The organism is Mixta mediterraneensis (genome assembly GCF_030283135.1).
Lineage (GTDB): Bacteria > Pseudomonadota > Gammaproteobacteria > Enterobacterales > Enterobacteriaceae > Pantoea > Pantoea mediterraneensis.
In genome coordinates this window covers 1-57,671 of record NZ_JASUAZ010000016.1, presented here as the reverse complement: position 1 = coordinate 57,671, position 57,671 = coordinate 1, and the positions used below count along the sequence as shown (strand labels likewise).

Sequence of the window (57,671 nt, the reverse complement as noted above, 5' to 3'; positions counted from 1 at the left end):
GTTAAGCGCTCTTTCGCATCATCACGGTTCATCAGTGACAGCGAACCGGTTAATACAACCGTTTTTCCGGCAAACGGACTGTCGATTTCTTCAGCTTTTACCACGGCTACCTGCGGCCAGTGAATACCGATGTCATCGGTTAACTGACGAATGACTTCGCGGTTACTTTCCTCTTCCATAAAATTACGCACATGTGCAGCAACCACTTTGCCAACGTCTTGTACGGCAATCAGCGCATCCAGATCGGCATCCATCACTTTTTGCAGCTCACCGAAGTGATTTGCCAGGTTAGCGGCGGTTGCCTCCCCCACTTCACGGATCCCAAGTGCATACAGGAAGCGCGCCAGCGTAGTCGATTTAGCTTTTTCCAGCGCATCCACTATATTTTGTGCCGATTTCGGCCCCATGCGATCAAGGCCGGTTAGTTTGCCCGCAGTAAGACGAAACAGGTCAGCCGGGGTGTTAACGTATTCTTTTTCAACCAGCTGATCGATGATTTTGTCGCCCATTCCATCCACATCCATGGCGCGGCGGGAAACGAAATGTTTGAGCGCTTCTTTGCGCTGCGCGCCACAAATCAGGCCGCCCGTACAGCGCGCAACGGCTTCACCTTCTACACGTTCAACGTCTGAACCACATACCGGACAATGAGTTGGAAACACCACTTCACTTGCGTTATCAGGGCGCTCGGAAGTGACGACATTGACCACCTGGGGAATGACATCGCCCGCGCGACGAATTACCACTTTGTCGCCAATCCGCAGGCCAAGGCGTTCGATCTCATCGGCATTATGCAGCGTGGCGTTGCTGACGGTGACTCCCGCCACCTGAACCGGTTCAAGGCGCGCAACCGGCGTGATGGCGCCAGTACGTCCTACCTGAAACTCTACATCGCGCACTAGTGTCATTTGTTCCTGTGCCGGGAACTTAAATGCGATTGCCCAGCGCGGCGCACGCGCGACAAAGCCCAGCCGTTCCTGCAACTCCTGTGAATCGACTTTTATCACTACGCCATCAATATCGAAGCCCAGCGACGGGCGCTGCTGTTCAATATCGCGATAAAATGCCAGGGCTTCTTCGGCATTATGCGCAATACGAATCCGATCACTGACCGGCAATCCCCACGCTTTAAACTGCTGCAGGCGCTGCATGTGACTGTGCGGCATCTCGCCGCCTTCCAGCAAGCCAAAACCGTAGCAAAAAAAAGTGAGCGGACGTTTCGCGGTAATGCGTGGATCAAGCTGACGCAATGAACCAGCCGCAGCGTTTCGTGGGTTAGCAAAAACCTTTCCATCGGTGCGGCGGGCTTCATCATTTAACTTTTCAAAGCCGCGTTGAGTCATAAACACTTCACCACGCACTTCGACACGAGCAGGAAGGTTATTGCCTTTAAGGCGCAAAGGAATAGCGCGAATAGTACGCACGTTGGTCGTAATATTTTCACCGGTTGTACCATCGCCACGCGTGGCGGCACGCGTTAACAAACCATTCTCATACAACAGGCTGACCGCCAACCCATCCAGCTTCAGTTCGCAGCAATAGGCGATGTCATCGGTATCTTTTAAACGATCCTGCACACGTTTGTTGAACGCGAGAAAAGTTGCTTCATCAAATGCATTATCCAGAGACAGCATTGGCACTTCGTGGCGCACCTGCTCAAACATAGTCAGTGGCGCTGCGCCGACGCGTTGTGTTGGCGAGTCGGGGGTAATCAGATCGGGATGTTTTTCTTCTAACGCACGCAGTTCACGCATCAGACGATCATATTCAGCGTCCGGCACTTCCGGGGCATCCATAACGTGATAAAGATATTCATGGTGACGCAGCGTGGTGCGCAGCTCGGTGATGTGATCCTGGACAGATTTCATAAAGCCCCATCAGATAAAAAACCCCCGACAGGCGGGGGTTTGCTTAAGACACAGGTTAATTTTTTTGCGTCGGTCAGACGTCTACCACTTCGCGAATGCGAGCTTTGTAGGTTTCCAGTTTTTGCGGCGTCATCATGCGGCGTTCATCGTCTAACACAACGCCACCAACATCATCCGCAATGCGCTGTGCTGATTGCAGCATTAACTTAAAGTTCTGATTCGCGTCGCCGTAAGAGGGCACCATCATAAAGATGGAGATCCCTGGCGTGGAGAAATCCGTCATGGTTTCTGGATTAAACGAGCCCGGTTTCACCATGTTTGCCAGACTAAACAGCACAGGACCGCTGCCGGCAGGACTTAAATGGCGATGGAAAATATTCATTTCACCAAACTGGAAGCCAGCCTGCAGAATACCTTGCAACAGAGCTTCGCCATTCAGTTCGCCACCAGAGTGTGCCGCAACATGTAACACCAGCACGGCTTCTTTCGGTTTAGCGGGCGTCACTTTCGGTTCAGGCGATGCCGTTGCTTCTGGTTCTGGCTCAGCCTGATACTCAGGTTCTGGCTGGACAGATTCTAACGGATCTAAATCCAGCAGCGGATCGGCCTGAACCGGTTGTGGAACAAAGGGGGGTTCCGATGGCTGTTGACGCACGGGTTCAGGATGCGGCTGCGGTTGTGGCTGCGGGGCAACCTCTAAAAGCGGATCGCTTTCCGGCTGCGGCGCGACAGGACGCGGAGCCGGTTGACGCGCAGGCTGAACTGGCGCGGGCTTTTGCGGCGCTTCAGGCTGAGCATCATGAGGGACGTCGAAACGCGGCTCCTGTTGGCCTGGGCGTTCATTACGTACACGCACTTTGCCGACGCCTTCTTCCTCGTCGTCGCTCAGGTCCTCATCATCATGTTCGTCACGTTGTTTAAGACGTTTGTGCGGGCGATCGCGGAATACCGAAGAGCGCTCTTTACGGCTGGTCCACAGCCCGTGAAGAAGAAGCGCTATAATGGCGATCGCGCCAACAACGATTAATATCAGACGCAAATCCTGCATCATTGTATTCTCTGTTGTTCCAATACCTTGCCACCGCGGCAAACTTTATCCTCTAACTGTATTTGCCCTGCTACACAAGTGCAAGTCTGTGCAGTATTTTCTGACAAATAAGATAGGCCAGCCACGCTTTTTCGCTGTTTTTTTACCCAAATGGCATCTGATCAGGTGTAAAAGACAGGTTATGATGGTCGCGCCACAACATCTTCAGGAGAATTGCCTTTATGGATCGTGCGAAGTCTGTTTCATCGTTTAACGGCGTGCACTATTTTAGCCAGGGCTGGAAACTGGTTCGTATGCCAGGGATCCGCCGTTTTGTCGTTATCCCGCTATTGGTTAATATCGTGATGTTGGGCGGTGCGTTTATCTGGTTGTTTTATCGCCTTGGCAACTGGATCCCACAGCTGATGGCACAAATCCCTGACTGGCTGCAATGGCTGAGTTATTTACTGTGGCCGCTGTCGGTCATTTCTATCGTGCTGGTGTTTAGCTACTTTTTCTCAACCATTGCAAACTGGATTGCTGCCCCGTTTTGCGGCTTGCTGGCGGAGCAACTGGAAGGCCGTTTGACCGGCGCGCCCTTACCGGACGGCGGCTGGCTGGGCATGATAAAGGATATTCCCCGTATCATGAAACGCGAGCTGCAAAAGTTAGGCTATTACCTGCCACGCGCGTTTGGTTTATTGCTGCTTTATTTCATTCCCGGCTTTGGTCAAACCGTTGCGCCACTACTATGGTTTTTGTTCAGTGCGTGGATGCTGTCGGTACAATATTGCGATTATCCGTTTGATAATCATAAAGTCAGCTTTCCGCAAATGCGTAATGCGTTGCGCCAGCATAAAACGGCCAACATGCAGTTTGGTGCGCTGGTAAGCCTGTTCACAATGATCCCGGTTCTCAACCTGGTCATTATGCCGGTTGCGGTCTGTGGCGCTACGGCGATGTGGGTGGATCGCTACCGCACTCAGCTGGCTCAGGTCAACCTGCGTTAGACTTATCAGCAGGCCTTATGCATTTTTCATCAGGGCTTATTGCCACCTGACATATAGATATGCCATTTCTTTCCTTCCGCACGTAGACAGAAAAGGTATGCTCTGAGGGTTCCCAATAATTCATACAGTTAAGGACAGGCTATGAGTAAGATCTATGAAGACAACTCTTTGACAATTGGTCATACGCCCCTGGTTCGACTGAACCGCATCGGTAACGGCCGCATCCTGGCGAAGGTAGAATCCCGTAACCCGAGCTTCAGCGTTAAATGCCGTATTGGTGCCAATATGATTTGGGACGCAGAGAAACGCGGTATTCTGAAACCAGGCATTGAGCTGGTTGAACCCACCAGCGGTAATACCGGTATCGCGCTGGCTTATGTCGCAGCTGCACGCGGTTACAAACTGACATTGACTATGCCAGAAACTATGTCGGTTGAACGCCGTAAGCTGCTGAAAGCGCTGGGGGCGAAACTTGAGCTGACCGAAGGCGCTAAGGGCATGAAAGGCGCGATTGCCAAAGCCGAAGAGATCGTCGCCAGTAACCCCGATAAGTACGTGCTCCTGCAACAGTTCAGCAACCCTGCCAATCCAGAAATCCATGAAAAAACCACCGGCCCAGAAATCTGGGAAGATACGGATGGGGAAGTCGATGTCTTTATTTCAGGCGTAGGTACGGGTGGGACCTTAACCGGCGTAACCCGCTACATTAAAAACACGAAAGGTAAACAAGATCTCATTGCTGTCGCAGTTGAGCCGACCGATTCTCCCGTCATTGCTCAAGCGTTAGCAGGCGAAGAAATCAAGCCTGGCCCACATAAAATCCAGGGCATTGGTGCAGGTTTTATCCCAGGTAACCTTGATTTAAACTTAATCGATCGCGTGGTGGCTATTTCTAATGACGAAGCGATCAGCACCGCTCGCCAGCTGATGGAAGAAGAAGGCATTCTGGCCGGTATCTCGTCAGGCGCGGCTGTGGCTGCGGCGCTGAAGCTGCAGGAAGAAGAAGCCTTCGCCAATAAGACTATCGTGGTTATCCTTCCCTCTTCCGGTGAACGCTATCTCAGTACCGCGCTATTTGCCGATCTCTTCACCGAGAAAGAGCTTCAGTCGTAAGGCTATTGTCTGAAAATGCCGAAAAAGCACCCATCCGGGTGCTTTTTTGTGGTTCAGATCTCACTTTCATTACCCGATGGATTGATTTCAGTGATACAGCTCTGGTATTTAGACAGCCAATTATTTCGATGCCTGAAATTAATCCACTTTTGAAGTGGATCATGCTGAACCAGTTTATTGATTTGGCGAAACGGCAAATCACGGCATAATTAACACAGAAAGCATTCAGACTTGTTGGATGCTTTAGTGGAATGACCAAACGCATTCAAGCGCATTAATTGGTCAGTATGAGGCTATACCAGCGCGCCGACACAGGCTAAAGTGATGGCTCCAGGCTAGACTTTAGATTCACAATACTAATCACGATAACGTTGGGGAAATAGAATGTTCCAGCAAGAAGTTACCATTACCGCACCAAACGGTCTGCACACTCGCCCAGCTGCGCAATTCGTAAAAGAAGCCAAAGCTTTCCAGTCAGAAATCACCGTGACCTCTAACGGTAAATCAGCAAGCGCAAAAAGCCTGTTCAAACTTCAGACATTAGGTCTGACTCAGGGCACCGTTGTGACACTTTCTGCGGAAGGTGAAGACGAACAGAAAGCCGTTGAACATCTGGTTAAACTGATGGCTGAACTGGAGTAATCTCCACTTCGCTTTCAGACAACTGACTCCTCTGGGCCATTGGGTGCAAGCACCTTGATCGCGGACAATCTGTCCGCGATATTATTTCCGTAGAGTACGTGTCCCGAGACAATGGCATCGCAAAGAGTCAATCAGCCATCGTGATAAAAAGGTAAGGTTATGATTTCAGGCATTTTAGCATCACCAGGTATCGCTTTCGGCAAAGCTCTGCTGCTGAAAGAAGATGAGATCGTCATCAACCGCAAAAAGATTTCTGATGACCAGGTTGAGCAGGAAGTTCAGCGCTTCCTCGATGGCCGCAGTAAAGCGGCCCTTCAACTGGAAGCTATTCGAGTAAAAGCGGGTGAATCCCTCGGTGAAGAGAAAGCTGCCATCTTCGAAGGCCACATCATGTTGCTGGAAGACGAAGAGTTAGAACAGGAAATCATTGACCTGATCAAGAAAGAGCATGCCAGCGCAGATGCTGCCGCGTATTCTGTGATTGATGGCCAGGCGAAAGCGTTAGAAGAGCTGGATGACGAATATCTGAAAGAGCGTGCCGCAGATGTGCGTGACATCGGTAAACGTTTGCTGCAAAACATCTTAGGTTTACATATTGTTGATCTGAGCGCGATTCAGGAAGAATCCATTCTGGTAGCAAAAGATTTAACGCCGTCAGAAACCGCCCAGCTGAATCTGAAAAAGGCGCTGGGTTTTATCACCGATCTGGGTGGACGGACTTCCCATACCTCAATTATGGCGCGTTCACTTGAGATCCCCGCCATTGTCGGTACTGGTAACGTTACTGCTTCTGTTAAAAACGGCGATTTCCTGATTATTGATGGGGTAAATAACACTATCTACGTCAATCCGAGCGAGGAAAAACAGGAAGAACTAAAAGCGGTACAGACGCAATATCTGTCCGAGAAACATGAATTAGCCAAGCTGAAGGATTTACCCGCTATTACGCTGGATGGTCATCAGGTTGAAGTGTGCGCCAATATCGGCACAGTACGCGATATTGCCGGGGCTGAACGTAACGGCGCGGAAGGCGTGGGCTTATACCGTACTGAATTCCTGTTTATGGACCGTGACTCACTACCCACCGAAGAAGAACAGTTCCAGGCTTATAAAGCCGTAGCGGAAGGCATGGGTTCCCAGGCGGTTATCGTACGTACGATGGACATCGGCGGCGATAAAGACCTGCCTTACATGAACCTGCCAAAAGAGGAAAATCCTTTCCTCGGCTGGCGTGCGATTCGTATCGCCATGGATCGTAAAGAAATTCTTCATGCTCAGCTGCGCGCCATCTTACGCGCCTCCTCCTTTGGCAAACTGCGCATCATGTTCCCGATGATCATTTCGGTTGAAGAAGTACGCAGCCTGAAGGCAGAACTGGAGATGCTGAAAGCGCAACTGCGTGAAGAAGGCAAAGCCTTTGATGAGTCAATTGAAGTCGGCATTATGGTAGAAACGCCCGCTTCTGCCGTTATCGCGCGTCATCTGGCGAAAGAAGTTGATTTCTTCAGTATTGGGACAAATGATCTGACGCAGTATACTCTGGCGGTTGATCGTGGTAATGATTTAATTTCGCACCTGTATAACCCAATGACACCGTCGGTGTTGGGTTTGATCAAGCAAGTCATTGATGCTTCTCATGCTGAAGGCAAGTGGACAGGCATGTGTGGTGAGCTGGCGGGTGACGAACGTGCTACACTACTGTTACTGGGAATGGGGCTGGACGAATTCAGCATGAGTGCCATTTCTATCCCAAGCATCAAGAAAATCATTCGCAATACTCGTTTCGAAGATGCGAAGGAGTTGGCAGAGCAGGCTCTGGCCCAACCTACAGCGGAAGATTTAATGAACTTGGTTAACAAGTTCATCAAAGAAAAAACGCTCTGTTGATCCGCGAAATGCTGGCCCCAAATTACTGCTTAGGAGAAGATCATGGGTTTGTTTTCTAAACTTTTTGGCGAAAAAACAGATAGCTCAGGGACAATTGACATCGTCGCGCCTCTGTCAGGCGAAATCGTGAACATTGAAGACGTACCAGATGTGGTGTTTGCAGAAAAAATTGTTGGTGACGGCATCGCTATCAAACCAAACGGCAACAAAATGGTTGCACCGGTAGATGGCACCATCGGCAAAATTTTTGAAACCAACCACGCTTTTTCAATTGAATCTGATAACGGTATTGAGCTGTTTGTTCACTTCGGCATCGACACGGTTGAATTGAAAGGTGAAGGTTTCAAACGTATCGCTGAAGAAGGCCAGAAGGTCAAGAAAGGCGATGTGGTTATCGAGTTCGATTTACCGTTGCTGGAAGAGAAAGCAAAATCAACCCTGACGCCAGTTGTCATCTCCAACATGGATGAGATCAAGGATTTGACCAAGCTGTCTGGCCAGGTCACCGTCGGGGAAACCCCGGTGATTCGCATCAAAAAGTAAATGACATCAGATAAAAAACGGCACCTTCGGGTGCCGTTTTTGTTGCTATCTAAAATCAACCTGTGCCTTATTACGGCTGCCAGCGAGGCAAGCGAATGGTCAGTTCCAGCCCCCCCTCTGGCAGGTTTACAGCTTTAATTTCGCCATGGTGCGCTAATACCACTTTGCGCACAATTGCCAGCCCCAAACCATAACCCTTGCCCAACAGCGGCGATTTCACCCTTACGAAGGGATCAAAAATACTGGAGAGTTTTTCTTCATCAACGCCCGGTCCCTGATCGCGTACGCGGATCGCCAGCCACTGATCTTCTGCCTGCAATCGCACCTGGATGTGTTGCCCTTTCAGTGAAAAACGCAGCGCATTGCGCAGCACATTTTCAACGCCGCGACGAATCAACTCCGCATTGCCGCGCACGGTATAATCCGCACTTTCATCAACATGAAAATCGACTTTCACTCCAGGGATCTGTGCCTCATAACGCACATCGGTAACCACCGCATGCAGCAGGCCCGTCAGATCAAAGTATTGCTCATCTGGCATGCTTTCGTGCTCGGCACGCGACAACGTAAGCAATTCGCCGATCATCTTATCCAGTCGTCGCGCTTCTTCGTCGATGCGGTCCAGCGAAGCATGGACGCTTTCAGGGGTTTGTCGTGCCAGGCCGGTTGCCAGCTGCAAACGCGCCAGCGGCGAGCGCAGCTCATGAGAAATGTCGTGCAACAGTTCTTCGCGGGCGCGTACCAGCGTATCCAGCCGCTCGACCATCGCATCAAACGCTTGCGCCACGGTAGAGAGCTCATCGTGGCGTTTACGCATTACAGGATAAAGCCGAACGCTTAAATCTCCATCAGCAACGCGAGAAAAGCCTTCGCGTAGCTGGCGCATTGGCCGCGTCAGGTTCCACGCCAGCAGAAAACTGAACAGCAGCCCCACCGAACCGGCAAAAATAAACAGGGGCTCTGGGATATTCAGAAAGTCGCGCGGCCCGTCCATTCGGCTGTCCTCGCGCATCCCTTTGACGTCATAGCGCAGCTCGTACTGCTTACCATCCGCCCCTTTTACCCATCGCACAATCACGTCAGGGACATGGCCTTCGAAAGGCGGATTAAATCCTTCCGGCAGCACTTCACCTTTTATCGGCCTGTTATGCTGAATGATTTTGAAAAACTGGCGATCGTTGGGTTCCCAGTCAGCCATCATGTCATCCAGCGAGCCCAGCCCGCCGCGCTCCAGCACTGAAACCGCAGATGCCATTTGTAAATTCACAATACGGCGGATAGCAACAATTTCTGGCGGCTCATGGCGTTTACCAGAGAGGGTAAAACCCAGCCAAATCAACTGACTAATAATAACGAACACGACCAAAAAGCCGATAAGGATCTTCCAGAACATCCGTCCGCGATAGCTATATTTCATCGAATGCGATAGCCGATGCTGCGTACCGTTTCAATATTGACGCTTTCGGCCGTCAACGCGCTTAATTTCTGTCGAATATTACTGATGTGCACATCTACGCTACGATCGTAGGCTTCCCGTGGCCGTCCCAACCCCTTCTCTGACAGCTCATCCTTTGATACCACACGGTCCGGCGCACGCAGCAGCAGATCGAGCAGATTGAATTCTGAAGCGGTAAGATCAAAGACTTTGCCCTGCCATTCGGTGATACGGGTAGCAGGATTTAGCGTCAGTTCGCCCCAGCGTAGCAGCTCTTTCTTATCGGGCAATGGCGCTTGTTCTTCAAAGCGGCGCAGTACCGCACGCAGACGGGCCACCAGTTCACGTGGATAGCACGGTTTCGGCACATAATCGTCAGCGCCCATTTCCAGGCCGATAACACGATCAATATTATCGCCTTTGGCCGTCAGCATGATCACCGGCAAACGGCTGTTCTGGCGAACCTGGCGTAATACATCAATGCCACTCATGTCTGGTAGCATGATGTCGAGAATCATTGCCATATATTGTCCAGAAAGCGCGCCTTCAATGCCCGCGCTCCCGGTTAAAACCAGTTGTGCATCAAAGCCTTCCGCAATCAGGTATTGGCTTAACATCGTACCCAGTTCTAAATCGTCATCAACCAGCAGGATTTTCATGTTTATCTTCTCGTACAAAATTGCGGCTATTCTGTCCTGAGCCAGCCTCGGACGCAGCCGGTTTTACGCGATCCTTACAGAATCGGCGCCAGAAATTTCTCAGGCTGACTATAGACAAAAAAGGCCTGTCAGCACCAGCAGGGTGCGAACAAGCCTTTCAGGACAGGAGAATTATTGATAAATGCCGGTTGAAAGGTAGCGATCGCCGCGATCGCAGATGATAGCGACGACCACGCTACCGGGATGCGCAGCAGCGATGCGTAATGCGCCAGCAACGGCGCCACCCGAACTCACGCCACAGAAAATGCCTTCTTTTTTCGCCAGCTTGCGCATGGTGTCCTCCGCTTCCTGTTGCGACATATCCATCACATCATCGACCAAATCAGGACGATAAATCCCTGGCAGGTACGCCAGCGACCAGCGACGAATGCCAGGGATATTGCTGCCTTCGCTCGGCTGCAAGCCTATGACTTTTACCTCGGTTTTCTGCTCTTTGAGGTAGCGTCCGACGCCAGTGATGGTGCCCGTGGTGCCCATGCTGGAAACAAAATGGGTCATGCGCTGACTGGATTGCTGCCACAATTCCGGCCCGGTGGTTTGATAATGACCTAACGGATTATCGGGATTGTTGAACTGATCAAGCACCAGCCCTTCTCCACGCGCCGCCATCTCCTGTGCCAAATCTCGTGCGCCTTCCATGCCCTGCTCGCGACTCAACAGTACCAGCTCGGCGCCGTAAGCCCGCATTGCATCCTGCCGTTCCTGACTCATGTTTTCGGGCATCAACAAACGCAGACGATAGCCTTTCATCGCAGCGATCATCGCCAGCGCAATGCCCGTATTGCCGCTGGTTGCTTCAATAAGTTGATCGCCAGGTTTGATGTCACCACGCAGCTCGGCCTGATTAATCATCGACCAGGCGGCACGATCCTTAACTGAACCGGCCGGATTATTCCCTTCCAGCTTGAGCAAGACTTCGCTGCCGTTAGCGGGCGTCAGACGCTGTAGTTTAATCAGCGGCGTATTGCCGATGGTGTGTTCGAGAGTCGTCACTTTCATTCCCGGTGCAAATTAAGAAAAGGCGAGGCAAAAAAAGGGCGGGATCTTCTCCCGCCCTGTATTGAAAAAAAATATCAGGCGCTTTCAGCAAAGGCAACAGCGCGTAATGGCTGGGCCCCCTGATAGAGGCGCGCCTGCTGCAAACCGACAAACAGCCGCTCGCCGCGAACCGGTGCAGACTGATCACCTTCAAATACCAGCGAGAATGGCTCGCTCTGCCAGCCACTCGGCTGCACAACCAGTTGCCAGAAGTGACCGCGCGGGCTGACTTCCATAATCTGGACGGGCAGCGGCGTTTCAAGGCTGCTCTGGCGTGATACATCAAGTTCCCAGGGGCGCAGGAACAGATCGACGTTACCCTGAAGTGCTGGCGTATAATTCAGCGGCCAGTGATGGGCACCGACGTAGAATTGTGAACCGCGCACTTCGCCATCGAAACGGTTTACTTCGCCGAGGAACTCCAGTACGAAACGGGTGGCAGGATCGCGCCATACATCGTCTGGTGTGCCAACCTGTTCTATATGGCCCTGGCTCATCACGACCACGCGGTCAGCGACTTCCATCGCCTCTTCCTGATCGTGAGTAACGAATACGCTGGTGAATTTTAACTCTTCATGCAGCTGGCGCAGCCAGCGACGCAGCTCTTTACGCACCTGCGCATCCAGCGCGCCGAACGGTTCATCAAGTAACAGGATTTGTGGCTCAACGGCTAAGGCACGCGCCAGCGCCACGCGCTGTTTTTGTCCGCCTGAAAGCTGAGCCGGAAAACGGTTCGCCAGATGGGACAGTTGCACCATCTCCAGCAAACGCGTCACGCGTTGTTTAATCTCAGCAGACGATGGACGCTCACGGCGTGGCAACACACTCAGGCCAAAAGCGATATTGTCAAACACTGTCATATGCCGGAACAGCGCATAGTGCTGGAACACAAATCCAACCTGACGATCGCGCGCATGCAGGGTGCTGACATCTTTATTGTGAAAACGAATCTGTCCGCTGTTTTGATGTTCCAGCCCGGCAATAATACGCAGCAGCGTGGTTTTACCTGAACCGGACGGCCCCAGCAGCGCCACCATTTGGCCAGAAGGAATATCTAAAGAGATGTTATTCAGTACCGATGTGCGACCAAATGATTTATTGATCTGGTTAATCTCAATGCTCATGATTTTCCTCCTGTTGCAAGCGCTTGTGCTGTTGCTCTAAACGCCATTGCACAATGCTTTTCAGAAACAGTGTCACTATCGCCATCAGGGTCAGCAATGCGGCAGCGGTAAACGCGCCAACGGTGTTGTAGTCCTGATGCAGTAATTCAACCTGAAGTGGCAAGGTGTAGGTTTCGCCACGGATCGATCCCGAAACCACCGAGACCGCACCAAACTCACCAATGGCACGCGCATTAGTGAGTACCACGCCATATAACATGGCCCAGCGAATGTTCGGCAGCGTCACGCGGCGGAACATCTGCCAGCCGGATGCACCCAAAAGCACTGCGGCTTCGTCTTCATGACTGCCCTGGCTCAGCATCACTGGCACCAGCTCACGCACCACAAATGGACACGTCACAAATACCGTCGCCAGCACCATGCCGGGCCAGGAGAACATGATCTGGATGTTATGCGCATCCAGCCAGCCGCCTGCCGGGCCGTTAACGCCCCAGAACAGCAAATACATCAGCCCCGCCACTACCGGCGAAACAGCAAAAGGAATATCAAACATCGTCAACAGCAGTTGACGGCCAGGGAAGGTAAAGCGTGTCACCAGCCAGGCCAGCAGCGTACCGAATACCAGGTTAACCGGCACGGTAATCAGCGCCACCAGAACGGTCAGCCAAATCGCGTGCAGCATATCGCTGTCGGTCAGATTGCTGAAGGTCAGGCCTAATCCCTGATGGAGCGCCTCATAGAAGATGGACGCCATTGGCACCACCAGCAGCAGAATTGAAACCAATGCTCCAATACCAATTAACAGCCATTTACCCCAGTTTACCGGCTGGCGGGCAGCATGATTAAGTTGCGAAATCTCTGCCATTAATGGCCTCCCAGGCGACGACCAAAGCGGCTCTGCAATGTATTGATAGCGAACAGTAACAGCAGCGATGCAGCCAGAATCACCGACGCGATAGCGCTGGCAGCCGGGTAATCAAACTCCTGCAGGCGAACAAAAATCATCAGTGACGTCACTTCGGTTTTCCAGGCGATATTACCGGCGATGAAGATCACCGCGCCAAACTCGCCCAGGCTGCGGGTGAACGACAGTGCCGTTCCGGCCAGTAACGCGGGCGCGACTTCCGGTAGCACCACGCGGCGAAAGCTCTGCCATGGCGTAGCGCCTAACGTCTGTGCGGCTTCTTCATATTCCGGTCCTAACTCTTCCAGCACCGGCTGCACGGTACGCACCACAAACGGGATGCTGGTAAAAGCCATGGCGATGGCGATACCTATCCAGGTGTAGGAGATTTTGATGTCAAAATGGGCAAACCACTGTCCGTACCAGCCGTTGACCGAAAACAGACCGGCCAGGGTTAAGCCCGCGACTGCCGTTGGCAGCGCAAACGGCAAATCCATCAGACCATCCAGAATGGTGCGACCCGGAAAACGGTAGCGCGTCAAAATCCATGCCATCAGCATACCGAACACCGCATTAAACAGTGATGCCACGCCCGCAGATAACAGCGTCACTTCATAGGCAGCAATCAGCTGTGGATTAGTAATCACATCCCAGTATTGCTGCAGCGTCATTTGCGACAACTGCATGATCACCGCGCTGATGGGCAACAGCAGAACCAAACAGGTGAACAGCAGACTGGTGCCAAGGCTGAGACCGAAGCCGGGCAGAACCCGTTTTTGGCTGGCTGCAAACATTATCCGCGCCCCGCCGCTAACAGTTTGTCCAGTTCGCCGCCGCTGGCGAAGTGGGTTTTCATCACGTTATCCCAGCCGCCGAACGTCTCCTCTACGCGAAACAGTTCAGTTTGTGGAAAGCGTTCTTTCTGTTCAGCCATCAGCTGTGGGTTGTTCACGCGATAGTAAAAGTCGGTAATAATTTTTTGTGCTGCTGGCGTATACAGGAAATGAAGATAGGCTTTGGCCGCGTCCGCAGAGTTATTGTGCTCAACATTTTTATCGATCCACGCCACCGGGAACTCCGCCAGAATATCGGTTTTTGGCACGACGACCTGGTAGGCATCTTTGCCGTATTGATTGCGAATGTTATTCACTTCAGATTCAAAACTGATCAGTACATCGCCCAGCCCGCGCTCGGCAAAGGTCGTGGTTGCGCCGCGTCCGCCGGTATCAAATACCTCAACGTTTTTCAGAAACTGCGTCATAAAAGCTTCGGTTTTGGCGTTATCGCCGCCGTTCGCTTTATTCGCTGCGCCCCATGCAGCCAGGTAGGTATAACGTCCATTACCGGAGGTTTTTGGATTGGGGAAAACCAGCTTCACGTCTTTACGCGTTAAGTCGGACCAGTCATGGATTTGCTTTGGATTACCCTTACGTACCAGAAACGCCATGGTGGAATAAAAGGGTGAGCTGTTATTGGGCAGACGATTTTTCCAGTCGGCTGGGATCAGGTTGCCTTTGTCATGCAGCACCTGCACGTCTGTCACCTGGTTATACGTCACGACATCGGCGCGTAGACCTTGCAGAATAGCTAACGCCTGCCGGGATGAACCCCCATGTGACATTTTAATCGTCAGCTTGTCGTTCGGATGGCTGGCATCCCACTGTTTTTCAAAAGGCGCATTCAGGGCAACAAACAGCTCACGCGACACGTCATACGAGCTGTTAAGCAGTTCAGTTGCGTTGGCTGCGCCCATCAGGCTCAGTGACAACGTGATACCGCAAACGATTTTTTTCATCGCTTTACTAGTCATTTGGCACCCTGAAAAAGTTTGATGCGGAACGCCTCCGCTATATGCCCAGTTTATTTATAACTCAGGGAAAACCTGTAACGGTTTTATATATCGTTTGATGATTTCAAAGTCGAAAAAAGCATAAGACAGCGGCAATGTTTATGCGGGAATTGAGAATAGCGAGAAAGGAGCGATGCAGAGGAATTGTTGTGCCTGAGCAGATCAGGCAAAGGCTGGCTTGCCGCCAGCCCAGTGTGCAGTTAACGCTGCCAGATGATTTTGCTTAACGTCCAGCTCTTTAAGGTGTCATCGGATGGCATCAAACCCTCTGGACCATGCCATTCACCGCTGTAGACGTAGCGCAAGTGCTGACTGCCTGGCGCATGGCATTCCACATCCCGGCTATCCAGACCAGAAGCCAGCGTGCAGTTGTTAAAAGCTTTGCTGAATTTGTTGCTGAAGGCGTCACCGATTTTGCTACCGTCGGCGCTGACAATGTCGCTGTCCAGCACGTCAATCCGCTCAACGCGCGTTTGCCCGTAAATCACCAGCTTCACCTTATCGTCATCCAGCGCCTGCCAGAAAGAGATAACCTGACCGTTCTGACCACGCATTCCCTGACGCAAGTCATAATTCCCCTTTAACCCTTCTTTGATGCCGCTTTCACTCATAGGCGTTGACGCGGTAAGCCCCCCGACGCCTTGCCCGGTGACGGTCAGTGAAGAACTAAACCAGTTCCACGGTAATGCCGAAGACCAGTGATAACTCAGCGGATTCCACCAGCTTGCCTGCTGGCTGCTGTTAGCGCCGGAGCCGGAACTGGCGCAGCCGCTCAACATAACGGCGGCAATCAGTAGCGTGGAACGAACAGCTTTCATGAAAACTCCTGTTAACGAAATACATAATGATGGAACTGGTTGGAGTCGCAAAGCGGCAAAAAGTTTATTCGAGCTGATGTTCAGGCAAAAAACAGTCGCGCAAGCGCGTATTAAACTGGAGCCAGAGTAGCGCCAGCAGATCAAAACTCGCCAGCAGCAATGGCAGCGGCGAGCGAAGCAAATCGCTTTGTGCAAACTGGACGCCTTGCCATAGCAGATTGACCAGCAGCGATAGCACCAGCACGCTGTGACCGCATTGCCATATACGTGGCCAACGCGCGCGATAACCGGTCAGCAGCATGCCGAACAAGGCGGGAGCACCTGACGCCAGGCCAATCCAAAATGCCTGTCGATCGGGATAAAACAGCGCCAGCAAATCATTGCCCTGCTGACGCGACGCGCCTGCCATCACCAGCAACAACCACGTTCGCGCCAGTAACAGTAAAATCAGCCAAAAAAGAAAGGGCAGCCGCAGCTGTCCTTTGCCGTCATATTCGTCCGGCAAATATTTCAGTCCATTAATACTCACGATCTTCAATCAACCGTTTGCCAAAAAGCAGCGCATCTACCGGCTCGTAATCCAGTTTTTCATAAAACGCCACGACCTGATCATTCTCTTCCCGCACCATCAAATGAATTTTCGGGCAGCCCCGTGCAATGAGTTTTTTCTCCAGGCGATTCATCAGCGCGTTGGCAAAGCCGCGCCCCTGATAATCAGGATGTACCGCCAGATAATAAGCGGCACCGCGATGACCATCATAGCCTCCCATCAGGGTACCAACCACTTCCCCGCCAACTTCAGCCACAAGGAAAAGTTCGGGATCGTGATTCATCTTACGTTCAATATCCATCTCTGGATCGTTCCACGGCCGTAATAAATCGCAACGTTCCCAGAGCGTAATCACTTCTTCAAAATCTTCCTGGCGGAAGGCGCGAATTTCCATGTTCTTTACCTGCAATTAAGCACAATTTGCTGATTATCACGCATTCTTTGCGTCGTGCAACCCTGTAAAAGCCGGGTCTGGATAAAAAGTACGGTTTTTTCTGTTAGCGAGCTGAAATACAAAGTAAAGCCCTGAAATGACTGGACGCTCGCGAGCGGTAAAACGCTACGATATAACACGTAGCACGTTTCCCTTCACGGACCTGAATATGAAATTGCTTAAACATTTGACCAACCGTCGCCAGCTGCTGCTTTCAGGCATGGCGCTGGCCATTTTGTCACCGCGCGCTGTACTGGCAAAAGAAGATGCCGCCCTGCCTTCATCGCGTCATTCACATCCTGCCCCACCGGCAAAAAACGGCAAGCGCATCGTGATGCTCGATCCCGGCCACGGCGGGATCGACTCCGGCGCGGTGGGTGAACAAGGGTCAGAAGAGAAACATGTGGTACTGGAGATTGCCAATAACGTGCGCCGTCAGTTGCAGGATCATCCGCATATTGAGGCGCGTCTTACGCGCGACAGCGACCATTTTATTCCACTCTATCAGCGGGTAGAAATTGCTCACCAACACGGCGCGAATCTGTTTATGTCCATTCATGCGGATGGCTTTACCAGCCCGGAAGCCAACGGCGCCTCGGTTTTCGCGCTGTCCAATCGCGGCGCCAGCAGCACCATGGCGCGCTATCTGTCAAAGCGCGAGAATGATGCGGATAAAATTGGCGGCGCAAAAGTCGAGCAACAGGAGCACTATTTGCAGCAGATCCTGTTCGATCTGGTGCAAACCGACACCATCAAAAATAGCCTGACGCTGGGTAAACATGTGCTCGACCGCATCCGCCCGGTACATCACCTGCATAGTCAGCACACCGAACAAGCCGCGTTTGCTGTCTTAAAATCCCCTTCGATTCCTTCGGTGCTGGTGGAAACGTCTTTTATTACCAATCCACACGAAGAGCTGCTGCTTGGTACGCATGCGTTTCGCCAGAAAATTGCCAGCGCCATCGCCGATGGCATTGTGAATTATTTTGCTGAGTACGATCGCCACACGGCTTAAATTTACGTCCTGGTTCGCGCGGCGGCGCACTGATTATCGCCATCCGTCCCGACTGCATGGGTGGAAGGCTGCCGTGACTTATGCGCTTGCCAGCTTTCCGCAGCGCGGATTATTTAGGATATAATGCCGGTAAAATTTGCAAACTTAAGCGATAAACATGCCTGATATTTCACGCGTAAAAGCCTTTTTGCTGCAATTGCAGGAAGATATTTGTCACCGTCTCGCCGCCGAAGACGGTGGCGCACAGTTTGCCCAGGACAGCTGGCAGCGGCCGGGGGGCGGGGGCGGACGCAGCCGTGTGCTGCGCGATGGCGCGGTATTTGAACAGGCGGGCGTCAATTTTTCCCACGTGCATGGCGATCAAATGCCCGCGTCGGCAACCGCGCATCGTCCTGAACTGGCGGGCCGCAGCTTCGAAGCGATGGGCGTGTCGCTGGTCATTCATCCCCGTAACCCCTATGTTCCCACCAGTCACGCTAACGTGCGTTTTTTCATTGCCGAAAAACCCGGTGCCGATCCGGTGTGGTGGTTTGGCGGTGGGTTTGATCTGACGCCCTACTACGGTTTTGAAGAAGATGCGCTTCACTGGCATCAAACCGCTTTCGATCTGTGTCAGCCGTTTGGTAACGATGTTTATTCACGCTACAAGAAATGGTGCGATGACTATTTTTACATAAAGCATCGTGACGAGCAGCGCGGCATTGGCGGGCTGTTTTTTGACGATCTCAACACCCTCGATTTCGACCACTGTTTTCGCTTTATGCAGGCAGTTGGCAACGGTTTTATGGCGGCCTATCAGCCGATTGTAGCACGCCGCAAAGCCCTTCCGTGGGGCGAACGTGAGCGCCAGTTCCAGCTTTATCGTCGCGGACGTTATGTGGAATTCAATCTGGTATGGGATCGCGGTACGTTGTTTGGCCTTCAGACCGGCGGGCGCACCGAATCAATTTTGATGTCAATGCCGCCGCTGGTGCGCTGGGAATACGATTACCACCCGGAAGCCGGTTCGGCAGAAGCCGCGTTGTACCGCGACTTCTTGCCTGTCCGCGACTGGATTGTGCCCAAATAGCGACCTTGGTAGCCACGCTGAAGGCGATCATAAAGGCTGGGTTTGGGCTTCAACCACGGCCAGTGCCACCATATTGACGATGCGTCGCACCGAGGCGATGCGGGTCAGTATATGCACTGGTTTGGTAATCCCCATCAATACTGGCCCGACCGTTACCCCTTCTGAACACGATACGCGTAGCAGATTGTAACTAATGCGTGCCGCTTCGACGTTAGGCATGACCAGCACGTTTGCGGTGCCTTTCAGCGGGCTGTCCGGCATGACGTCGCGGCGAATACTTTCGATCAAAGCCGCATCGCCGTGCATTTCACCGTCTATTTCCAGTTCCGGCGCGCGCTGCCTGATCAGTGCCAGCGCATCACGCATTTTGCGTGCGCCTGGCGCATCCGAGGTGCCAAAACTGGAGTGTGACAGCAACGCCACGCGCGGCTCAATGCCGAAGCGCCGCACGGTTTCTGCCGCCATCAAAGTAATATCGGTGAGCTGCTCCGGCGTCGGATCTTCATTCACATAGGTATCCGTAATAAAGGTATTGCCGCTCGGCAGCAATAACGCGTTCATCGCGCCTGCCACTTTCACGTCATCACGAAAACCAAATACCTTTTCGATCACTTCATAATGCTCACGGTATTCGCCAATGGTGCCGCAAATCAGCGCATCAGCTTCGCCACGATGAACCATAATGGCCCCAATTAAGGTCGGATTGCCGATCACGGCACGCTGCGCCTGCTCCGGCGATACGCCGCGCCGCTTCATCATCTGGTAATATTCATTCCAGTACGCTTTAAAGCGTGGATCGGATTCGTTGTTCACTATCTCAAAATCTTTACCTGCCTCAATCTTCAAACCCTGCTTTTGTAAACGCATAGCAATAACATTAGGACGCCCAATCAAAATCGGTTTCGCCAGCCCCAGCGAGACCAGTTCCTGCGTAGCGTGCAGCACACGACCTCTTCGCCTTCCGCCATGACCACGCGCTTCGGCGCCTTGCGTGCCTGAGAAAAAATCGGCTTCATAAAAAGATTGGTTTTATAGACGAATTCCGTGAGGTGCTCGCGATACCCATCGAAGTCTTCAATGGGCCGGGTAGCCACGCCCGAATCCATTGCTGCTTTGGCAACGGCCGGGGCAATTTGCACGATCAAACGCGGATCAAAAGGTTTTGGGATCAGATATTCCGGACCAAAACTAAGGTCCTGATCGTCATAAGCTGATGCTACCACATCGCTCTGTTCGGCCTGCGCCAGCGCCGCAATGGCATGCACCGCCGCCAGCTTCATCTCTTCATTAATGGCTGTCGCGCCCACATCCAGCGCGCCGCGAAAAATAAACGGAAAACACAATACGTTATTGACCTGATTAGGAAAGTCGGAGCGACCAGTACAGATAATCGCGTCGGGACACACGGCTTTCGCCAGCGGCGGCATGATTTCCGGCTCGGGGTTGGCCAGCGCCAGAATCAGCGGGTCTTTCGCCATCTTTTCAACCATGTCTGGCGTCAGTACGCCCGGACCCGAACAGCCAAGGAAAATATCCGCACCCGCAATCACCTCTTCCAGCTTGCGCTTGCCGGTATCTTCTGTCGCGTAATCTGCTTTGGTCGGCACCATATTTTCATCGCGTCCCTGGTAGATAACGCCTTTGGAATCGCAGACCACTATGTTGTGCTTCTCCAGCCCCAGTGCCACCAGCAAATTCATGCAGGCGATAGCGGATGCACCTGCGCCGGACACAACCAGCCGCACGTCAGAAATCGCTTTTTTGACAATGCGTAAGCCGTTTAAAACGGCGGCGGTACAGATGATTGCCGTACCGTGCTGATCGTCGTGAAAAACGGGGATTTTCATCCGTTTGCGCAGCTGCTGCTCAATATAAAAACATTCGGGGGCTTTAATGTCCTCCAGATTGATACCGCCAAATGTCGGTTCCAGAGCAGCAATGATCTCAATCAGCTTGTCAGGTTCCCGCTCATCAATTTCGATGTCAAAGACGTCAATGCCAGCAAATTTCTTAAACAGCACCCCTTTGCCTTCCATCACCGGTTTGCCCGCCAGCGCGCCAATGTTACCCAGCCCCAGCACCGCCGTGCCGTTGGAGATTACCGCCACCAGATTGCTACGCGCGGTATATTTATGCGCAGCCTGCGGATCCTGTGCTATCTCCAGGCATGGGGCTGCAACGCCTGGTGAATAGGCCAGCGCCAGATCGCGCTGCGTCGCTAACGGTTTAGTGGGTGAAACCTGAATCTTGCCGGGCGTGGGATATTGATGAAAATCAAGCGCGCTTTGCTTCAGTTGATCATCCATTTGGCATCCTTAATCGTCAGGAAAAGTTGTTCCAGTATAGGGAGCCATATCTGGCCAGACGGTGAAGGTGCTCAAAGAAGCGCCTTTACAAACGGCACAGATTGCTACAGTGCAGCCAGCGGCATTTGCTTAGGCTGCTATGCTTAAAGATGGAATAAGGCGCACCTGACGGTTTATTAGCAGACGGCAACGCCACACGCTTCCCCAATGGCAACAATCAGAGAAACCGTATTTTCATATGAAAGTGTCTGTTGCAATGTGATAGGTCCGCGTTACCGGAAACAGAACGGCTGCGAAGCCAAAGGTGCCCCCTTTTCGCTTTAATGATTTCTTTTCAAGGAGTTTAGAGATGAACCAGCTAGAAGCCTTAAAACAGTTCACCACCGTGGTGGCGGACAGTGGCGATATTGAATCCATTCGTAATTATCATCCTGAAGACGCCACCACCAACCCTTCCCTCATTCTCAAAGCTTCCGGTCTCGACGCCTACAAACATCTGATTGACGACGCCATTGCCTATGCTAAAAAGCAAGGCGGCAGTAAAGAGACGCAAATCATCAATGCCAGTGACAAAGTGGCGATTAACCTTGGTATGGAAATCCTGAAAAGCGTACCGGGCCGTGTTTCGACCGAAGTGGATGCTCGCCTCTCTTTCGATCGTGGCATGTGTGTCACTAAAGCAGAAAAATTGGTTCGGCTGTACGAAGAAAACGGTATTGACCGCTCGCGTATCCTGATCAAACTGGCGTCCACCTGGGAGGGCATCCGTGCAGCAGAAGAGCTGGAGAAAAACGGCATTAACTGTAACCTGACGCTGCTGTTCTCCTTCGCTCAGGCGCGGGCCTGCGCCGAAGCGGGTGTGTTCCTGGTTTCACCTTTCGTGGGTCGTATTTATGACTGGTATAACACCCGCAAGCCCCTGGACCCCTATGTAGTTGAAGAAGATCCGGGAGTGAAATCCGTACGTCGCATCTACGACTATTACAAAAAGCACCGCTACAGCACCATTATTATGGGAGCCAGCTTCCGTAAGGTAGAGCAAATCGTCGCCCTGGCTGGCTGTGATCGCCTGACCATTTCGCCAAACCTGCTGGAAGAGCTGCAAAACAGCGATGCGCCCGTTGAACGCAAGCTGGAGCCCTCAACCGAAGGCTTCCATCAACCCTCCTCGCTGTCTGAAGCCGAATTCCGTTGGGAACATAACCAGGATCCGATGGCGGTAGAAAAACTGTCTGACGGTATTCGCCAGTTCGCGGTTGATCAGCAGAAACTGGAAGATGTGCTCGCTGCTCGTCTGTAGTTTTCATCACATTCTTCTCGGACGAGAGCTTTCTCGTCCGCAGGCATAACAAGGGAGAACCCTATGTCATCACGCAGAGAGTTGGCAAACGCGATTCGTGCATTAAGTATGGATGCAGTACAGAAAGCAAACTCAGGCCATCCCGGCGCACCAATGGGCATGGCAGACATCGCGGAAGTGTTATGGCGCGATTTTCTGCACCATAATCCAACCAACCCCGCATGGCTTGATCGCGACCGCTTTATTCTTTCTAACGGCCACGGCTCAATGCTGCTGTATAGCCTGTTGCATCTGACCGGCTACGATTTACCTATGGAAGAGTTGAAAAACTTCCGTCAGTTACACTCAAAAACGCCGGGCCACCCGGAAATCGGTTACACGCCCGGCGTCGAAACCACGACGGGGCCGCTGGGCCAGGGTTTAGCCAATGCTGTCGGTTTAGCGATTGCTGAGCGCACGTTAGCCGCGCAGTTTAACCGTCCCGACCACGAAATCATCGACCATTTCACCTATGTCTTTATGGGCGATGGCTGTCTGATGGAAGGCATTTCGCACGAAGTCAGCTCGCTGGCGGGTACGCTGGGCCTTGGCAAACTGATTGGATTTTACGATCACAACGGTATTTCCATTGATGGGGAAACCGAAGGCTGGTTTACCGATGATACCCATAAACGCTTCGAAGCTTACAACTGGCACGTAATTGGCGATATTGACGGGCACGACCCGGAAGCCATCAGCCAGGCGATTAAAGAAGCGCAAAGCGTGACGGATAAGCCGTCGCTGATTATTTGTCGCACCGTTATTGGTTTTGGTTCGCCGAATAAAGCCGGTAAAGAAGAGGCGCACGGCGCAGCGCTGGGCGAAGAAGAGATCGCGCTGACGCGTAAGCAGCTCGGCTGGAATTATCCGCCGTTCGAAATCCCCAAAGAGATTTATCAGCAATGGGATGCTAAAGCCGCAGGTGCCGAGCGTGAAAAAGCCTGGAACGCCAAACTGGAAGCCTATAAGCAGGCACATCCCGAACTGGCACAGGAATATCTGCGTCGCATGAATGGCGAAATGCCATCGGCCTGGAAAGCGGACGCGGCGAAATTTATTGCTGATCTGCAGGCTAATCCACAAAAAATCGCCAGCCGTAAAGCATCGCAAAACTCGCTGGAAGTTTATGGCAAGCTGCTGCCGGAACTCCTCGGCGGTTCCGCTGACCTTGCGCCAAGCAACCTCACCATCTGGTCAGGGTCAAAATCGATTAAAGAAGACTGGGCCGGTAATTACATTCACTACGGCGTACGTGAATTCGGGATGACTGCCATTGCCAACGGCATTGCGCATCACGGCGGCTTTGTCCCTTACACCGCAACCTTCCTGATGTTTGTGGAATACGCACGTAATGCAGCGCGTATGGCGGCGTTGATGAAAGCGCGCCACATTATGGTTTATACCCATGATTCGATCGGTTTGGGCGAAGATGGACCAACGCACCAGCCAGTTGAGCAACTCGCCAGTCTGCGCCTGACGCCCAATATGAGCGTCTGGCGTCCGTGCGATCAGGTGGAAACCGCAGTGGCGTGGAAAGCGGCCGTTGAACGCCATCATGGCCCCACCGCGCTGATCCTGTCACGTCAAAATCTGGCACAACCGGAGCGTACCCAGGCGCAGGTTGAAAACATTGCGCGCGGCGGTTATGTGCTGAAGGATTGTGACGGCACGCCGGAACTGATCCTCATCGCTACCGGTTCAGAGATGGAAATCACGCTGGGTGCAGCCGAAAAACTGACCACCGGCGGCCATAAAGTACGCGTAGTCTCGCTGCCGTCAACCGATCTGTTTGATGCCCAGGATAAGGCCTATCGCGAATCGGTACTGCCATCAACGGTGAAAGCGCGTGTGGCAGTCGAAGCCGGTATTGCAGATTACTGGTTTAAATACGTTGGCCTTGATGGAGCTATCGTTGGTATGACCACCTTTGGTGAGTCTGCACCAGCCAGCAAACTGTTCACCGAGTTTGGCTTCACGATCGAGAATATCGTCAGTCATGCTGAAGCATTACTCAAGCCAGTGTAATGCTTTTGCCCTTCCCGCTCAGTCGGGAAGGGCCATTTCAGTTCATCTTCTGAAACAGAAAAAAATCCGCTTTTCCCTCTTCCCGTCCGGCCTAAACTGATTACTATAGGTTTTCCTCTGATCCTGATAGCGTACCCACGCCTGTTGAAAATGCGCATACCTTATTTACTGGCCTTAATGGTTTCTCTGCTTCCATTAAAAAGCATGGCGCAGGTCGCGCCCGATCCGTTACTCGCTTCGCAAATTGTGGATCGCTACGCTGAGCATATCTTTTACGGCAGCGGCGCAACCGGGATGGCGCTGGTGGCGATTGATGGTAATCAGCGCGTATTCACCAGTTTTGGTGATACCCGACCGGGCAATAACGTGCGTCCGCAAAAAGATTCCCTGATCCGTATTGCCTCGCTGAGCAAGTTAATGACCAGCGAAATCATGGTAAAACTGGCCGAGCGTGGTCAGATTAACCTTGACGATCCGCTGAGCAAATATGCACCGCCTGGCGTTCGTGTTCCCAGCTACAATGGTCAACCTATTCGCCTGATCAATTTATCCACCCACACCAGCGGACTGCCACGTGAGCAGCCGGGCGGTAAACCGCACCGACCGGTGTTTATCTGGCCAACACGCAGCGAACGCTGGGATTGGCTGCCCCATGCCACCCTGAAAGCCGCACCGGGTACCGATGCGTCCTATTCTAACCTCGGTTATGATTTGCTCGGCGATGCACTGTCACGCGCCGCAGGTAAACCCTACCCGGCACTGTTCCAGCAGCTGATTACGCGCCCGCTTGGCATGAAAGATACAACCTTTACGCCGTCGCCCGAACAGTGCGGACGCCTGATGGTGGCAGAGAAAGGGGCCAGCCCGTGTAACAATACGCTGGCGGCCATTGGCAGCGGCGGCGTCTATTCCACCCCAGATGATATGAGCCGCTGGATGCAGCAGTTTCTTAACTCAGCGGTAAGCCAACGTACGCCGCAGATTGATCGTCTGCAAACGCTGATTTATCGTCGCGACCAGTTGCAGAAAGTCGAAGGCATGGATGTACCGGGCAAAGCTGACGCGCTGGGTATGGGTTGGGTGTATATGGAGCCAAAAGACGGACGCCCTGGCATTATTCAGAAAACTGGCGGCGGCGGCGGCTTTATTACCTATATGGCGATGGTGCCGCAGCATAACGTCGGGGTATTTGTCGTCGTTACGCGTTCGCCGCTGACCCGCTTTACGCCGATGAGCGATGGGGTCAATAACATGCTGGCCGAGCTGGTTGGCAACCAAACCGGGTCACCCATGATGGTACAGGCCATGCGTTAACGCTGTTGCGTGGCTGAATTTGACTGGCTCACCCATAACGTGGGCCAGTCATCGCTGCTGTGCCATGCATCGCAGGTTGATTCCTGTGCGTATTCCGCCAGCACGAAGTTGTTGCCATCAAACTGCCAGCGCGTTGCCGTTCCACAGTCTCCCAGGCCACGACCTTTACTAAAGGTATACAGCAAACCGGTTGCCGCATCATATTCCGCATTAATCAGTTCAAGCTGACGTTCATTCGTCGTCGGCGGCGTAAAGGGCAACGTCAGGCTAATACCGCGTGCGATATAAGGTTGGGTGCGCGTCACTTCAAACGCCAAATCGATCATGTTATAAGCGCCCATTTCGCAACTCACCAGCAGCAAAGCTTTATGGTCAGTTAATGGCGAAACGCTGACTTCACGCCGCATGGGATCAAGAGAACAGGAGTCAGTATTGATGCGCCAGGTGCCATAATCAATTAAGCCGCTGGTTTCTTCACGCGTAAGGGCTGCCGGTTGCTGCGGTGTCGGGGGTAAGCGTGGCAGCGCGGGCTGTGGCGGCACATCCCAGCTAGCGCGATCACCACGCTTTACCCAGGCGCTCATGCCGTTAACCCGCCCTTGTATATCGTCCATTAGCAGTAGCGCAGCTTTCATACCACGCAGCGAAATCAACGCCCTGGGATCAAAAGTAAGTTGCAGACTTTTTGCTTCTATCACCAGATCAAGAAACTCATCAATGGCGATAGCATTACTGGTAGCGAGATGATGTGGCTCGACCGTCCAGTGTTTCAGATCGGGTCGCAGGCGGCGTTGGTCAATGAGCAGATTGTCTTTCAGCGCCCCGCCGGGTAACTCACCGCTGTAGGCACTGCCGTAGTCGATACGCAACAAGGGGCGATCGTTCACCCCCGCATGGCGCGAAATCGTCATCACTAATCCATTGTCGCCCGGAATATTGCGTACCACGCAAAAGGCCGCATTGTTACAGGTCATCTGCCAGTCAGAAAATGACTTTTGCAGCGGAGCGGCCCGTACGCTGGCAACAAAAAGAAAAGACAATACAAACAGCGTCTTCATCCAATACGACATTAATAAAACCGGTCCCCAAATTTTTAGAGTGGAGATGATAGCGCAACAGCGAACCTGGCGAAGCCCGGAAAATGTGACCCCGCCCAGAAAGCATCGTTAACTGCTTAAAAAACGTTCAGCGTCACGTCATATCGTAAAAGTGAAGCACAGGAAATCATCATCGTCATTGCCGCTAACGCGCTCAATCGGATTCCTCGGACAATTCATCGTCACGAATTGGTCAAATCGGCGTCAACGGCCAAAAACAGTCATAGTATAGACACTCTTTCTTGCGGGTTATTCCTCAGGTTCGATCATGAAGGCTGACGCGGAAAATAGATTGCTGACGCCAAAAAAAGAGTCACAAGCCAGTTCGCCACACGCAGCAGACAGCCTGCTAATGCGCACATCAGGCATGGCTGGCGAAACGCGGGGTCAGAGGGTGTGCCTCAGCAGGTAGAGCACGCAGACGCGGCATATTTAATGCCGCCCTAGGCGAACGTGTGGAAGGTTTGCAGACGCACCCGGCAAGCCAGGGCTGTGGCGCCGGGCGAAGACGTTAAGGAGTGAGCCAACCGACAAGTTGGGCGTGTTGCAAAAGCATGATGGTTTTACCATCGCGGATGCGCCCATCTTTTACCATCGCTAACGCGTCAGGAAAAGTGAGTTCCAGTACGTCGATAACTTCATCATCAACGCCGCCACCTGCATTGGCACGCAGCGAATCATTATACTCAGCCGCAAAAAAGTGAATCATTTCAGTGACGCCGCCTGGCGACATATAGCATGCGTAGAGTTTTTCCACCTCGCCCACCGCATAACCCGTTTCCTCAATGGCTTCTTTGCGGATGCAATCTTCCGGCGAGTCGTCGTCGAGTAGTCCGGCACAGGCTTCAATCAGCATGCCGCTTTCATTGCCGTTGACATAGGTCGCGATACGGAACTGGCGCGTCAGCACTACGCTATTTTTTTCACGGTTATAAAGCAGGATGGTCGCACCATTGCCCCGGTCGTACACCTCGCGTTTGTGACGCAGCACGTCACCCGCTTTGTCGGTGAGTTCATACGTGAAGTTGCGCAGAACAAACCAGTTCTCAGACAGCAATTTCTCTTTGATGATATTGATCTTTAACGACATGCGCTCTCCGCGTTTTTGAAGGGAGCTTCACATCTTAGGACGCCACACACCGAAAAACTATCTGAAATGTGATGTAGCGCACCATAAGTTGGGTGCGCTGGCCCGCTTAAAAACCGTTGGGATTATTTTTCCTGTCCGTTAAAGGGTGCACAATGCCTTTATGACAGTCGATATAGGTTTATCCAGTTGCTACTGCACTGGCATGGATTTTAGCGGCAACGGTTTTCTGCTGGGCGAAATATCTCTCTTCGAAGTTGTGGTAGTTTCGACACGCCTGCGAATGATTTTTCTTCATAGCACGATGCCGCCCTTATCTCAGTAACAAACAGTTGCTATCGCGCAAAATAATCCGACCATTTACCGGGAAATATCCTTCAAAGGGCATCTTTCCTGAAGCTGGATTAAATAAAGTGGAAATGGCATGAGGTGGGATCAAAAAAACCAGCCCGAAGGCTGGCTAAAGCGCGTTTATGGCCGTTTAGCGCGACGCTTCATCAACCAGTTTGATCGAACTGGCATCATCCTGGCTATGCAGATGATCGTGTTCCGTCTGTGCAATAGCATTTACGCGCTTACGCACGCCAAACCAGCCGAGCACCAGAACCACCGCAATCAGCGGGATAGACGCAATGGTATAAGTGCCGTTCGGGTAGTCAAAAGCCATTAATACCAGCACGCTAAACAGGAACAGCAGCGTCAGCCACGAGGTGAATGGCGCGCCAGGCAGTTTGAAGCTGACATCGTCCGCTTTGCCTTCTTTGATCGCCTTACGCAGGCGCAGCTGGCACACCACGATAAACGCCCATGAAGATATAATGCCCAGCGAAGCGATATTCAGGACTATTTCAAACACTTGCGAAGGGACATAATAATTCAGCACCACGCCGATAACGTACACACCAATAGTGACCAGGATTCCGGCGTAGGGCACTTGCTGGCCGCTCATTTTCGCCATGAATTTCGGCGCCGATCCGCCCATCGACATAGAACGCAGAATGCGGCCGGTTGAATACAGCCCTGAGTTCAGGCTCGACAGCGCTGCGCTCAATACGACGATATTCATTATGCTGCCAATATAAGGCACGCCGAGTTTAGAGAAGAAAGTGACAAACGGACTTTGTCCCGCCTGGTAGGCATTCCACGGCAGCAGCAGTACCAGCAGTACCACCGAACCCACGTAAAAAAGGCCAATACGCCAAATCACGCTGTTAATGGCTTTCGGCAGCATGGTTTTTGGATCTTTACATTCGCCTGCCGCCGTTCCTACCAGCTCAATCGAGGCGAAGGCGAACACCACACCCTGAATTAACACCAGCGCCGGTAACAAGCCGTGCGGAAACAGCCCGCCATTATCGGTTATTAAATGGAAGCCGGTGGTGCTGCCAGCCAGCGGTTTGCCGGTGCCCAAAAACACCACGCCGACCACCAGGAACACCACAATCGCCAGCACTTTGATTAATGCAAACCAGAACTCCATTTCAGCGAACCATTTAACGCCAATCATGTTCATGGTGCCGACAATCGCCAGCGCGCCCAAAGCAAAAACCCATTGCGGCACATCACCAAACGCGCCCCAGTAATGCATATAAAGTGCAACGGCGGTAATATCGACAATACCGGTCATGGCCCAGTTGACGAAGTACATCCAGCCCGCTACATAGGAGGCTTTCTCACCAAGAAACTCACGCGCGTAAGAAACAAAATTACCACTGCTTGGACGGTGTAAAACCAGTTCGCCCAGGGCGCGTAAGATAAAAAATGAGAAGATCCCGCAAACCAGATAGATGATTGTTAAGGCAGGACCGGCCGCTTGTAAACGCGCACCCGCGCCGAGGAACAAGCCAGTGCCGATAGCTCCCCCAATCGCAATCATTTGTACGTGACGGTTACCCATCGCTTTCTGGTAGCCGGTATCGTGAGAGTTCAGCCAACGTCTTTTCGCAGCACGCATCTCGGCTGCGGTTTTTTTAGTAGATTTCATAGCCTTCCTGTTTGTCCTGACCATCAATCCACGGCAAAACCAATCGATTGCGTTGAGCCGTGCGAAAGGGGTATTTTCCTCTGTGCGCCTGCCTGTGAGTGAGGCCATAGCAGCGCGGGAATTTACGGCGATGAATCCTACCCGTTCTGCGTGAACGAAGCAAAATATACCGCGGGGATGCACAGAATGATTTGTAAGAATGATTGGTCATACACAAAAAAACCGGCCACTGGCGGGCCGGTAAAAATGACAGGAAGGGAAAACAGAAAGAAATTTAGCGATAGATTTCTGCCGTACCCGTCCACAAGCTGGAGTCGCCTGGGTTATCAACCCCAATAACACGATAATGGCTGGCTCCCCTCTCTGCTGCTTTTTGCGAAAGCTGCTCGGTGGCGTCATCTATAGAACCCCGTACACTGGAAACGGATACGCTCCCTAAACTTTGCATGCTTTGCGCCTGATCGCGGTCAATTGGGGTCGCGGCAAAAGACGAGAACGAAGCGGCAGTCAGTAGGGCACCGGCCAGAACTGCAGTCAGTTTTTTCATGGGATGCTCCTCAGTGAAATCGTTTTGTTTATTCCGATTGAATTATTAGCGACGCAATGAAAGCGAACATCAGCGCAATGTAAAGCTGTTTAACTTTTAACCAATGATGCAGACACAATCCTGGGAAAGGTCAGCTTTGGTTATTTTTTACTCAGCACCTAACCGTCTGTTTGCTTTTTGAGGGGGAATAGCCTGGCGCGCAATTTCTCCTCCTCTATAAACCCGCGCCAGCATCAGGAATACCAAGGTGTTTGTGAAACGTTCCGTAACCCACAGCATTGCTCAGGCGCTTATCGCCATTGTGCTGTTGTCAGTATTAAGTACCGGCCTGGCGTTAATCACCCTTTTCAGTAGTCTGCGCGACGCGGAAGTCATTAATCTGGCCGGTTCGTTACGTATGCAAAGCTATCGCCTGGCGTGGGATGCTGCGCATGAACCGCAGCAGCTTGTGAGTCATTTAGCCCAATATCAGCAGACGCTGGATGCACCGGCATTAAAAAACCTCAATCGCTTCTGGACCCCGCGGGACGTATTCAAACATTATCGCCATCTGCGCCGCGCCTGGCCGCAACTGCAACATAATCTGCAACAAGGTGAAGCTCACCGTTATCAGCAGCAGGTGGCGGTTTACGTCAGTGAAATCGATCGCTTTGTGTTGGGTTTACAGCGTTATGCTGAACTGAAGATGCATCTGGTCGTTGCCAGCAGCCTGCTCGGATTGATTGCCATTGTAGCGCTGGCGCTGCTGACCATTCGCTTTACCCGTCAACAGGTGGTGCGACCACTGAACGCGTTGGTGACCGCCAGTCGCTATATAGAGAACGGTAACTTCGCTTTTCCTCCGCTGGTCGTTGCTCAGGACAATGAATTGCAGATGCTGTCGCAAACCTTTAGCAAGATGGCAATGCGCCTGCAATTACATTATCAACTGCTGGAAAGCACGGTACGTGAGAAAACCGAAGCGCTAACCGAAGCCAACCGTACCCTTTCGCTGCTGTATGAAAGCTCGCAAATGTTAACTGCCAGCCCGCTGCATCCGACGCTTTTTGAAAGCGTACTGGCGAACGTGCTGACGCATGAAGACCTGGCCGCTATCCGGCTAGAGAGTGATCACTTTCTGTTTTGCGCCGGTACTGGTCATCCTTCATTGACATGGCAGCGCGTGCCGTTACGGCAGGACGATCGACTAACGGGCGAATTGCGCTGGCAGGCTAATCACGACGAGCCGCCGGAAGCCTTGATGCACAGCCTGGCGGCAATGCTGGGACGCGCACTCTGGATTTGGCAAACCCAGAAGCAGTATCAGCAAATGTTGTTAATTGAAGAACGTGCCACCATCGCCCGCGAATTACATGACTCCCTGGCCCAGGCGCTGGCATTTTTACGCATTCAACTCACCCTGCTGCGCCGTACTGTAGACCAGGCAGACAGCGCCGCGCAATTTATCATCGCTGACGTTGATCGCGCGTTATCTGATGCCTACCGTCAGCTGCGAGAATTGCTGGCAACCTTTCGTCTTAGCATTGAGCAAGCCGATTTAGTGGCGGCCATGCAGGCAATGATCGCGTCATTGCAAGAACAGGCTGATGCGCGAATTAGCTTTCATTATCAGTCAGGTTTGCAAAACCTTGAGGCACAGCAGCAGGTACATGTTTTACAGATTGCGCGTGAAGCATTACTTAACGCCATTCGTCACGCTAATGCCCAGGAAATTCAGATAGCTTATCAACGTACGTCTGAAGGTGAGCATGTACTGACCATTGCGGACGACGGTGTGGGCATTGCCAGTTCTGATGAGCCGCCGGGACATTACGGCTTAACGACCATGGCGGAACGGGCCGCGCGTTTAGCGGGCAGTTTAAGCATCAGCGTACAGGCGCAAGGTATACAAATAGCGCTGCGCTTTCCGCCACATCCGGGACATCCACTTGAATAAAGAGACAAAAAGCGTAACCGCAGACATACTGTGCGCGTTACAGCATCTTTTTACCGGGAGTTAACATGCTGACCTTAATGATTGTGGATGACCATCCGCTGATGCGCCGGGGCATTCGCCAGCTATTAGCGCTGGAGCCGCGGCTGGACGTGGTGGCCGAAGCCAATAATGGCACCGAAGCGTTGGCTGAAGCACGGCGGCTGGCGCCAGACGTTATTCTGCTCGATCTGAATATGAAAGGCATGTCCGGGCTGGATACGTTAAAAGCCCTGCGCCACGAAGGCATTGCATCTCGTATCCTGGTGCTGACCGTTTCTGATGCACGCGCGGATATTTACGCCATGGTCGATGCTGGGGCTGATGGGTATCTGCTGAAGGACAGCGAACCAGAGAAGTTGCTCAGCCAGATTATGCAGGCGGCGGAGGGTGAAAAAGTATTCAGTGAAGCGGTGGAAAATTATCTCGCCACCCGTCAATACAGCGCCGATCCGTTTCGCCAGCTGACCGAACGCGAACGGGATGTGCTGCAGGAAGTTGCGCGAGGATTATCCAACAAACAGGTTGCCACCACGCTACACATCTCTGAAGAAACGGTGAAGGTACATATTCGCAATCTGCTGCGTAAACTGAATGTGCGCTCCCGCGTTGCCGCTACCGTTATGTGGCTGGAGAATCGTATTAATTAACCTGCCGGGCTGTTTTACACTTTCTCCTTAATTTCTCCACGATTTCCTTACCTGTCGCACGTAGAGTAAGTTACGGCAGAAATATCTAACTGATAGCATTGTTATTCCTCTGCCTGTGCGCATGTTTGGTTGAGAAGCCATTTCCATAATAATGATGATACCCTGCTGAGGAGTGTCGATTCGATGTCGAATTTTTTTATCGACCGCCCCATTTTTGCCTGGGTTCTGGCGATTTTATTGTGCCTGTGCGGCACGCTTGCCATTATCGCTTTACCGATTGAGCAATACCCCGACCTGGCTCCTCCCAATGTCCGTATTACCGCTAATTATCCCGGCGCCTCCGCCGAAACGCTGGAGAACACCGTAACCCAGGTGATCGAGCAGAACATGACCGGCATTGATAATCTGATGTACATGTCCTCGAACAGCAGCAATATTGGCCAGGCACGCATCACCCTGACCTTTACCGCCGGAACCGATCCCGATGAGGCCCGTCAGCAGGTGCAAAATCAGCTGCAATCTGCGCTGCGTAAATTGCCACAGGCCGTTCAGTCACAGGGTGTGACGGTCACTAAAACCGGCGACAGTAATATTTTGATGGTCGCTTTTGTCTCAACTGACGGCAGCATGGACAAGCAGGATATTGCAGATTATGTCGCCAGTAACATTCAGGACCCGCTGAGTCGGGTAGACGGTGTGGGAGAAGTGGATGCTTATGGCTCGCAATATGCGATGCGCATCTGGCTTGATCCCAATAAATTGATTGCTTATGCACTCACCACCGATGACGTGGTAAGCGCCATCGAATCGCAAAATGCGCAGGTGGCGGTAGGCCAGGTGGGCGGCTTGCCTTCAGTGGATAAGCAAGCCCTGAACGCCACGGTGAATGCGCAATCGATGCTGCAAACACCCGAGCAGTTCAAGGCTATCACCTTAAAAAATAATCCCGATGGATCGGTGGTGACGCTGGGAGATGTCTCAGACGTAGCGCCAGGCGCAGAGAAATACGATTACCTTAGCCGCTATAATGGTCAACCCGCTTCTGGCCTGGGCGTGAAACTTGCCTCTGGTGCCAATGAGATGAACACCGACCAGCTGGTGCGCGCCCGTATAGAAGAGCTGTCGCACTATTTTCCCCACGGGCTGGAAGCCAAAGCCGCCTATGAAACCACGCCGTTCGTTAAAGCCTCCATTAAAGATGTGGTGAAAACCTTACTGGAAGCGATCGTACTGGTCTTTGGCGTGATGTATCTGTTTATGCAGAACTTCCGCGCCACCCTGATCCCGACCATTGCCGTTCCGGTGGTATTGTTTGGTACCTTCAGCGTGTTGTACGCCTGTGGTTTTAGTATCAATACATTAACCATGTTTGCCATGGTCCTGGCAATTGGTCTGCTGGTCGATGATGCCATCGTGGTGGTGGAAAACGTTGAGCGCATCATGAGTGAGGAGGGATTATCGCCTCGTGCCGCCACGCGAAAATCGATGGGGCAAATTCAGGGCGCGCTGGTCGGTATTGCGCTGGTGCTGTCGGCAGTATTTGTACCAATGGCGTTTTTTGGCGGCACCGTAGGCGCTATCTATCGTCAGTTTTCAATCACCATCGTTTCGGCGATGGTATTGTCGGTTTTGGTGGCGATGATCCTGACGCCCGCCTTGTGCGCCACATTGTTAAAGCCCATCCCACAGGGGCATCATCATGGGCGGCGCGGCTTTTTTGGCTGGTTCAACCGCCATTTCAACCGCAATGCTGAACGCTATGAACGCGGCGTTGCCCGCATTTTGTTGAAAGGCGGCCGCTGGCTGTTGCTTTATCTCGCTATTATTGGCGTGATGGCGCTTCTGTTTATTAAGCTGCCTTCTTCATTTCTGCCGCTGGAAGATCGCGGCGTGTTCCTGACCCAGGTGCAATTACCGGCAGGCTCAACGTTGCAGCAAACCTCACGGGTGGTGGCTAAAGTTGAGAATTACTACATGACGCAAGAAAAGGACAACGTATTGTCCGTGTTTTCAACCATCGGCGCTGGCCCTGGCGGAAATGGACAAAACGTTGCGCGTCTGTTTGTACGGTTAAAAGCGTGGGAAGATCGCCCAGGCGCGGATCGCACCTCGTTTGCCATCATTGAACGCGCCACCAAAGCATTCCAGAAAATCAAAGAAGGCCGGGTAATTGCCAGCAGTCCACCAGCCATTACCGGCATGGGCAGCTCATCCGGCTTTGATCTACAGTTGCAGGATCATGCGGGCATCGGTCATACCCAACTGATGGCAATGCGTGACAAGTTGCTGGAAATGGCCGACAACGATAAATCACTGTCGCGCGTGCGCCACAACGGTTTGGATGACAGTCCGCAGTTACAGATTGATATTGATGATCGCAAAGCGCAGGCACTGGGGGTTTCGATTGATACGATCAACGACACCCTTACCACCGCGTGGGGTTCAACCTACGTTAATGATTTTCTCGACCGCGGGCGCGTTAAAAAAGTGTATGTCCAGGCTGCGCCTGAATTCCGCATGCTGCCCAATGATCTCAATAAATGGTATGTCCGCAACAGCAGTGGCAGCATGGTGCCCTTCTCTGCCTTCGCCACCAGCCGCTGGGAAACCGGCTCACCGCGGCTTGAACGTTATAACGGCTACGCATCGCTGGAGATCGTCGGTGAAGCCGCGTCGGGTGTCAGCAGCGGCAAAGCTATGGATGAGATGGAAAAACTGGTTAACGCACTCCCGCTGGGTGTGGGCTTTCAATGGACCGGCGCTTCCTATCAGGAACGCCTTTCCGGCTCACAAGCGCCTGCGCTGTACGCCATCTCGCTACTGGTCGTATTTTTGTGTCTGGCTGCGCTGTATGAAAGCTGGTCGATTCCCTTCTCGGTCATGCTGGTGGTGCCGCTTGGCGTGATCGGGGCGCTAATCGCAACCTGGATGCGTGGATTGGAAAATGATGTTTATTTCCAGGTCGGACTGTTAACCGTGGTGGGCCTGTCGGCCAAAAACGCCATCCTGATTGTTGAGTTCGCCAACGAAATCAACAGTAAAGGAGGTGAGCTGACCGAATCGACGCTGGAAGCATCACGTCAGCGTCTGCGTCCTATTTTGATGACTTCGCTGGCCTTTATCTTTGGCGTGTTGCCAATGGCCATCAGTTCAGGCGCCGGTTCCGGCAGCCAGCACGCGGTAGGAACCGGCGTAGTGGGTGGGATGATCTCAGCCACCCTGTTAGCGATATTTTTCGTGCCGCTATTTTTCGTTGTCGTACGTCGCCGCTTTCCGCTGCGCGAAAAACCGCAGGGTGAATAAATTAAAAGGCAGCCATTTTTCCTGGCTGCCTTTTTTCTGTGTGTGGTAAGAATTCCAGCAAGCAGGGAAATGCCCTGCTTTTCTCTTCACGTGTTACTTGCGTAACATCGCTTCGATAAACTCTTTCCAGTTTCCCATTTCAATATCAATCATAAAGCCCTCTCTTATTGTGCTGGCAATTTTACGCTTCTTTTTTTGCCAGGTGAATACGTTTACACCTGCTATGACTATCGGCGCTGGTCATTAAAAGCTTTATTTTTTAATTTGTTTAGGGATGGACATTTTAGCAACCTGCTAAATTAACAGGGTTTAATGCATTTTTCGTTCAGTGGTAGGCTAAAAACTCACGCTGGACGCATTCTGAAAAAAGCCTGCTAAGGAAAGATACGGGTATAGCGAAAAGTGAAATCGCTTACGTCGTGCTGACGTTACTCAAATTAACCCTTAGTGCGTTTTTTCTCAGTAACAGGTGTGATGCCGCAACAGATCACACTATGTTAAACTCGCGCTTTATTTTTATGACGGGATGAAGTGATGACAGCGCACTGGATGATGTTTGGGATAAAGAACTGCGACACGATTAAAAAAGCCCGCCGCTTTTTAGAAGCCGCCCACATCGACTATCGCTTTCACGATTACCGCGCGGATGGGCTGAGTGCTGAATGCTTGCAGCAGTTCATCGACGCGCTGGGCTACCAAAATTTACTGAACACACGCGGCACCACCTGGCGCAAGTTGTCAGAGGCTGAACGCGAAGCTATTACCGATGCGGACAGCGCCAAAACGCTAATGCTGGCGCAACCGGCTATGATCAAGCGTCCGCTGTTGCGTGCGCCAGATGGAACGCTGCTGTCCGGCTTTAGTGAAACCACTTACCAGAACTTTATTCAGGAGAAGTCATAACATGTTTTGTCCGGTCATTGAGCTGACGCAGCAGCTTATTCGACGTCCTTCTCTCAGCCCCGATGATGCCGGATGCCAGGCGCTGCTGATCGCGCGTCTGGAAGCTATCGGTTTCCATATTGAATCAATGAACATCGACGATACCCTGAACTTCTGGGCCACACGCGGCCAGGGCGAAACGCTGGCATTTGCTGGCCATACCGACGTAGTACCACCGGGCGATGCCAACCGCTGGATCAACCCGCCGTTTGAACCAACCATTCGTGACGGTATGTTGTTTGGTCGCGGTGCGGCAGACATGAAAGGATCGCTGGCGGCGATGGTAGTGGCAGCCGAGCGTTTTGTTGCCGCGCATCCACATCATCAAGGCCGTCTGGCATTTCTCATTACCTCTGACGAAGAAGCCAGCGCGACCAACGGTACGGTAAAGGTGGTTGAACGTCTGTTGGCGCGTAATGAACGACTGGATTACTGCCTGGTGGGCGAACCGTCCAGCACTGAGGTTGTTGGTGATGTCGTAAAAAATGGCCGTCGCGGCTCAATCACCGCCAACCTGACCCTGCATGGCGTACAGGGCCACGTCGCCTATCCACACCTGGCCGATAACCCGGTACATCGCGCCATGCCAGCGCTAAACGAACTGGTGGCAACGGAATGGGATCGCGGCAATGAATTTTTTCCCCCAACCAGCATGCAGATTGCCAACGTACAGGCCGGTACAGGCAGCAATAATGTGATCCCTGGTGAGCTGTTTGTGCAGTTTAATTTCCGTTTTAGCACCGAATCGACTGATACCACGCTTCGCCAGCGCGTCACGGAACTGCTCGATCGCCATCAGTTACGTTACACCATTGAATGGAAATTATCGGGTCAGCCATTCCTGACTTCGCGCGGCAAGCTGGTTGATGCCGTGATCAACGCGGTCGCACACTATAATGAGATCAAACCGCAGTTGCTCACTACCGGTGGAACATCGGATGGCCGGTTTATTGCGCGTATGGGCGCGCAGGTAGTGGAACTGGGTCCGGTAAATGCCACCATTCATAAAATCAATGAGTGCGTGAAGGCATCGGATCTGCAAATGCTAAGCCGGATGTATCAACGCATCATGGAACAATTGATCGCCTGATCGCGGTCATAAGGAGCGGGCAAATGGCGTTTATTAAAGATTACTGGTGGATCCTGGTGATCCTGCTGATGGTAGGTGTGCTCATCAATGTCTACAAAGATCTGAAGCGCATCGATCACAAAAAATACATGGATAATAAGCCGGATCTGCCGCCGCATCGTGATTTCAATGATAAGTGGGACGATGACGACGACTGGCCAAAGAAAAAATGAGTTAACGCGGCCCTTGCCATGGCGAGGGCCGTTTTACATCAGCAGCCGGTGACGTCCGGCGCCTCACCGAAATGGCTGGCGCAGGATGGTAGCTCGCTCACTGTCCAGCGCTTCAAGCGCGGCTGCAGCCTGCTGGCGTAACGCAGTAATGATCGCCTTGCGTCCGCTCAATCCCGCCTGCTTCGCCAGCAAGGTTAATTCGTCAGATGCGTCGACAGCAGCGCGCAGCAGCGGAACCGGCTGATCTGTTGCCCTTAATAACCGCTTTAAAACCGGCAGACTGGCTTCAAAGGGTCGCAACGCCCAGGCAAACCCCGCGGCCAGTTGTGCATCGTATGCCGTAAACTCTTGTTCATCTGCGGGTAAATCTGCGGATGATAATGTCAGTTTTATATCAATAAACTGCCGTAAAACTGGCCAGTCGCGCGCCAGCTGTTGTGCCGCCGCCTTTTGTAAGCGCTGCCCGGCAGGCGTAATGGCGCATATCGCCATCGCCGCGTAGCAGCCGCTGCTGGCCTCACGCTGGCTACCAATGCGCACCAGCGTAAAGCCGCAGGCGCGCCAGAAATGCCAAAGCGCGTCGGTATAACCAAAGCTAACGGAAAAGAAGTCGCATTGCGGTTCGGCAGCGCGTGCGGCATTAATCAGCGCTAACCCGATGCCCTGACGGCGGCATTCGGCGGCCACCGCAATACGGGTGATGCGCAAAGAACGCAGCATGGCGGCGTCCTTAAATCCGCTGTGTGCTACTAATGACTGCGCCACCAGATTACCACGCGGCCTTCGCCGACCCGCCCAGACCGCCTGCGCCAGATCGGCCGGTAAATTCCCCTCTTCCACCAGCCACAGTGCGCCTTTTAAACCCGGTACGTCACCAGCCAGCCACAGATGCATACCGGGAGCATCAAATAAGCGCCGTAAATCCAGTGGCGAAGTGCGGTAGTGCGCGCTGGTCAGTAAGCGATACGCCGCCTCAGGCGGGGCGGGATTGTCAGCCCAGTCAGCAATATCAAACCGTTGAATCAGGGTATCGCTGCTAGCCGGCGCAGGCAGCGCATCCTCAAAAATCAGCGCCTGATTTAGCCATTTTTCAAGCGGATCGGCACGTGACCAGCGCAACGGTTCATCCAGAGTGAAACAGGTCACCTGGGGCAGCTCAGCGCAAAACTTCAGCATAAAGCCCCGCCCGGTGCCCTCGTAGCCTTGTACCGTGGTGGACAGTAAGACACGTGGAAAACGCGCGACCAGCGCATGCAGCAGCGGCGCGGGAATAGCGGCGGCTTCATCAACAATCAGCCAGTCAACATCCGGTGTTATCACCTGTTCGAGAATGGCATCGGGCGCCATAAAGTGATAATGCTCGCCGGCGAAACGCGCTAATACCTCAGTGGAGACTTTTGCCGGGGCGGTGATCAGACAGCGTGTATTTTGCTTAGCCAGCATCCCTGCAAGCGCTGATTTCCCGCGTCCGCGCGCAGCGGTTATTACCGCCACACCCCTGGGCTGATGCAGTAATTGCGAAAGTATGGCGTGCTGTTGCAACGGCGCCTGGCATTGCCAGGCGGGCAACGGTGGTAAGGGGGGAATGTGGCATGGATCGCCCTGACGATGCAGCAATATTTGCTCGTCAGCATTAATCCGTTGCTGAAGATGCCAGATAAAATGTGGCGTTGAAATCGGCTCGGCCACGTCGGCCCAGCGCAGGCTATCGGCATCCGGCTTTTGTGGCCAGTCGTCCCAGGCTGGCACCAGCAATAACAGCCAGCTCCCCGCTTTCAATGTCCCGGCAAGCGCGGCAAAGGCTTCTGCATGAAACCCGTGTCGTGCGTCAAAGATTGCGTGGAGAAATTCCCGTCCCAGCAAAGTGCGCAGCGCACCAGGCGGACAATAGGGGGTAGAAAACAGCGGCGACTCGCTGATACACAGCCAGTCGCCAGTTAGCTCGTCAATCCATTTTTGCGCGCTTAGCTGACACCAGCTCGCTTCACCGCTGATAATACACAGCCGTCGCACACCCGCCTGCTGCATCTGGCGGCTGATATTTTCACGCGTCATCCGTTACGGGCAAACGTATTGCACTGACCCGGATTACCGCTGTCAAAACCACGCTTAAACCAGGTATAACGCTGTTGAGACGTGCCGTGAGTAAAGCTGTCCGGTACGACGCGGCCCTGGCTTTTTTGCTGCAAACGATCGTCTCCAATCGCTTCCGCCGCGTTCAGTGCTTCCTGCAAGTCACCCACTTCGAGCACGTGTTGCTGCTCCATATAATGGCCCCATACGCCAGCAAAGCAATCGGCCTGCAGTTCCATTTTCACGGACAGTTGATTAACCTGGGTCTGATTTGCGTTCTGCTGCATTTCACGCACTTTCGGTTCGATGCCGAGCAGTTTCTGCACGTGATGCCCGACCTCATGCGCAATCACATATCCCTGTGCAAAATCGCCATCCGCGCCAAGCTTGTTTTTCATCTCATCATAAAAGGAGAGATCGATATACACCGTTTGGTCAGCGGGGCAATAGAACGGTCCCATGACTGATTGCCCGGTGCCACAGCCAGTACGCGTCGCGCCGCGATACATCACCAGCTTTGGCGGAACATATTGCTTGTTCATCTGCTGGAACAGGTTGCCCCAGGTGTCTTCGGTGGTGGCGAGGATTACGGAGGTAAATTTTGCCGCCTCGTCCTGATTACTGTTGATACTGCGCTGTTGTTGCTGGCTGGCTGGCGTAACTTGTTCACCCGTTAACAAAGCCGTCAGGTCATAGCCGTAATAACCTGCCACCGCAACGATAATCAGTAGCACGATGCCGCCCTTGCCCCGTGGTAAACGGATCTGACGTCCGGTCCCATAACCCGACGACTGATCGCGTCGATCTTCTACGTTGTCGCTTTCGCGACGTCCTTGCCAGCGCATGGCTTCACTCCATTTTGTGTTTTGCCTGGATGGCATGATTTTAGTTGCACGCCGGGGTAATCACCAGCTTTACGCCAAAATGAAAGGAGAGCCGAAGCTCTCCTTTCTACACATCAGGTCGTGCGCCAGCCACTCAGTCGAGTTTCACACCCAGACGTTGCGCAACCGCTTCATAAGCTTCGATCAGGCCGCCAAGACTTTGACGAAAGCGGTCTTTGTCCATTTTGTCCATGGTCTCTTTGTCCCACAGGCGTGCGCCATCCGGGGAAAACTCGTCACCCAGCGTCACTTCACCGTTAAACAAACCAAACTCCAGTTTGAAATCGACCAGGATCAGGCCCGCGTCATCAAACAGTTTGCTCAGTACCTCGTTGGCCTTGAAAGTCAGCTGTTGCATGCGTGCCAGATTCTCTTTGCTCACCCAGCCAAAGGTTTCGCAATAAGATTCGTTGACCATCGGGTCATGTTTGGCGTCATCTTTGAGGAAAAGATCGAACAGCGGGGGATTAAGCACCATACCCTCTTCCACACCCAGACGCTTGACCAGTGAGCCGGCCGCACGGTTACGCACTACGCACTCAACCGGTACCATATCCAGCTTCTTCACCAGCGCTTCGTTATCAGAAAGCAGTGCTTCCATCTGCGTCGGAATACCCGCTTCCTGCAGTTTGGTCATAATGAAATGGTTGAATTTATTGTTTACCATTCCTTTACGATCAAACTGTTCGATTCGGGCGCCATCACCTGCTGACGTATCGTTGCGGAATTCGAGTACCAGCAAATCCGGATTGTCGGTGCTGTATACGGTTTTCGCTTTACCGCGATACAACTCAGCTCGCTTTTGCATCTTGTTAACTCCAGACATGAAATAACGGGTGTTCAACGGCTTGAGCCGCTGCGGCGATTGCGTCTACGCAATCGTTTACTTCGCCGCGCGCTATTATGCCAAAAACAAAATAAAAAGGCCGGAGAATCTCCGGCCTGGGGCAATTTATTTGTTCAGCGCGCCCTGGAACACAGCCACCAGCGCATCATTTTGCGACTGGGTCAGCACATGCCCTTTGGGATCGATAAACTGCAGGCTGCTGCGGTTATCCAGATCGCCGACCTGCACTTTGTAATCACCGTTTGGCAGTTCAGGATCTTTGGCACCTATTTCATCCCATGTACCGCTGCCCGGTGCTTTATAGGTCACGTTCAGGCTGCCCTGCGAGCGGTTGCTGTCCGTAACCTCCATGCCTACACGTTTCATGGCGCCTGGCAGTCGTTGCCATGCCACATTAAACGGGGTACGCAGAACCAGCATTGGCAAGCCGGTATCATCGGCGCCGCTTTGTACATCAATAGTGCCATTGACACGACCTGCTGCAGCGCTTTCACTGGCGGTGTCGATCTTATCCATACCAGTGCTAATATCATTCAGCATCTGGGCGGTATAGCGCTGGATCTGAACCGGTGAAGTAACGGTTTTGCCTGTCTGCTGCAGCTCAAGCAGACGCACGGTCAATACCTGCTGATAGCTTTGCGACTGCACGCTTATCTGATACCGGCCACGATACTGGTTATCTTCATCCGCACGATTCCACTGCACCCAATCCGTAGTCAGCTCCTGGCCTGCATCGTTACGCGACGCAATCGGGAATTTGTAGGACTGCACTACATTAACCACTTGCGACCAGACTGAGCCATGGCTGTTTTCAATCATTAGCGCGCCGGTATTGTTGCTGAACTGGGCACGCGTGCCGTTCATCAGCGCCAGAGGCTGCGCCGGTGGACGGATGTCAAGTTGTTTACCGACCGGTGCATTGCTGGCGGTGCGGGGAACATCGTAATCACCACGCTGTACCGGCAGGATCATACCGGCTGGCGCTTTAAGTTCGTGCAATTCACTGGCTTTCAGATAGGATTCATCACCACTGACCTGACGCTTATAACGCTGATCGCTCGAACATGCCGACAACAGCATCAGCGTGGAAAGCCCCACCACTGTGGCAACTGTTGACCGCTTAACTGAATAATTCATTCATTCTCCCTAAATTATCGCAAACCCGCTTTAACCAGCGCCTGCTCTACCTTTGGCTGGCTTGCTGCTGTCAGTGGCGTCATCGGCAGACGCAGCGTGTCGTTAGCGATTAATCCTAACTGCTTCGCAGCCCATTTTACCGCAATAGGATTGGGTTCACAGAAAAGCGTCTGGTGCAGGTGCATCAGACGCTGATTCAACTGGCGCGCTTCGGCGAAATTGCCCTGCTGTGCCAGCGCGCACAATTCAACCATCTCGCGTGCAGCGACGTTCGCTGTCACAGAAATGACGCCTTTGCCGCCCAGTTGCATGAAGTCCAGCGCGGTAGCATCGTCACCGCTGACCAGGATGAATTCATCATCAACCAGCTCTTGGATCTGATTAACCCGCGATAAGTTCCCCGTGGCCTCTTTGATTCCGATAATATTTTTGATTTCAGCAAGGCGCGCTACGGTTTCCGGCAGCATGTCACAACCGGTACGCGCCGGCACGTTATACAGCATCTGCGGCAGGCTGGTGCTTTCGGCGATAGCTTTGAAATGCTGATACAATCCTTCCTGCGTTGGACGGTTGTAGTACGGCGTGACGGTCAGGCATCCGACCACCCCGGAATTTTCGAAGCGTTTGGTGAGAGAGATACCTTCAGCGGTGGCATTGGCACCCGTTCCGGCGATGACCGGAATCCGTCCGTCAGCCAGTTCCAGCGTCTGTAGCACCACATCGCCATGTTCATCATGGCTCAGCGTGGCTGATTCGCCGGTCGTGCCAACAGAAACAATCGCTGCGGTTCCGCTGGCGACATGATAATCAATCAGTTTTTTCAGACTCGCACGGCAGACATTACCTTTGTCATCCATCGGCGTGATGAGTGCAACAATACTTCCCGTAAACATTGGCGATCCCCTCGACAAACAAGTGCTTCATGGTACGTTTTACGCTTAGTGAAAAGCAAGCAAGCCACGCCATTCCCGCGCTTGTCAGCAGTTTTTTTTATGTTTACCTTATGGTTATTAGCGAATGCACAGGAAATCCCATTTTGCCGCAATCTCAGCCCCACCATTTGGTCATCACCGCGCTGGGTGTTGACCGTCCGGGTATCGTCAATACGATTACCCGCCATGTCAGCAGCTGCGGTTGCAACATTGAAGACAGCCGACTTGCCATGCTGGGGGATGAATTCACTTTTATTATGCTGCTGTCTGGTAGCTGGAACGCCATTACGCTGATCGAATCGACGCTGCCATTGAAAGGTGCCGAGCTGGAATTATTGATCGTAATGAAACGCACCAATGCCAGAGCGCGCCCCCCTATGCCCGATACCGCCCTGGTGCAGGTAGAAGTCCCCGATTCGCCACATATCATTGAACGCTTTACCGATTTAATCGATAAACATCAGATGAACATTGCTGAGCTGGTTTCGCGCATCACCCCTGCTCAACACAATCAGCCCCCCACGCTCTATATTCAAATGACTGCCCACAGCCCAACGCGTAACGAAGGCGGGCCTTTTGAGCAGGCTTTTAATGCGCTCTGTCAGGAATTGAATGCCCAAGGTACACTGCGTCTTTATAGTCTGTCGGACAGAGACAGCGTCGAGCAGATAGCCTCCTCGCGCTAACTGTATTGCGCGCGTGGTAAACCGGAGCTATTTCTCTGCGTTGCTGCATAACGATGAAAAGCTATGCGGTGAAATACCCCTGATGGTAATTTTCCATTTGGCAGTTACGCGCCGGATGGTGTATTACCCACAGCATGATTAAAAAATGGAGAGATGTGATGAATCCACTGAAAGCCGGAGATCCCGCACCGAAGTTTAGCCTGCCCGATCAGGACGGCGAACAGGTCAATTTGACTGACTTCCAGGGACAGCGTGTGTTGGTGTACTTCTACCCGAAGGCGATGACGCCAGGTTGCACCGTGCAGGCTTGTGGTCTGCGTGACAATATGGATAAGTTGAAAATGGCCGGTGTAGAGGTACTGGGTATCAGTACCGATAAGCCCGAAAAGCTGTCACGCTTTATCGAGAAAGAGTTGCTGAATTTCACCTTGCTGTCTGATGAAAATCATCAGGTGAGCGAGCAGTTCGGCATTTGGGGCGAGAAAACCTTCATGGGCAAAACCTATGATGGCATTCACCGTATCAGCTTTTTGATTGATGCGAATGGCAAAATCGAAAAAGTTTTCGACGATTTTAAAACCTCGAATCACCATGACATCGTGCTGGATTACGTTCAGTCTGCCTGATCTCCCCAGGGCGCGGCGATCCTCACTGCTGCGCCCTGTTTTTTAACGACAGGGCGCAGGGAATCAGCGCTAAAAGCAGCTGAGATGGCATTGTTAAGGCGTTACAACATCAGGAAGGCATAACCTTCATTTTGTAGCGTCGCAACGGTGGTTCCGCTGGAAATAGTATGCGTCACCATCGGATCAATCCATTCACGCTCAAGGTGGTGGAAAGCGACTGACTGATCGCAGATTGATACCTGAACCCCGGCTTTTTTCAGCTCGCCGATCAGTTTCAGGTTTGGATTATCCACGCCGTATGCTTTGCGGAATTGATCGTTACTCAGTGCGGCAGGCACCGCATCGCTATTAATTGATACCACAAATTTCAGCTGATCAAGCGGCACGCCTGCAGCGTAATAAAGGTTCGTTACGCGTGCAACACGTTCCAGCCCCAGATTAGGTCGACGGATATCGCCTTCGCTGCGGTTAATCTGGAAAACGATTTTATTACTCAAACCTGCCACCGTGCCGGTTTTAAAAGCTGGCGTATCGACATAATGTATTTTGCCGAATCCCTCAATTGCAGGTGTGCTCCAAAAATCAGCGGGTTCCGTTTTATTCTCTGTAAACTTACCGCTAACTTTATCCATTAACTGTGGAAACTGTAAAACGTTACCACCAATAAATCCGGCTACGGCTGCCACTACAATATACGCTGCTGGACGCATCGCTTATTCTCCTGTTTAAATTACATTAGCAACCATGCATAACCCTGATTTTGCAGGGTTGATACCGTGGTCAGGCTGGAAAGCGCATGGATTACCGATTTATCAATCCAGTTTTTGGGATAATGATGAAATGCCACAGCCTGATCGCATACCGACACTTTCACGCCGATCTTATTTAGCTCGCTGATTAACTTCAGATTGGGATTATCAGTGCCGTAAAGCTGTTTGAAATGGGTGTTGTCCAGCATCGCAGGCGTTGCTTTGCCATTTACCGAGACGACAAACTGCAATTGATCGGCAGGAATACCGGAAGCTATATACAGATTCACCACACGCGCCACACGCTTCAGTCCGGTATTAGGCGCGGTCATCGCGCCATCGCTGTGGTTGATCTGGAAAACCACTTTATTGCTTAAACCCACCACCGGTTTAAACGCCGCATCTGCTTCGTAATGTATTTTCCCGTAACCTTCTACCGCAGGCGTACTCCAGAAATCGTCTGGATATTCAGGCGCAGCAGTTAAATGCCGAACGACTTTGTCATATATCACAACAATTTGCGTTACGCCCGCGCCAACGGCACCGCCAATAATGGCGATAAGTGCATAAGATACAGCAGAACGCATAACTCCCCTCTCCAGAAAACAACGCGTTTCAGATGTGGCTTATCTATATCACAGCATGACGAACGTGAGCGCACAGGCGAAATAGGCAAAACAGGATTTTAGTTTCTAAAGTTACAGTTAACGGAGGGGATTAAAAAAAATATTAAATGATGTGCTGACCGGACATTTTTTAAAACTGGCTCTTATTCCCGCCGCTTAATAATTATGACTGGTGGTTTATCTCATCTTTATAAGTCCACTCATTAATGCTTTTTTATTTGTCGCTTACGCCGCCACGATAAAAAAATGTGATTAAACCAAAGCGTGAGAATGAACAAATTCCGTTATTTTTTCGGAGTAAACCTGGAAAAAATCATGCCACCTTCAATTTTTTTGAGCGAATTTACATAACTTTAATTAGGAGCTATTTTCCTTTCGGTTAAAATCCCACAGGGTTTCTCCCTGTTAACAGAGTTTATAAAATAAGCGATCAGACACGCCTTAATATTTCCCTTGAAACGCTGGCTTACTGGCGCAATATGGCGTGTGTTTAGCTTTGGTTGAGGTTGGCGAGATATTCAATTTTTTGCTGCAAGCGCCCCTGGTTTGCTACAAATACCAGCATCCCGGGGCAGTAAACCCCATTTCTTTCCTGTCGGGCTGTGGTTAAGATAAGCGCGACGCGTTATGACTGCCGAAAAAAACAGAACATTGCTGCTGCGCACCTGTCCAATTTCAGGTCTTCTCTACAGGATTACGTCATGTTGAACCGGTTAACGAAAACATTGCTCGCCGCGCTTATTCCTACGCTGATCGTGACCAGCATGGCATCTGTCAGAGCCGATGTCAGTGATTCGCTGCCTGACATTGGCACGACCGCCGGATCGACACTCTCCATTAATCAGGAACTACAGATGGGCGATTTTTACGTGCGCCAGCTGCGCGCCAGTGCCCCTCTGATTAACGATCCCCTGTTAAATCAGTACATTAATCAACTCGGTCAGCGGCTGGTATCGCACGCAGATGCAGTAAAAACGCCCTTTCACTTTTTCCTGATTCAAAATGATGAGCTAAATGCTTTTGCTTTCTTCGGCGGAAATGTGGTGCTGCACGCCTCGCTGTTTCGCTTTACAGATAATGAAAGCCAGTTGGCTTCCGTGATGGCGCACGAAATCTCTCACGTTACTCAACGTCACTTAGCGCGCGCGATGGAAGATCAAAAACGTAATGCGCCCCTGACCTGGGTAGGTGCGTTGGGCTCGATTCTGTTAGCAATGGCGAATCCGCAAGCCGGAATGGCAGCGCTAACCGGCACGCTGGCAGGCTCGCAACAGGGGATTATCAGTTTTACCCAGGGCAACGAGCAGGAGGCCGATCGCATCGGCATTCATGTATTGCAACGCGCTGGCTTCGATCCACAAGCGATGCCTGACTTCCTGCAAAAGCTGGCGGATCAAACCCGCTTCTCCTCTAAACCGCCAGAAATTTTGCTAACCCACCCGCTGCCTGATAGCCGTCTGGCCGACGCACGTAATCGCGCCAACCAGATGCGGCCTGTGGTCGTGCAGTCTTCTCAAGACTTTTATATGGCAAAGGTACGCTCGCTGGGAATGTATCCTACCGGGCGCAATCAACTGACCGGGGAGTTGCTCGACCAGTATGCTAACGGCAATGCGCGAGAGCAACTGGCCGCGAAATACGGCAAAGCGGTGCAATTTTTACAGGCGAAAGATTTTGCTGCTGCGAAAAAAATCATCGCCCCATTGCTGGCGAAACAGCCCGGCAACGTTTGGTTGCTAGATATTATGTCGGACATTGATATTGGGCTGAATCAACCGCAGCAGGCAATAATCATGCTGAATAACGCCAGCGGAGCAAAAAACAGTCCGGTGGTGCAGCTTAACCTTGCTAACGCTTACGTCGAAGCGAAACAACCCGCCAACGCCAGCCGCATTCTTAACCGTTATACCTGGACGAATAAAGATGACCCAAATGGCTGGGATTTACTGGCGCAGGCATCGGCACAACAGGGTTTGAGTGATGAAGAACTGTCGGCGCGCGCTGAAAGCCTGGCCCTGAATGGCCAGCTCGATCAGGCGATTTCCGCATTGAGCAGAGCCAGCGCGCAGGTGCCGCTCGGCAGCCTGAAGCAGGCGCGTTACGATGCTCGCATCGACCAGTTACGTCAGTTACAACAACGTTTTAAGCAGTATCAAAAAGGATAACGATTATGGTGACCATTTATCACAACCCGCGCTGCAGTAAGAGTCGCGAAACGCTGGCGCTGTTAAAAGAGCAAGGTATTGAACCAGACGTGGTGCTTTATCTGGAAACCCCGCCAGACCGCGAAACACTGCAAATTTTGCTGAAAAAACTCGGCATGACCAGCGCACGTCAGCTGATGCGTACAAAAGAGGAGATGTACAAAACATTAGCGCTTAGCGAAAGCGATAAAAGTGAAAGCGCGTTGATCGCGGCGCTGGTTGAGCACCCCAGACTGATTGAACGTCCGATTGTGATCAATGGCGAGCAGGCACAGCTGGGGCGACCGCCAGAAGCGGTGCTGAAGATCCTTTAAAGGCCAAGCGTCTCTTTCACAAAGGGAATGGTGAGTTTGCGCTGGGCGCTGATGGAAGCGCGATCAAGGCGATCCAGCGTTTCAAACAGCGTACGCATTTCACGATCGAGTCGCTTAAGCAGAAAGCGGCCCACATCTTCTGGCAGTTCAAATCCACGTAATCCGGCTCGCAGCTGTAACGCCTGTAGTTTGTCTTCGTCAGAAAGCGGCTGTAAACGGTAGATTTGTCCCCAGTCAAGGCGCGAAGCCAAATCGGGAAGTTGCAAATTGAGTTGACGTGGCGGCCGGTCGCCGGTAATCAGCAGGCGCGTATTACCCGTTTCCAGAATGCGATTATAGAGATCAAAAATCGCCATCTCCCATTCGGCTTCACCCGCAATGCACTCGATGTTGTCAATACACACCAGAGCCAGCTGTTCCATGCCATCTAACACTTCTGGCACAAACCAGGTGCGCTTATCCAGCGGTACATAGCCGACCGCTTCACCGCGAGCCGACATTTCGGCGCATGCGGCGTGCAGCAGATGGCTGCGCCCTCCGCCTTCGCGTGACCAGAAATAGAGATAGCTGCCATGATGTTGACTGAGTGCACCTTTTAACGCGGCAATCAGCGACGGGTTTTCCCCCGGCCAGAAGCTGGCAAAGGTTTCGTCGTCAGGTAAATAAAGTGGCAATGACAATTGTGCCGGCGTGTTCAGAAGCACCTCAGCAAGCGAACAAGCTAAAAAACCGGGGCAGTCTACCACAGTTTTTAAAAAGAGATGAATGAGGCTTCCCTGCCCCGATGTTGACCTTAATGGCTGCCTTTTTCTTCGGTATCCAGCACTACTTCTTCCGGGCGCAGCAGTGAGATAACACGAAAGATTAATGCCAGCCCAATGCCAACAAGGGTTGCCAGCGCCATACCTTTCAGTTCTGCTGCACCGAGGTGTATTTTTGCGCCGCTCACGCCAATGATCAGGATAACGGACGTCAGGATCAGATTTTGCGCTTTGTTGTAATCCACTTTAGATTCGATCAGCACACGAATACCTGAAGCTCCGATTACGCCATACAGCAGTAACGATACCCCGCCCATCACCGGCACCGGTATTGCCTGAATGACAGCCGCCAGTTTGCCGACGCAGGAAAGCAGAATGGCAAAAATCGCCGCGCCGCCAATCACCCATGTACTGTAAACGCGGGTAATCGCCATCACACCGATATTCTCACCATAGGTCGTGTTCGGCGTTGAACCAAAAAAGCCGGAAATCATCGTCGATAAGCCGTTAGCAAACATTGAACGATGCAGGCCTGGATCGCGAATTAAATCCTTCTTCACGATATTTGCTGTCACTACCAGGTGTCCAACATGCTCGGCAATCACCACCAGCGCGGCAGGCAGAATGGTCAGCATCGCCACCCATTCAAAGCGCGGGGTATAAAACGTTGGCAGCGCAAACCACGGCGCATTATAGACGCCGCTCCAGTCAACAATACCCATAAAGAACGAGAGCCCGTAGCCGACCAACACTCCAATCAGGATAGGAATAATGGCGAGAAAGCCCCGAAACAGCACCGAACCAAATACCGTGACCGCCAGCGTGACGAGAGAAATGATCACTGTTTTGCTGTCTGGCGAACTGCCTTCGGCAGGCAGCAAACCAGCCATATTTGCCGCCACGCCCGCCAGCTCCAGGCCGATAACCGCGACAATTGCTCCCATCGCCGCTGGCGGAAACATCACGTCGATCCAGCCGGTGCCGGCTTTTTTTACGATCAGCGCGACGATGCAAAACAGCAGGCCGCAGAGAATAAAACCGCCCAGCGCCACTTCATAACCCAGCGGTAACAGCAACAGCACCGGCGAAATAAAGGCAAAGCTCGAACCCAGATAGGCCGGAATTTTGCCTTTACAGATGAAAAGGTATAACAGTGTGCCGATACCATTAAACAGCAATACCGTGGCCGGATTAATGTGAAATAAAATCGGCACCAGGACAGTTGCACCAAACATGGCGAACAGATGTTGCAGGCTGAGTGGAATGGTTTGCAGTAGCGGCGGTCGTTCGCTAACGCCAATGGCGCGACGAGTCATCATGTATCCCCTTGAGATGTGTGGTGCTTTTTTGTCAAAAAAAAGCCGACTCTCTGGTCGGCTATTCACTTTATTTGGTTCCGAAAATCTTGTCTCCGGCGTCGCCCAGACCCGGAATGATGTAGCCTTTTTCGTTCAGGCCCTGATCGACAGAGGCGGTATACAGCTCAACGTCAGGATGGGCTTTTTCCAGGGCGGCAATACCCTCCGGCGCAGCCACTAACACCAGCACTTTAATGCTGTTGCAACCCGCTTTTTTCAGCAGGTCGATGGTAGCAATCATCGAACCACCGGTTGCTAACATTGGATCAACCACCAGCGCTAAGCGCTCTTCAATATTAGAGGCCAGCTTCTGGAAATAGGGCACCGGCTCCAGCGTCTCTTCATCACGATACACGCCAACTACGCTAATACGCGCGCTCGGAACATGTTCCAGTACGCCTTCCATCATGCCAAGGCCGGCACGCAGAATAGGTACAACGGTGATTTTTTTGCCTTTGATTTGATCGACCTGCACCGGGCCGTTCCAGCCCTCAATGGTAACGCTTTCGGTTTCCAGATCGGCGGTGGCTTCATAGGTCAGCAGGCTGCCGACTTCTGAGGCCAGCTCACGGAAACGCTTCGTGCTGACATCATGCTCACGCATCAGACCCAGTTTATGTTTGACCAGCGGGTGTTTGACTTCCACGATCTTCATTGGTGTTCTCCCGGAATGAGTTGAGCTAAAAAAAATCGCGGGATTATACCGCCTTTTCGGCTTTGCGCCATATGTCCTTGCACTGGTCGGTAATTTTTGCCGCGACAAATTAAGGATTGATGAAAATCGCATGGCGCGCAATCTGAGGCTCGCAAACGTTTACCTGCGCTGGTAGAATTGCCGCGCTTTATTTTAACCACCAACCGCAACTCGCGTGGGGACCTCGCAGTGACCGACAAGACCTCTCTCAGCTACAAAGACGCCGGTGTTGATATTGATGCTGGTAACGCTCTGGTTGACCGTATTAAAGGCGTAGTGAAAAAAACGCGTCGCCCGGAAGTTATGGGTGGCCTGGGCGGTTTCGGTGCGCTTTGTGCGTTGCCGCAGAAATACCGCGAACCCGTGCTGGTCTCCGGCACCGACGGCGTGGGCACTAAGCTACGTCTGGCGATGGATCTGAAGCACCACGATGCTATTGGCGTTGATCTGGTGGCGATGTGTGTCAACGATCTGGTGGTGCAAGGGGCTGAACCTTTATTCTTCCTGGATTACTATGCAACCGGCAAGCTGGACGTTGAAACCGCGTCTGCGGTGATCACCGGTATCGCCGAAGGATGTCTACAGTCGGGCTGTGCGCTGGTGGGCGGTGAAACCGCTGAAATGCCGGGCATGTATCACGGCGAAGATTATGACGTTGCGGGTTTCTGTGTCGGCGTGGTTGAGAAGTCCGAAATTATCGACGGCAGCAAAGTGCAGGACGGCGATGTACTGATTGCACTCGGCTCAAGCGGCCCGCACTCCAACGGTTATTCGCTGGTGCGTAAGATCCTTGACGTCAGTAACACCGATCCGCTGACTGAACAGCTGGACGGTAAACCGCTGGCCGATCATCTGCTTGAACCTACCCGTATTTACGTGAAAAACATCCTTAGCCTGATCGCGCAAATTGACGTCCATGCTATTGCGCACCTGACCGGTGGCGGCTTCTGGGAAAATATCCCACGCGTACTGCCTGATAATACCCAAGCCGTGATTGACGAGAAAAGCTGGCAATGGCCTTCGGTGTTCAACTGGATGCAGCAGGCAGGCAATGTCAGCCGTCACCAAATGTATCGCACCTTTAACTGCGGCGTGGGCATGGTGATTGCGCTGAGTCCGGCGGATGCTGACAAAGCGGTTGAGCTGATGAGCGCAGCCGGTGAAAAAGCGTGGAAAATCGGCGTGATTAAAGCGTCTGACGCCGAAGAGCGTGTGGTTATTCAGGCATGAAGAAACTGGTTGTACTGATTTCCGGCAGCGGAACCAACCTTCAGTCCATCCTTGACGCCTGCGCAAGCGGGCGCATTCATGGCCGTGTCGCTGCTGTGTTCAGCAATAAAGCGTCTGCCTATGGTTTAACCCGTGCCCAGCAAGCTGGCGTGCCGACCCTGTCGTTAGCCGCCAGCAATTTTGCCGATCGCGAAGCTTTTGATCGCCAGCTGATTGCCGAAATCGACGCGTATGCGCCGGATCTGGTGGTGCTGGCCGGTTATATGCGCATCCTGAGCAGCGCTTTTGTTGCGCGCTATCACGATCGTTTACTGAATATCCACCCTTCCCTGCTGCCGAAATATCCTGGCCTGCATACCCATCGTCAGGCGCTGGAGAACGGCGATACCGAACACGGCACGTCAGTGCATTTCGTTACCGATGAGTTGGACGGTGGCCCGGTTATTCTACAGGCGCGGGTGCCGGTGCTTGCCGGAGACAGCGAGGAAGCGATTACCGGGCGCGTACAGCAGCAAGAACATGTTATTTACCCGCAGGTCATTAACTGGTTTATTGAAGGACGACTCGTGATGCGTGACGGCAAAGCCTGGCTGGATGGCAAGCCGTTGCCGCCACAAGGCTGCGATCGCGCCTGATTTTCCAGGGAGAAGCGCACGCTTCTCCTTTATTGCTTCCTTAACCGTAGCGCCCGGTAATGTAATCTTCAGTACGACGTACCTGCGGCGTGGTAAAAATCCGGTCGGTTTCATCAAACTCTATCACCGCTCCATTGTGCATAAACGCGGTGTAATTCGACACGCGCGACGCCTGCTGCATATTGTGCGTCACCAGCACCAGCGTGAAGTGCTGCCTGAGCGTGGTCATCAGCTCTTCAATCACCAGCGTGGAGATCGGATCCAGCGCCGAGGTTGGTTCATCCAGCAATAATACTTCCGGCTCGATAGCGATAGCCCTGGCGATCACCAGGCGCTGCTGCTGACCAGTTGAAAGCGCCAACGCATTCTGCCCCAACTGATCTTTCACTTCGCTCCACAGCGCTGCGGCGCGCAGCGCACGCTCACAGGCTTCATTCAGCACCCGCTTATCACGCACGCCCTGTAAGCGCAGGCCATAAACCACATTTTCGTAAATGGATTTTGGAAACGGATTTGGCCGCTGAAACACCATACCGACGCGACGGCGTAGCGCGGACAGATCCTGATTCGGATGCATAATGTCTTGTTGATCGAGCAGCACTTCGCCTTCGATACGGCAATTATCGATCACATCGTTCATGCGATTAAAACAGCGTAGCAGTGTCGATTTGCCACAGCCCGAAGGTCCGATAAGGGCCGTGATACGATTTTTCGGCACCTGCAACGAGATACCTTGCAGTGCCTGACGCTCGCCGTACCACAGAGAGAGTTGATTTACGCTCAGCGCGATGTCAGTTTCGGGCATCATAGACATAACCTGTTATTGAGTCATAAGACGATAGCGCTCGCGCAGGCGGTGACGCAGACCCATCGCCAACAGATTGAGCGACAGAATGATCAGCACCAGCAGCAGCGCGGTGGCAAACACCAGCGGTCGATCGGCTTCAATATTGGGGCTTTGAAACGCTAAATCGTAAATCTGGAAACCCAGGTGCATAAATTTACGATCAAGATGCAGATACGGGAACACCGCATCCGCAGGCAGCTCTGGCACCATTTTCACCACGCCCACCAGCATCAACGGGGCAGTTTCACCGGCAGCGCGCGCTACCGCTAAAATCAAACCGGTCAGCATCGCCGGAATTGCCATGGGTAACACTATCTTCCATAAGGTTTCCGCCTGCGTTGCGCCCAACGCCAAAGAACCCTGACGCAGGCTGTCAGGAATGCGTGATAGCCCCTCTTCCGTGGCGACAATTACCACCGGCAACGTCAGTAAGGCCAGCGTCAGGGCCGCCCATAACAGACCTGGCGTACCAAAGGTCGGATTTGGCAACGCATTGCTATAAAACAGTTGGTCGATTGTGCCGCCCACGCCCCAGACAAAGAAACCCAGACCGAAAACGCCATAAACAATCGACGGCACGCCTGCCAGATTCACAACCGCAATGCGCACCAGCCGCGTTAACGCGTTGCGTCCGGCATATTCATGCAGCCAGACGGCGGCAATCACCCCGAGCGGCATCACCACCACCGACATCAGCAACACCATCAACACGGTGCCAAATATAGCCGGAAACGCCCCGGTTTCGCTTTCGCCGTCAGCGGGAGAATCGCTTACGAAATGCCAGATTTGCTGCAAAAAGTGCAGCACCTTTTCTTTCAGATTAAGCGCGTTAGGTTTCCAGACGTCGATAATTTGCGACAGCGGAATGGCGTGGTCGTTGCCCTGTACATCGCGCAAGATTAAAACGTCTCGCTGGCTTTCATGCTGTAAGCTCGCCAGGGTCGCGCTGAGTTTTTCAAAACGGCGCTGCAACGCAGCCTGATTGGCCTGATATTCTGATTGCGTCTGCAAATCGAACTGTTTTGCCTGGCGTTGCCGCCCGGCCTGCTCTTTCAGCATTTCCAGCTGATTATTGAGCCGCGCCATATCAATCCGACGAATGTGATTTATCTGCCGCACCAGGGCATGCGTCTGCGCCAGACGCTGATGCAGCAGCGCATCGGTGTTCTGCGCAACGAGCACTTCATTGTCTTCACGCAGACCGGCTAACCAGCCATAAGCATTGCCGTGGCTACGGCGCTGCAATAGCAGAATATCTTTGGGTCGGCTCACGTTTGCCGGATCGCGGCTATAAACAACGCGAAAATCCGGCGCATCCCAGTCACGGTTGCCGGTTTTAATCAGGTAACGATTCACCTGATCTGCGCTGTTGCCCTGCTCCCCGGCTGGGGCCGGAAAATGTTTTTGATGTTCAATGGTTTCGCCAAGCAAGCGGCTTTCATGGCCTTCGTGCTGCGTGAAGGTATACAAATCGACAGGCTGTGGCCAAAAAGCGTGCGCGCCTTGCCACGCCAGTAGCGCAATCAGTAATGTGAAGGCCAGCAGGCAAACCGTGACGGCACCGGCAGTCAGCCAGCGCCAGCGGCTGTTTTGTCGCATCGCCGTCATGCTGATGTCTCAGGTTGGCTGTAACGCTGTCGCAGGCGTTGGCGAATCACTTCGGCAATGGTGTTGATCACCAGGGTAAACATCAGCAGCAGTAAAGCGCTCAGAAATAAAATGCGATAATGCGCGCTGCCTGGCGCCGCTTCAGGCATTTCAATCGCGATGTTAGCCGATAAAGCGCGCAGTCCACTGAATAAACCACCTTCGCTTTGCGGCGTATTGCCTGTTGCCATCAACAGGATCATGGTTTCGCCAACTGCACGACCAAAGCCAATCATCAATGCCGCAAAAATACCGGCTGATGCGCCAGGCAATACCACCCGGGTTAAGGTTTGCCACGGCGTCGCGCCTAAAGCCAGCGATCCCTGTCCGAGCAAGGCAGGCACGCTGAACAGTGCATCCTCAGCAAGGGTAAAAATTAGCGGAACGGTAGCACGCCTGCGGCGTGAGCCCGTCTGCTGCGCAGCCGAAGTCCTTTCCACCCTCATCGCCATATTTTATACTGTCTTTCATGTACATACCGCGACCCGCAAAGCTCCTGTTCCAGCACG

General features: G+C 52.6%; 52 protein-coding genes and 2 pseudogenes (1 of these 54 running past the window's edge). 22 read left to right on the top strand and 32 right to left on the bottom strand.

Features of this window, described 5'->3' with window-relative positions:
* Together ligA and zipA are read right to left on the bottom strand one after the other, a co-directional pair.
* On the bottom strand, positions 1 to 1,868 hold the 5' portion of the coding sequence (gene ligA, locus QRY16_RS11745; protein ID WP_289776690.1) for an NAD-dependent DNA ligase LigA. It extends 151 nt beyond the left edge of the window; 1,868 of the gene's 2,019 nt are visible here — the first part of the coding sequence; its start codon is at positions 1,866 to 1,868; its stop codon lies off the left edge, out of view.
* Between the two features lie 73 nt (positions 1,869 to 1,941).
* Positions 1,942 to 2,919 (bottom strand): cell division protein ZipA, encoded by a 978-nt coding sequence (gene zipA, locus QRY16_RS11740; RefSeq protein ID WP_193404707.1) that lies wholly within the window; start codon positions 2,917 to 2,919, stop codon positions 1,942 to 1,944.
* Between the two features lie 218 nt (positions 2,920 to 3,137).
* Between zipA and cysZ the strand changes: the two genes are divergently transcribed.
* From cysZ to crr, 5 genes are all read left to right on the top strand, one after another.
* Positions 3,138 to 3,905, top strand: a complete 768-nt coding sequence (gene cysZ, locus QRY16_RS11735) for a sulfate transporter CysZ (RefSeq protein ID WP_193404685.1) — start codon at positions 3,138 to 3,140, stop codon at positions 3,903 to 3,905.
* Between the two features lie 141 nt (positions 3,906 to 4,046).
* Positions 4,047 to 5,018, top strand: coding sequence for a cysteine synthase A (gene cysK, locus QRY16_RS11730; protein WP_289776689.1), 972 nt, complete (start codon positions 4,047 to 4,049; stop codon positions 5,016 to 5,018).
* Positions 5,019 to 5,402: 384 nt separating this feature from the next.
* A complete protein-coding gene (gene ptsH, locus QRY16_RS11725) occupies positions 5,403 to 5,660 on the top strand; it encodes a phosphocarrier protein Hpr (RefSeq protein ID WP_003848868.1) in 258 nt (85 codons plus the stop codon).
* Positions 5,661 to 5,819: 159 nt separating this feature from the next.
* Positions 5,820 to 7,547, top strand: a complete 1,728-nt coding sequence (ptsI, locus tag QRY16_RS11720) for a phosphoenolpyruvate-protein phosphotransferase PtsI (protein ID WP_289776688.1) — start codon at positions 5,820 to 5,822, stop codon at positions 7,545 to 7,547.
* 42 nt (positions 7,548 to 7,589) lie between these two features.
* Complete coding sequence (crr, locus tag QRY16_RS11715; RefSeq protein ID WP_193404683.1) at positions 7,590 to 8,090, top strand: PTS glucose transporter subunit IIA; 501 nt, start codon at positions 7,590 to 7,592, stop codon at positions 8,088 to 8,090.
* A 70-nt stretch (positions 8,091 to 8,160) separates the two neighbouring features.
* Here the strand turns inward: crr and QRY16_RS11710 are convergent, their stop codons facing one another.
* From QRY16_RS11710 to QRY16_RS11665, 10 genes are all read right to left on the bottom strand, one after another.
* Positions 8,161 to 9,507: an ATP-binding protein gene (locus QRY16_RS11710; RefSeq protein ID WP_289776687.1), complete on the bottom strand. Its 1,347-nt coding sequence runs from the start codon at positions 9,505 to 9,507 to the stop codon at positions 8,161 to 8,163.
* Positions 9,504 to 10,184 (bottom strand): response regulator transcription factor, encoded by a 681-nt coding sequence (locus QRY16_RS11705; RefSeq protein WP_193404681.1) that lies wholly within the window; start codon positions 10,182 to 10,184, stop codon positions 9,504 to 9,506. Before QRY16_RS11705 ends, QRY16_RS11710 begins: the two co-directional genes overlap by 4 nt.
* A gap of 171 nt (positions 10,185 to 10,355) precedes the next feature.
* Positions 10,356 to 11,237, bottom strand: coding sequence for a cysteine synthase CysM (gene cysM / locus QRY16_RS11700; protein ID WP_289776686.1), 882 nt, complete (start codon positions 11,235 to 11,237; stop codon positions 10,356 to 10,358).
* Between the two features lie 80 nt (positions 11,238 to 11,317).
* Positions 11,318 to 12,406, bottom strand: coding sequence for a sulfate/thiosulfate ABC transporter ATP-binding protein CysA (cysA, locus tag QRY16_RS11695; RefSeq protein WP_289776685.1), 1,089 nt, complete (start codon positions 12,404 to 12,406; stop codon positions 11,318 to 11,320).
* On the bottom strand, positions 12,396 to 13,271 hold the full coding sequence (gene cysW, locus QRY16_RS11690; RefSeq protein ID WP_289776684.1) for a sulfate/thiosulfate ABC transporter permease CysW: 876 nt from the start codon (positions 13,269 to 13,271) through the stop codon (positions 12,396 to 12,398). The genes cysA and cysW overlap by 11 nt, the downstream gene beginning before the upstream one ends.
* Positions 13,271 to 14,104, bottom strand: coding sequence for a sulfate/thiosulfate ABC transporter permease CysT (gene cysT, locus QRY16_RS11685; protein ID WP_289776683.1), 834 nt, complete (start codon positions 14,102 to 14,104; stop codon positions 13,271 to 13,273). Before cysT ends, cysW begins: the two co-directional genes overlap by 1 nt.
* Positions 14,104 to 15,120, bottom strand: a complete 1,017-nt coding sequence (locus QRY16_RS11680; RefSeq protein WP_289776682.1) for a sulfate ABC transporter substrate-binding protein — start codon at positions 15,118 to 15,120, stop codon at positions 14,104 to 14,106. Before QRY16_RS11680 ends, cysT begins: the two co-directional genes overlap by 1 nt.
* A gap of 239 nt (positions 15,121 to 15,359) precedes the next feature.
* Complete coding sequence (locus QRY16_RS11675) at positions 15,360 to 15,977, bottom strand: RpoE-regulated lipoprotein (protein ID WP_289776681.1); 618 nt, start codon at positions 15,975 to 15,977, stop codon at positions 15,360 to 15,362.
* A gap of 64 nt (positions 15,978 to 16,041) precedes the next feature.
* The gene (locus QRY16_RS11670) at positions 16,042 to 16,500 is read right to left on the bottom strand and encodes a DUF2919 family protein (RefSeq protein WP_419776127.1); all 459 of its coding nucleotides are present in this window, start codon (positions 16,498 to 16,500) and stop codon (positions 16,042 to 16,044) included.
* On the bottom strand, positions 16,496 to 16,921 hold the full coding sequence (locus QRY16_RS11665) for a GNAT family acetyltransferase (protein WP_289776679.1): 426 nt from the start codon (positions 16,919 to 16,921) through the stop codon (positions 16,496 to 16,498). Before QRY16_RS11665 ends, QRY16_RS11670 begins: the two co-directional genes overlap by 5 nt.
* A 208-nt stretch (positions 16,922 to 17,129) precedes the next feature.
* Between QRY16_RS11665 and amiA the strand changes: the two genes are divergently transcribed.
* Both amiA and hemF read left to right on the top strand, forming a co-directional pair.
* Positions 17,130 to 17,975 (top strand): N-acetylmuramoyl-L-alanine amidase AmiA, encoded by an 846-nt coding sequence (amiA, locus tag QRY16_RS11660; RefSeq protein ID WP_289776678.1) that lies wholly within the window; start codon positions 17,130 to 17,132, stop codon positions 17,973 to 17,975.
* Positions 17,976 to 18,132: 157 nt separating this feature from the next.
* Positions 18,133 to 19,044 carry an oxygen-dependent coproporphyrinogen oxidase gene (hemF, locus tag QRY16_RS11655; RefSeq protein ID WP_289776677.1) on the top strand — a complete coding sequence of 304 codons (912 nt, stop codon included), beginning with the start codon at positions 18,133 to 18,135 and terminating at the stop codon, positions 19,042 to 19,044.
* Positions 19,045 to 19,071: 27 nt separating this feature from the next.
* On the opposite strand, the pseudogene maeB reads toward hemF, so the two are convergent.
* A pseudogene (maeB, locus tag QRY16_RS11650) lies at positions 19,072 to 21,350 on the bottom strand (NADP-dependent oxaloacetate-decarboxylating malate dehydrogenase).
* A gap of 349 nt (positions 21,351 to 21,699) precedes the next feature.
* Between maeB and tal the strand changes: the two are divergent.
* The 3 genes from tal to ampH all read left to right on the top strand — a co-directional run bounded on the left by tal (position 21,700) and on the right by ampH (position 26,028).
* The gene (gene tal / locus QRY16_RS11645) at positions 21,700 to 22,650 is read left to right on the top strand and encodes a transaldolase (RefSeq protein ID WP_289776676.1); all 951 of its coding nucleotides are present in this window, start codon (positions 21,700 to 21,702) and stop codon (positions 22,648 to 22,650) included.
* Positions 22,651 to 22,713: 63 nt separating this feature from the next.
* Positions 22,714 to 24,714: a transketolase gene (gene tkt, locus QRY16_RS11640; RefSeq protein ID WP_289776675.1), complete on the top strand. Its 2,001-nt coding sequence runs from the start codon at positions 22,714 to 22,716 to the stop codon at positions 24,712 to 24,714.
* A gap of 150 nt (positions 24,715 to 24,864) precedes the next feature.
* Positions 24,865 to 26,028: a D-alanyl-D-alanine-carboxypeptidase/endopeptidase AmpH gene (gene ampH, locus QRY16_RS11635; RefSeq protein ID WP_289776674.1), complete on the top strand. Its 1,164-nt coding sequence runs from the start codon at positions 24,865 to 24,867 to the stop codon at positions 26,026 to 26,028.
* Here ampH and QRY16_RS11630 read toward each other — a convergent pair.
* From QRY16_RS11630 to QRY16_RS11610, 5 genes are all read right to left on the bottom strand, one after another.
* Positions 26,025 to 27,098, bottom strand: a complete 1,074-nt coding sequence (locus QRY16_RS11630) for a DUF1176 domain-containing protein (RefSeq protein WP_289776673.1) — start codon at positions 27,096 to 27,098, stop codon at positions 26,025 to 26,027. The two genes, ampH and QRY16_RS11630, sit on opposite strands and share 4 nt — an antisense overlap.
* Before the next feature lie 538 nt (positions 27,099 to 27,636).
* A complete protein-coding gene (gene nudK / locus QRY16_RS11625) occupies positions 27,637 to 28,215 on the bottom strand; it encodes a GDP-mannose pyrophosphatase NudK (protein ID WP_193404646.1) in 579 nt (192 codons plus the stop codon).
* 178 nt (positions 28,216 to 28,393) lie between these two features.
* Positions 28,394 to 28,510: a NapC/NirT family cytochrome c gene (locus QRY16_RS22225; RefSeq protein WP_419776125.1), complete on the bottom strand. Its 117-nt coding sequence runs from the start codon at positions 28,508 to 28,510 to the stop codon at positions 28,394 to 28,396.
* 183 nt (positions 28,511 to 28,693) lie between these two features.
* Positions 28,694 to 30,196, bottom strand: a complete 1,503-nt coding sequence (gene ansP, locus QRY16_RS11615) for an L-asparagine permease (RefSeq protein WP_289776672.1) — start codon at positions 30,194 to 30,196, stop codon at positions 28,694 to 28,696.
* A 274-nt stretch (positions 30,197 to 30,470) separates the two neighbouring features.
* Positions 30,471 to 30,743, bottom strand: coding sequence for a YdgH/BhsA/McbA-like domain containing protein (locus tag QRY16_RS11610; protein ID WP_289776671.1), 273 nt, complete (start codon positions 30,741 to 30,743; stop codon positions 30,471 to 30,473).
* Positions 30,744 to 30,990: 247 nt separating this feature from the next.
* On the opposite strand from QRY16_RS11610, the gene narQ reads away from it, so the two are divergent.
* From narQ to acrD, 3 genes are all read left to right on the top strand, one after another.
* Positions 30,991 to 32,679, top strand: a complete 1,689-nt coding sequence (gene narQ, locus QRY16_RS11605; protein WP_289776670.1) for a nitrate/nitrite two-component system sensor histidine kinase NarQ — start codon at positions 30,991 to 30,993, stop codon at positions 32,677 to 32,679.
* 65 nt (positions 32,680 to 32,744) lie between these two features.
* The gene (narL, locus tag QRY16_RS11600; protein ID WP_289776669.1) at positions 32,745 to 33,365 is read left to right on the top strand and encodes a two-component system response regulator NarL; all 621 of its coding nucleotides are present in this window, start codon (positions 32,745 to 32,747) and stop codon (positions 33,363 to 33,365) included.
* A gap of 183 nt (positions 33,366 to 33,548) precedes the next feature.
* Complete coding sequence (gene acrD / locus QRY16_RS11595; RefSeq protein ID WP_289776668.1) at positions 33,549 to 36,668, top strand: multidrug efflux RND transporter permease AcrD; 3,120 nt, start codon at positions 33,549 to 33,551, stop codon at positions 36,666 to 36,668.
* A 93-nt stretch (positions 36,669 to 36,761) separates the two neighbouring features.
* Here acrD and ypfM read toward each other — a convergent pair whose 3' ends face one another.
* Entirely contained in the window at positions 36,762 to 36,821 is a 60-nt protein-coding gene (gene ypfM / locus QRY16_RS22220; RefSeq protein ID WP_419776126.1) for a protein YpfM, read from the bottom strand.
* Positions 36,822 to 37,202: 381 nt separating this feature from the next.
* Here ypfM and QRY16_RS11590 point away from each other — a divergent pair, with 381 nt between their 5' ends.
* From QRY16_RS11590 to QRY16_RS11580, 3 genes are read left to right on the top strand one after another with little or no spacing between them, the layout of a single operon-like run.
* Positions 37,203 to 37,571 (top strand): ArsC family reductase, encoded by a 369-nt coding sequence (locus tag QRY16_RS11590; RefSeq protein ID WP_193404703.1) that lies wholly within the window; start codon positions 37,203 to 37,205, stop codon positions 37,569 to 37,571.
* Between the two features lies 1 nt (position 37,572).
* Positions 37,573 to 38,700: a succinyl-diaminopimelate desuccinylase gene (dapE, locus tag QRY16_RS11585; RefSeq protein WP_289776667.1), complete on the top strand. Its 1,128-nt coding sequence runs from the start codon at positions 37,573 to 37,575 to the stop codon at positions 38,698 to 38,700.
* 23 nt (positions 38,701 to 38,723) lie between these two features.
* Positions 38,724 to 38,912, top strand: coding sequence for a YpfN family protein (locus QRY16_RS11580; protein WP_289776666.1), 189 nt, complete (start codon positions 38,724 to 38,726; stop codon positions 38,910 to 38,912).
* 63 nt (positions 38,913 to 38,975) lie between these two features.
* Here the strand turns inward: QRY16_RS11580 and QRY16_RS11575 are convergent, their stop codons facing one another.
* From QRY16_RS11575 to dapA, 5 genes are all read right to left on the bottom strand, one after another.
* Positions 38,976 to 40,967, bottom strand: a complete 1,992-nt coding sequence (locus tag QRY16_RS11575; protein ID WP_289776665.1) for a tRNA(Met) cytidine acetyltransferase TmcA — start codon at positions 40,965 to 40,967, stop codon at positions 38,976 to 38,978.
* The gene (gene ypfJ / locus QRY16_RS11570) at positions 40,964 to 41,830 is read right to left on the bottom strand and encodes a KPN_02809 family neutral zinc metallopeptidase (protein WP_193404636.1); all 867 of its coding nucleotides are present in this window, start codon (positions 41,828 to 41,830) and stop codon (positions 40,964 to 40,966) included. The genes QRY16_RS11575 and ypfJ overlap by 4 nt, the downstream gene beginning before the upstream one ends.
* A gap of 133 nt (positions 41,831 to 41,963) precedes the next feature.
* Entirely contained in the window at positions 41,964 to 42,677 is a 714-nt protein-coding gene (gene purC, locus QRY16_RS11565) for a phosphoribosylaminoimidazolesuccinocarboxamide synthase (protein WP_193404635.1), read from the bottom strand.
* Positions 42,678 to 42,821: 144 nt separating this feature from the next.
* Positions 42,822 to 43,853 (bottom strand): outer membrane protein assembly factor BamC, encoded by a 1,032-nt coding sequence (gene bamC, locus QRY16_RS11560; protein ID WP_193404634.1) that lies wholly within the window; start codon positions 43,851 to 43,853, stop codon positions 42,822 to 42,824.
* Positions 43,854 to 43,867: 14 nt separating this feature from the next.
* The gene (gene dapA / locus QRY16_RS11555; RefSeq protein ID WP_289776664.1) at positions 43,868 to 44,746 is read right to left on the bottom strand and encodes a 4-hydroxy-tetrahydrodipicolinate synthase; all 879 of its coding nucleotides are present in this window, start codon (positions 44,744 to 44,746) and stop codon (positions 43,868 to 43,870) included.
* A gap of 143 nt (positions 44,747 to 44,889) precedes the next feature.
* On the opposite strand from dapA, the gene QRY16_RS11550 reads away from it, so the two are divergent.
* Positions 44,890 to 45,471: a glycine cleavage system transcriptional repressor gene (locus QRY16_RS11550; protein WP_419776124.1), complete on the top strand. Its 582-nt coding sequence runs from the start codon at positions 44,890 to 44,892 to the stop codon at positions 45,469 to 45,471.
* Between the two features lie 158 nt (positions 45,472 to 45,629).
* The gene (gene bcp / locus QRY16_RS11545) at positions 45,630 to 46,097 is read left to right on the top strand and encodes a thioredoxin-dependent thiol peroxidase (protein ID WP_193404631.1); all 468 of its coding nucleotides are present in this window, start codon (positions 45,630 to 45,632) and stop codon (positions 46,095 to 46,097) included.
* A 101-nt stretch (positions 46,098 to 46,198) separates the two neighbouring features.
* On the opposite strand, the gene QRY16_RS11540 is transcribed toward bcp, so the two are convergent.
* Together QRY16_RS11540 and QRY16_RS11535 are read right to left on the bottom strand one after the other, a co-directional pair.
* Positions 46,199 to 46,807, bottom strand: a complete 609-nt coding sequence (locus tag QRY16_RS11540; RefSeq protein WP_289776663.1) for a DsrE family protein — start codon at positions 46,805 to 46,807, stop codon at positions 46,199 to 46,201.
* Positions 46,808 to 46,827: 20 nt separating this feature from the next.
* Positions 46,828 to 47,433 (bottom strand): DsrE family protein, encoded by a 606-nt coding sequence (locus tag QRY16_RS11535; protein ID WP_289776662.1) that lies wholly within the window; start codon positions 47,431 to 47,433, stop codon positions 46,828 to 46,830.
* Positions 47,434 to 48,173: 740 nt separating this feature from the next.
* Here QRY16_RS11535 and bepA point away from each other — a divergent pair.
* Positions 48,174 to 49,637 carry a beta-barrel assembly-enhancing protease gene (gene bepA, locus QRY16_RS11530; protein WP_289776661.1) on the top strand — a complete coding sequence of 488 codons (1,464 nt, stop codon included), beginning with the start codon at positions 48,174 to 48,176 and terminating at the stop codon, positions 49,635 to 49,637.
* A gap of 5 nt (positions 49,638 to 49,642) precedes the next feature.
* Complete coding sequence (gene arsC / locus QRY16_RS11525; protein ID WP_193404628.1) at positions 49,643 to 49,990, top strand: arsenate reductase (glutaredoxin); 348 nt, start codon at positions 49,643 to 49,645, stop codon at positions 49,988 to 49,990.
* Here the strand turns inward: arsC and hda are convergent.
* The 3 genes from hda to upp all read right to left on the bottom strand — a co-directional run bounded on the left by hda (position 49,987) and on the right by upp (position 52,764).
* Positions 49,987 to 50,688, bottom strand: a complete 702-nt coding sequence (hda, locus tag QRY16_RS11520; RefSeq protein WP_202987387.1) for a DnaA inactivator Hda — start codon at positions 50,686 to 50,688, stop codon at positions 49,987 to 49,989. The two genes, arsC and hda, sit on opposite strands and share 4 nt — an antisense overlap.
* Positions 50,689 to 50,783: 95 nt before the next feature.
* Positions 50,784 to 52,067, bottom strand: a complete 1,284-nt coding sequence (gene uraA / locus QRY16_RS11515; protein WP_289776716.1) for a uracil permease — start codon at positions 52,065 to 52,067, stop codon at positions 50,784 to 50,786.
* 70 nt (positions 52,068 to 52,137) lie between these two features.
* A complete protein-coding gene (gene upp / locus QRY16_RS11510; RefSeq protein WP_289776660.1) occupies positions 52,138 to 52,764 on the bottom strand; it encodes a uracil phosphoribosyltransferase in 627 nt (208 codons plus the stop codon).
* Between the two features lie 228 nt (positions 52,765 to 52,992).
* On the opposite strand from upp, the gene purM reads away from it, so the two are divergent.
* Together purM and purN are read left to right on the top strand one after the other, a co-directional pair.
* Entirely contained in the window at positions 52,993 to 54,033 is a 1,041-nt protein-coding gene (gene purM / locus QRY16_RS11505; protein WP_289776659.1) for a phosphoribosylformylglycinamidine cyclo-ligase, read from the top strand.
* A complete protein-coding gene (purN, locus tag QRY16_RS11500) occupies positions 54,030 to 54,668 on the top strand; it encodes a phosphoribosylglycinamide formyltransferase (RefSeq protein WP_193404624.1) in 639 nt (212 codons plus the stop codon). Before purM ends, purN begins: the two co-directional genes overlap by 4 nt.
* Before the next feature lie 40 nt (positions 54,669 to 54,708).
* On the opposite strand, the gene pstB is transcribed toward purN, so the two are convergent.
* The 3 genes and pseudogenes from pstB to QRY16_RS11485 all read right to left on the bottom strand — a co-directional run.
* A complete protein-coding gene (pstB, locus tag QRY16_RS11495; RefSeq protein WP_193404623.1) occupies positions 54,709 to 55,476 on the bottom strand; it encodes a phosphate ABC transporter ATP-binding protein PstB in 768 nt (255 codons plus the stop codon).
* Positions 55,477 to 55,488: 12 nt separating this feature from the next.
* Positions 55,489 to 57,123 (bottom strand): phosphate ABC transporter permease PstA, encoded by a 1,635-nt coding sequence (gene pstA, locus QRY16_RS11490; protein ID WP_289776658.1) that lies wholly within the window; start codon positions 57,121 to 57,123, stop codon positions 55,489 to 55,491.
* Positions 57,120 to 57,554, bottom strand: a pseudogene (locus tag QRY16_RS11485) (ABC transporter permease subunit); the annotation flags it as partial. The gene pstA and the pseudogene QRY16_RS11485, both read right to left, overlap by 4 nt.
* Positions 57,555 to 57,671: the final 117 nt, after the last annotated feature.

Coding starts and splice junctions, on each gene's coding strand:
- QRY16_RS11665 (WP_289776679.1), bottom strand. CDS start 16,921: ATGGAAATTCGCGCCTTCCGCCAGGAAGATTTTGAAGAAGTGATTACG.
- purN (WP_193404624.1), top strand. CDS start 54,030: ATGAAGAAACTGGTTGTACTGATTTCCGGCAGCGGAACCAACCTTCAG.
- zipA (WP_193404707.1), bottom strand. CDS start 2,919: ATGATGCAGGATTTGCGTCTGATATTAATCGTTGTTGGCGCGATCGCC.
- arsC (WP_193404628.1), top strand. CDS start 49,643: ATGGTGACCATTTATCACAACCCGCGCTGCAGTAAGAGTCGCGAAACG.
- cysW (WP_289776684.1), bottom strand. CDS start 13,271: ATGGCAGAGATTTCGCAACTTAATCATGCTGCCCGCCAGCCGGTAAAC.
- QRY16_RS22225 (WP_419776125.1), bottom strand. CDS start 28,510: ATGAAGAAAAATCATTCGCAGGCGTGTCGAAACTACCACAACTTCGAA.
- uraA (WP_289776716.1), bottom strand. CDS start 52,067: ATGACTCGTCGCGCCATTGGCGTTAGCGAACGACCGCCGCTACTGCAA.
- QRY16_RS11610 (WP_289776671.1), bottom strand. CDS start 30,743: ATGAAAAAACTGACTGCAGTTCTGGCCGGTGCCCTACTGACTGCCGCT.
- bamC (WP_193404634.1), bottom strand. CDS start 43,853: ATGAATTATTCAGTTAAGCGGTCAACAGTTGCCACAGTGGTGGGGCTT.
- dapE (WP_289776667.1), top strand. CDS start 37,573: ATGTTTTGTCCGGTCATTGAGCTGACGCAGCAGCTTATTCGACGTCCT.
- ansP (WP_289776672.1), bottom strand. CDS start 30,196: ATGAAATCTACTAAAAAAACCGCAGCCGAGATGCGTGCTGCGAAAAGA.
- amiA (WP_289776678.1), top strand. CDS start 17,130: ATGAAATTGCTTAAACATTTGACCAACCGTCGCCAGCTGCTGCTTTCA.
- crr (WP_193404683.1), top strand. CDS start 7,590: ATGGGTTTGTTTTCTAAACTTTTTGGCGAAAAAACAGATAGCTCAGGG.
- bepA (WP_289776661.1), top strand. CDS start 48,174: ATGTTGAACCGGTTAACGAAAACATTGCTCGCCGCGCTTATTCCTACG.
- cysK (WP_289776689.1), top strand. CDS start 4,047: ATGAGTAAGATCTATGAAGACAACTCTTTGACAATTGGTCATACGCCC.
- QRY16_RS11675 (WP_289776681.1), bottom strand. CDS start 15,977: ATGAAAGCTGTTCGTTCCACGCTACTGATTGCCGCCGTTATGTTGAGC.
- upp (WP_289776660.1), bottom strand. CDS start 52,764: ATGAAGATCGTGGAAGTCAAACACCCGCTGGTCAAACATAAACTGGGT.
- QRY16_RS11630 (WP_289776673.1), bottom strand. CDS start 27,098: ATGTCGTATTGGATGAAGACGCTGTTTGTATTGTCTTTTCTTTTTGTT.
- QRY16_RS11710 (WP_289776687.1), bottom strand. CDS start 9,507: ATGAAATATAGCTATCGCGGACGGATGTTCTGGAAGATCCTTATCGGC.
- QRY16_RS11680 (WP_289776682.1), bottom strand. CDS start 15,120: ATGACTAGTAAAGCGATGAAAAAAATCGTTTGCGGTATCACGTTGTCA.
- QRY16_RS11535 (WP_289776662.1), bottom strand. CDS start 47,433: ATGCGTTCTGCTGTATCTTATGCACTTATCGCCATTATTGGCGGTGCC.
- acrD (WP_289776668.1), top strand. CDS start 33,549: ATGTCGAATTTTTTTATCGACCGCCCCATTTTTGCCTGGGTTCTGGCG.
- QRY16_RS11575 (WP_289776665.1), bottom strand. CDS start 40,967: ATGACGCGTGAAAATATCAGCCGCCAGATGCAGCAGGCGGGTGTGCGA.
- narL (WP_289776669.1), top strand. CDS start 32,745: ATGCTGACCTTAATGATTGTGGATGACCATCCGCTGATGCGCCGGGGC.
- cysZ (WP_193404685.1), top strand. CDS start 3,138: ATGGATCGTGCGAAGTCTGTTTCATCGTTTAACGGCGTGCACTATTTT.
- QRY16_RS11590 (WP_193404703.1), top strand. CDS start 37,203: ATGACAGCGCACTGGATGATGTTTGGGATAAAGAACTGCGACACGATT.
- ampH (WP_289776674.1), top strand. CDS start 24,865: ATGCGCATACCTTATTTACTGGCCTTAATGGTTTCTCTGCTTCCATTA.
- ptsH (WP_003848868.1), top strand. CDS start 5,403: ATGTTCCAGCAAGAAGTTACCATTACCGCACCAAACGGTCTGCACACT.
- ypfJ (WP_193404636.1), bottom strand. CDS start 41,830: ATGCGCTGGCAAGGACGTCGCGAAAGCGACAACGTAGAAGATCGACGC.
- hemF (WP_289776677.1), top strand. CDS start 18,133: ATGCCTGATATTTCACGCGTAAAAGCCTTTTTGCTGCAATTGCAGGAA.
- tal (WP_289776676.1), top strand. CDS start 21,700: ATGAACCAGCTAGAAGCCTTAAAACAGTTCACCACCGTGGTGGCGGAC.
- nudK (WP_193404646.1), bottom strand. CDS start 28,215: ATGTCGTTAAAGATCAATATCATCAAAGAGAAATTGCTGTCTGAGAAC.
- purC (WP_193404635.1), bottom strand. CDS start 42,677: ATGCAAAAGCGAGCTGAGTTGTATCGCGGTAAAGCGAAAACCGTATAC.
- QRY16_RS11705 (WP_193404681.1), bottom strand. CDS start 10,184: ATGAAAATCCTGCTGGTTGATGACGATTTAGAACTGGGTACGATGTTA.
- tkt (WP_289776675.1), top strand. CDS start 22,714: ATGTCATCACGCAGAGAGTTGGCAAACGCGATTCGTGCATTAAGTATG.
- pstA (WP_289776658.1), bottom strand. CDS start 57,123: ATGACGGCGATGCGACAAAACAGCCGCTGGCGCTGGCTGACTGCCGGT.
- QRY16_RS11540 (WP_289776663.1), bottom strand. CDS start 46,807: ATGCGTCCAGCAGCGTATATTGTAGTGGCAGCCGTAGCCGGATTTATT.
- QRY16_RS11580 (WP_289776666.1), top strand. CDS start 38,724: ATGGCGTTTATTAAAGATTACTGGTGGATCCTGGTGATCCTGCTGATG.
- cysA (WP_289776685.1), bottom strand. CDS start 12,406: ATGAGCATTGAGATTAACCAGATCAATAAATCATTTGGTCGCACATCG.
- ptsI (WP_289776688.1), top strand. CDS start 5,820: ATGATTTCAGGCATTTTAGCATCACCAGGTATCGCTTTCGGCAAAGCT.
- pstB (WP_193404623.1), bottom strand. CDS start 55,476: ATGATGCCCGAAACTGACATCGCGCTGAGCGTAAATCAACTCTCTCTG.
- bcp (WP_193404631.1), top strand. CDS start 45,630: ATGAATCCACTGAAAGCCGGAGATCCCGCACCGAAGTTTAGCCTGCCC.
- dapA (WP_289776664.1), bottom strand. CDS start 44,746: ATGTTTACGGGAAGTATTGTTGCACTCATCACGCCGATGGATGACAAA.
- cysT (WP_289776683.1), bottom strand. CDS start 14,104: ATGTTTGCAGCCAGCCAAAAACGGGTTCTGCCCGGCTTCGGTCTCAGC.